Below are 57,671 nucleotides of genomic sequence, written 5' to 3'. Positions count from 1 at the left end.
TTTACTTTACCCACTACTTCTTCCTCTTCTCGGTGCCTATGGTTAAGCCATTCCTATTCGGAATATTGAGAGATGGAGGGCGGACTATATCTTGGGAGATTGGTTTATCGGTGCTCTATGCAGCCATAGTGGTCAGCATCACACTGATGGTGGTACGCCTAATCAAAGCCAACAGCATCTTGGCATTCCTATGCTATGGCAAGGCTCTACCTAAGAATAAAAAACCTAAACCTATCGTATGCAATGAAAGCAATGACACAAGTATATCAGATCGCTCTCTCTAGAGCCAAGCATATCGGCCCTCATCACGCCAAGGTGCTACTAGAGCGTATGGGGAGTGTGGAGGCGATCTTTGCCGATAGAGCTACCCTACAGGCTCGATGCCCTAAGCTACGCCAGTCGATCGTCGATGAACTCTATCGCCCCTCTCTGATGGATGAGGCCAAGCGGATCGCCGATTGGTGTACGCAAGAAGGCGTACGAACTTATTTCATAGACGAAGATGACTACCCCATACGCCTAGCCGCTTGTGCAGATGCGCCAACGCTCATCTATGCCAAGGGGTGCTATAGCGACTGGGAAACATCTGCTGCAATCAGTGTCGTAGGTACACGTAATATGACAACCTATGGGCAGATCTGCTGTGAGCGCCTGCTCGGCGAGCTAGCCGAGCTATTCCCTCAGACTCTTATCGTTAGTGGTTTGGCCTATGGAGTAGATAGTCTGGCTCATCGCAGGGCACTAGCTCTCGGCATGCCTACGGTGGCGGTGCTTGCCCATGGGTTCGATAGGATATACCCAGCAGCACACACGCAGCTAGCCCACGAGATATTGAACCGTGGGGCTTGGATATCGGAGTATCCACTCGGCACCAAGCCCGATCGATTCAACTTCGTGGCTCGAAATCGCATCATCGCTGGGCTAACGGATGCCACGCTAGTCATAGAGGCTGGTCTGAAGAGTGGTTCGCTCATTACCGCCGAGCTCGCCGCAGACTACGATCGAGAAGTGTTGGCTGTGCCGGGGCGACTAACCGATCGCTATAGCGAGGGGTGCAACCATCTGATTTCGTCCATGCGAGGCGTTCTTGTTTCTTCTGGAGAAGACATCGTACAAGCTCTGGGTTGGGAGCGCAGAGGGCAAGCAGTGCAGCAGAAGCTACTCTTCTCGGACGAACCGCCAATCGATCATCCTCTGCTTAGACTTATCGCAGAGCATCAGCCTATGCACCTCAATGACCTCATTCGCCAGTCTGGTTTGCCTGCAAGCGAGGTAAGCAGTCAGCTATTCGACTTGGAGCTAGATGCACATATACAGGTAATGCCCGGCGGATTATATACATTGGTACGATGACGCTATCAATCCTTATCCCTGTCTATCGGTACGACTGCACTAGACTCGTAACCGATTTGCTGGAGCAGTGTATCGCCCTGAGCCTTAGCTTGGAGATTATCCTTGGCGATGACGCCTCTGGTCAGGACTATGCCTCAATCTACGATAGGCTAGCGGCACAGCACGCTGAGGTATGGGTTTACCATGCCCCTAAGAATATCGGAGCAGGACTGATGCGCCAAGAGCTTGCCACTAAGGCAAAAGGCTTTAGCTTGCTCTATACTGATGCCGATGTCCTGCCTACCGAAGGGCTGATTGCAGCCTATATGAAGGCTCGGGCTGAGCACCCAGATGCCGTCGTATGCGGAGGATTTCGCTATGATGAGCGTGACTGTAGGGCGGATAATCGGCTTAGGTATCACTATGGTACTCAAGTGGAGATGCGTTCGCTCGCCCAGCGTATCGCTGAGCCGTACAAGTCATTTATTGCGATGTGCTTCCTCGCTCCTCGAGAGCTTGTACTGAGCCACCCTTTTCCTCGCATGGGTATGGGCTACGAGGACACTTATTGGGGCGAGATGCTTAGAAGAAGCCAGCTTGATGTCGTCCATATTGATGCGCCAGTAGTGCATCGGCTCAAGGAAACTGATGAAGCTTTTCTCTCGACGACGGAGCGGTATCTGCGCAACTTGCATGAGCATCGAGACACATTTGAGGGCATGTCTATCAAGCTACTAGGGTACTACCGAGGACTAAGGCGGTATCATCTAGCACGCACTATAGGGAGAGTTGCGCAGCCGCTTATGTATATCATTCGACAGATACTGAGGCGTCGCCCCGATCGCATTACTCTATTCCAGCTATACAAGTTGCTGTATTTTTGCTCTCTCGATCTTGCCCAATCTAGTAGATGGGTTGAGCCAAACAAGGCAATGGATAAATCATAGACAAATCAATAGTCTTGAGATAAACTAAACGATATGACGAGTCAAGGACGTAGCGATCGCATCGCCACCAATACCGTATTTCTAGTTGTGCGTATGCTCCTGTGGATGGGCGTGATGCTCTATTCGTCACGGCTTATCTTCAAGGCACTCGGGCCAGTAGACTATGGTATCTACAATATCGTAGGGGGGATTGCCTTGACCTTCGTGTTTCTCTCCTCGTCGCTAGCTACCGCCACACAGCGTTATTTAGCTTACGAGATAGGTCAGAGGAATATAGAGGGACTGAAGCGCATCTATGGCGTTAGTCTTATCATACATATTGCTCTTGCACTGGCAGTGATTGTCATCGGAGAATGCGTTGGGTTGTATCTGATGTATCACAAACTGAATATCCCTGCGGAGCGTTTCGATGCCGCACTTTGGGTCTTTCACTCTACGATCCTCTCGCTCTCGGTGATGCTACTCGGCTCGATATACGACTCCGTACTGATTGCCCGAGAGAATATGCGGGTCTATGCTTATGCGGGTATCCTAGATGCTTTGCTCAAACTCGTACTCGTTATGCTGCTGTCTGTTGCCCCCTATGACAAGTTGATCTTCTATGCTGTGGGTTCTTTGGTACTGGTTATCGTGGTCAAGTGTGTGCCTGCTATTATTTGCTTTCGCTCTTATCCCGAGTGTAGGGGAGCTATTCGATGGGATCGAGAGCGCTTCACACAGATGTATCGCTTCATCGGCTGGAATGGGGTAGAGGCTGGTACCTATGCTGTGTGGAACTATGGTCTAGACTACTTGCTTAATATTTTTTTCGGTACGATCGTCAATGCAGCTCGTGGGATTGCTGCTCAGATTAACTCTGCCGTTGGCAATTTCTCTGTGCAGTTCTTCACGGCTTTGCGTTCGCAGCTCGTACAGAGCTATACCACGGGGGACATCGACTACTACAAGCGACTTATCTACGGTAGTTCACGATATAGTTATTTCCTCACTTGGGCGCTATCCTTACCGCTGATGCTGCGTATGGATTACGTCCTAGAGCTGTGGCTCGGGAGCGAAGTGCCGAGCGAAGCTGCCGACTACGCTCGCTGGATTTTGGCCTTTTGCCTCATCAATGTGCTGGGCATACCTCTCTGGAATGGTGTGCAGGCCACTGGCAATGTGCGTCGTTGTGTGTTGATTGGTACGACTATATCTCTGATGGTATTGCCGATAGTGTACTTTGGATTTGAGCTAGGTTTGGCCTCTGTCTTCGCTTTGCAAGCTGCGACGTTGGTAAGGCTCGTCTACGTGTGGGGCAATTTCTATGCTTTGCGCCGAGAAGTCTTGCTTAGTGCACGGGAATACCTCAGACGTGTGTGGGTGCCAATCTTAGGCATTACCTCTGTTTCGGCTCTGATGATGTACTACGTTGATCAGATTTTTGACCAAACTTTTCTTGCGCTCTGTGCGGTCAGTGCTATTAGCTTTCTGCTGATTGGGCTTTTGGTTTGGTTTTTGGGGCTGAATGAGTACGAGCGTACTTTTATTCTCAAGCGGATAAGCAAACTAATTGGGCGATAGGCCTGCAATAACAACAAATAGCCCCTAGTGAGCCGTGACTCACTAGGGGCTATTTGTATATTGACAAAGCAGAGGTTCACTTCTTGACTTTGATCTTGGCGATCGTTTGCTCAAGCTCCTCGACAGAGAGGTTGCCAAGCGTCTGGATAGGCGTTCCCTCCATGGGGATAAAGAGGAGCATGGGAATGCTCTTCACACCAAAGAACTTGGCGAGTTCGCCTTCGTTGTCCACATTGATCTTGTAGATGTCGATCTCGCCCTTGTACTTCTTGGCTAGATCAGTGAGCTTGGGAGAGAGTGCACGGCAAGGAGGACACCAGTCTGCATAGAAATCGAGGATCGCTGGACGCTTACCCTTGAAGACAAACTTCGTTGGATTTTCCTTGTAGTCAAAGATATTCTGACGCATAAATGCTGCGTCGATATTGCGTACTAGTGTTTCCTTCATCTCGGTTTCCTTCTTCTGCTGAGCAGATGGAGAGGCACATGCCCAAGTCGAGGCCATTAGGAGCATCGATAGCCCTAGAACCATTTTTTTGATTGTCATTGCTTCAGTTTGTTAATAACGTTAGATATTCACTTGATTTTCATAGAACCTCATCTAACCGATGATTGTTCGCTCCCCTAGGCTTTGGGCAAAACTTGTTTTGACTTGGTTAAGCTCGCTAAGCTCTTGCATCAGCTCGATGATGAGAGCCTCGTTGGCTCCATTGCGCTGGGCATTGAGCAGCTCAGTTTGTACTTCTTTGATCTGCTGCATCACGATCATAATGCGCAAATTATCCAGTGCTTTGAGGATCTCTACGCCTCGTTTGAGCTGACGCCTATTGCGCTGTTTGGTCTGATGCTCCTCTAGCAGACGTGCCTGTTCTTGTTCCTCCGCTTCGCTACGTCCTCCATAGCCGCTTGGGGGGAAGAGCAATGTGTCCTCCTCCTCGTCCTCGACTAGCTCATAGGACGAGTAAGGATTGCTCAAAACATCGGTAGAGATGCGGCGAATAGCCTCTGTTGGGTGGTTGATGAAGTGCGAAGCCGAGTCTAAGCCTTGGGGAATACACTCATTGCAGGCCTCTCGGATTACTTGCTGTGTGGCCTCCGATAGTGTTACGAAGATTTCATCAAGCTCTAGCTCTCGGTAGATGAAGTCTGCGACATAGTAGGCTAGGTACGGATTTTCTTTGGCGTCCTCCTCTTCGTTAGCCACTAGCATGGGCTCTTCCCCGTGTCCGATGACGAGCTTTAGGATCTCCAACTCATACTTAGGTACGCCACCTTCCTCTGTTGAGGTAACCGATATGGGGGCTGGCGTTGGTTGAGCAAGTGGATTGATTGCTCCCTGCTGAGCCGATGTCTGAGGGGTACTTCTCGGCGCCTCGCTACGGCCACTCGAGAGGATTTGCCCCGATGGGACGTAATGCCCCGTAGCATTGATGCCCTTGAGGCGTAGCTTCTGTATCTCGCCCACGAGGAGTTGCTCGTCCATACGTAGCTCAGCAGCAGAGCTCTGTATGAGCACAGCCCGCCGTATGCCGTCGGGGATCAAGGCAATACTACGCAAGATATCGCTGATGAGCTCGGCACGTTTGAGCGGGTCACGCCTCATCTCCTCTTGGTAGAGGTTGATCTTGAAGTGGATAAAGTCCGTTTCTGCCTCATCGAGATACTCCAGAAACTCGCTGGCACTATGGCTGCGAGCATAGGAGTCGGGGTCTTCGCCTTGTGGCAGTAGTACTACCTTGATATTTAGCCCCTCCTCGAGTAACAGGTCTATTCCACGTAGGGCTGCTTTGATGCCTGCATTATCTCCGTCGTAGAGTATCGTCACATGCTCGGTGAAGCGACGAATGAGCCTAATCTGCTGTACGGTAAGTGCCGTGCCAGAGGATGCGACTACGTTCTCGATACCGCTTTGGTGCATCGAGATGACGTCGGTATAGCCCTCTACTAGATAGCATTTGTTGGCTTTGGAGATCGCACTCTTGGCCCAGTAGAGGCCGTACAGCTCTCGGCTCTTGGAGTAGATAGGGCTCTCGGGTGAATTGACGTATTTGGCGATCTTGTCGCTCTTACCCATAATACGTCCCCCGAAGGCAACATATTTACCCCCAAGATTGCGGACGGGGAAGATGACACGCCCTCGGAAGCGGTCAATAGGCTTCTGATGTTCTTCGTACTGAGAGCTCAGCCCTACGGCGATTAGTCGCTCGAGAGTGTAGCCAGCTTTGAGTGCCTGCTCGGTAAGCGCTGAGCGATGCTCTGGCGAGTAGCCTAGACCGAACTTCTTGATTGTTTCTGGTCTGATGCCTCGCTCTCGGAAATATGCTAGAGCAATATGCTGCCCCTCGTCGGTATCGTGTAGTTGTTTGGCGAAAAAGTCTTGGGCAAACTCGTTGACAATGAATAGGCTCTGGCGCTCGTCTGCGGCTGCTCGCTCCTCATCGGTTTCTTCTCGCTCGACAATCTCAATGTGGTACTTCTTGGCAAGGTAACGCAGTGCCTCGGTATAGGTCATCTGCTCATGCTTCATCAAGAAGTGTATGGGCGAACCTCCCTCGCCACAAGAAAAGCATTTGCAGACATTCTTGGCAGGGGAAACGTAAAACGAAGGCCTCCTATCACTATGAAAAGGACACAGACCCACGTAGCTCACACCGCTACGGCGTAGGCTAACGAAGTCGCTCACGACATCTAGGATCTGAGCGGCATCTATGATTTGCTGCTTCGTCCTGCTATCTATCACTTCTGGTTCTCTCTAGCTCTCTGAGATACTGGCAGGCGCGCTCCATATCGTCGGGGGTGTCGATCCCGATGGTTGAGAGTGCTGTCTGCTCGACTGCTATACGATAGCCTGCTGCAAGCCACCTGAGTTGCTCGAGGCTCTCGGCTAGCTCTAGGGGAGAGGCTGGCAGAGCTTTGAGCTCGGGTAGGATATTGGTTCGGAAGGCGTACAGGCCTATATGCTTATAATAGGTATGGTGCTGGCATAGCTGCTCGCTACGCCCCCTCTGGTGTGGGACGAGTGAGCGACTGAAGTAGAGGGCTTGCCCCAAATCTCCTCGTACGAGTTTGACCACGTTGGGGTCGCAGAGGGCTATGTCTGGGGTATCGGGTGCGAACGCCTCGGCTAGGGTGGCAATCTGCGTTTCTGCTCGGTCGAAGGCAGATATCAGTGCCTCTATTTGCTCGGGCTGTATGAACGGTTCATCGCCTTGTAGATTGAGCATAATCTCCTCCCCTCGGCCTACGAGTTCGTAGGCCTCGATACATCGATCTGTCCCCGAGCGGTGCTCGGGTGATGTCATTACAGCCTCTGCCCCGAAGCTCTGTACGCAGTCGTAAATCCTCTGGTCGTCGGTAGCTACCACGACTCTCGAGCCTGTACTGCTAGCCCGCTCCGCGACACGCTGTATCATCGGCTTGCCCAGCATATCGGCCAGAGGCTTGCCAGGGAAGCGTGTAGAGGCATAGCGTGCGGGTATGATGGTGATGATAGATGGCTTCATCTCTTCTATTTCTTTTTATTGGTCATCACCTCGAGTACCTTGCGGTCGGTCTCTAGCATACCGTCACGGCCAATCTCGGCCAGAGTGCGAATGCAGTCATCTATGTCGTCCTCCACGATGCCCTCTACTACTTTGACGTAGTTGTTTTGCATCGCCATCATGGCAGCTATGAGCCCAGAGCAGATACCCGTAGAGGCCTTGAGACTACAGCTTGGTTTGGCGCCGTCGCAGATCATACCCGTTACGTTGCCGATCATATTCTTGATGGCGTAGCTCGATTGCTCTTTAGTGCCCCCCATTAGGTAGACGATTGCTGCCGAGGATCCTATGCCCGAGACAACCATGCCACATAGGCAGGATAGGCGGCCTAGTAGCTGTTTGATGTAGACGACCAGCAGACCACTCATCATTAGGGCTCTAGTTGTCCGCTCCCGATCGCACCCTTGACTCTCGGCGAAGGTTAAGACGGGTAGGGTAGCGGTGATGCCTTGGTTACCACTGCCAGAGTTGCTCATCACGGTAACGGGGGCACCGTCCATACGGGCATCGCAGGCGCCACTAGTATAGCTGAGCATATGGGCAAGAGGGCTGGATCCGAAAAATTTCTGCCCCATATCTCCTTGGATCAGTTTGCCTACACCATGCCCGAAGTTACCCTTGAGGGCATACTCCCCTACACGCTTGTTTTGCTGAGCTGCCTCGTGGATGAAGTCAATGTCCTCTAGGGGAGCTTGAGTTGCATACTCGTAAACGAGGGAAAACGTAAGGGGGATATCCTCCTCGTTGATGCTCGTTACTTGCTGTATCGTTTCGGAGCAGCCGACGAATGTGCCCTGCTCCTGCTTGGGTAGTCTATCCTCTCCGTCGAGTTGTAGTTCTTTGAGAGATATATGTGTCCGCTCAATGACCGAGCGAGCCTTGTGGCCAGCGTTGTCACGGGCTATGACCTCTACGTATAGCTTATCTAGATCCGGAGTGTCCTTCAGATGGGTATGCATTAGCCCCTGCTCGACCATTTGATTGGCTTGATTTAGCTCCTCTTGGGTGAAGTGGTCTAGTAGCTCTAGCTGACGCTCGGGGGCCTTGAGTACAGCTCCTAGGGCGATAGCTATGGGGATACCTATTTGCCCAGTGCCGGGGATTCCTACTCCCATGGCATTCTTGAGCATATTGGCGCTAAGCCAAACTTCTATATCTGTGACTTTCTGGGGTAGGAGTGCCACCGCATACGCCACCGCTAGAGCGACACAAGTAGGTTCAGTACAGCCTGTTGCTGGCACGACCTCACGGCGTATGAGTTGGTTAATTCGGCTCAAGGTTAGCTGATCCATATACGATCTCGACTGTTTGAGTGATACTTCGTGTTGTGATGTTGAGTAACTTTTTATTCGGTAAAGATACGAAGGTTTTCGATACTCGGAGCGCCTGAATTGTCTTTGTAGATTTCACTTCTGCAGGCTTGTCGATGTATCGAATTGGGTTGGCTGATGCGGCGTGTAGATATAGTACTATGGGCGATGCGGCATCATCATGTAAACTGCTGTGTCGACTGCGACATTTGTGCCAAATGGGACTCTTCCTTGGTTGATGAGCATACAGGTCTGCTCTCTTAGCTCTTAGTTTTCCCCCTAGCGCCTTATAGATACAGACGTCCCTCGACGTGAACCGTGGCGCAAATGAGTTTTGATTTAGCTTCTTTCCTGTTAAGATATGTAAATGAATAGTCCTTGGATTTGCTCGACCATGAGTATAGATCTAAGTAGATTAGTGGGGCTTTGAATAAGAATTGATGGGGAAAACGATCTGGATTGTAGGACTAATTCGCCACGATGTGTCCACTAATCCGAAAAGATTGATGGGAAGAAATGCCGCAATTTAGACTTTGAGTAGATAAAACCTCTGCTTGTTGGATTGTATTTATTTGATTGCTAGTGTTTTGTCATGAGGTCGTTTTAGAGGGTGCTCCCCTTTGCCTAAGCCCCAAGTGCCCAAATGAAGTTAGACGCCATGTGGAGCCTTCTAGGGGGCAAATATGAGGTCTATGTTTTTTAGTTCAATCATACTCGCATTTTCTCATCAACATTCTGAAATCTGGTCTAAATTCTAAAATCTGAGACCATTGCACAAGTCCATTCTATGAGTTTGTCTCTCCTTTCGTTAGGTTTTCTGAGTTTAGAAAGGTTCTCGAGCTTGGATATTAGCAGCTCTTTCTGCCCGTTTCGAGGAGAAGTATCCTCGAAGCGGGCACTTCTCTACTTATTTGGTTGCTTGTGCTTGAAGGTGTCAAATAACCGTAAAATCCCCATCCCCGAGGGATATTTCCCTCGGGGATGGGGATAGGGGGATAGTATTCAAGGCTCCCAAAGCCGCTCAAACACGCAAAAAACACCGAGAAAGATACAAGAAACCTTGAGCGGTGCATTGCGCAATAGTCTCAAATAACCTTTGTGTGCGCCTGTTCCCTGCTACGTCGATTTCTCGGGACTAGCTCAAAGTCCAAAGACAGCAGGTGCCTTTGCCCTATAGGGAATGGCTTCGATGTGTATAACTTTTTACTCGACTAGGGGAGCTTTTTCAGCTTATCTTGGCTATCTTTGTTAGCAAAGGATCGGCGAACTAAAAATGCCATATCGCATCGTTTTTTGAGCCTCCAGTATGGAGAAAAAGAGATCAATAACAAACGTCTAGTATTCACAAGTAATATTGTTAGCTTATGTCGGACAACTTACTACGAGTTACCAAGCGTGATGGTAACTCAGAGGCTTTCAACGCCGATAAGATATACCGCGCCATTGTCAAGGCTTATCGTGCGGCATCAATCCCCGAGAACGAAGAAGGGTTGAGGCTCATCATCGAGCATATCAAACAGATTGCAGAGGAGTCTGTTGATCAGGCTATCGCTGTAGAGGAGATTCAGGATATTGTCGAGCGAGAGCTTATGCGCCTCAATCCCGACATTGCCAAGCGATACATCATATATAGAGAGTGGCGTACCGTGGAGCGTGAGAAGCGCACGAAGCTCAAACACACCATGGACGGCATCGTTGCCATTGAGAAAAACGATGTCAATCTGGGCAATGCCAATATGAGCGCCTATACGCCTGCGGGACAGATGATGACTTTCGCCTCGGAGGTAACCAAGGACTACGCCACCAAGTATCTGCTCTCTCCTCGTTATTCTAGGGCACACGCCTCGGGAGATATTCATATCCACGACCTAGACTACTACCCTACCAAGACCTCTACGTGCGTTCAATACGACCTAGAGGATCTATTCGAGAGAGGCTTCCGCACCAAGAACGGTAGTATTCGTACTCCACAGAGCATTCAGAGCTATGCCACACTAGCGACTATTGTCTTCCAGACTAACCAAAACGAGCAGCATGGAGGACAGTCGATACCAGCCTTCGACTTTTTCATGGCTCCCGGGGTGCGCAAAACCTTCCGCAAGCATCTACTAGAGCGCTTGCTCTTCATACTTGAGCTCAAGCAAAATGCCTCCGCCGAGCAACTCAAGATCTATCGAGGAAGCCTCAAGGCAAAGCTGATGATGCTTGTGCCTAACCTAACCAATAGTAACCACGAGGCCGAGCGTCTGAGAGAGGGACTAGAGAGCGAGGGATTTACTTTTGCGCTCAATGAGATACAGCACACCCTAAGCAGTGCTTATGAGCGCACTCGTAGAGATACCTATCAGGCGATGGAGGGCTTCATTCACAACCTCAACACGATGCACTCACGTGGGGGCAATCAAGTCGTGTTTAGCTCCATTAACTATGGTACAGATACCAGCCCAGAGGGGCGTATGGTCATTCAAGAGCTCCTCAAGGCTACCGTAGAGGGGCTAGGCAAGGGCGAGATCCCTATCTTCCCCATTCAGATCTTCAAGGTCAAGGAGGGAGTTAATTACTCAGAGGCAGACTACAGAGCTGCGATGGCGGACTTCGAGGCCGCAGAGGCTGGCAAAATTGCGTTCGAGAGCCCCAACTTCGACCTGCTGCTTGCTGCTTGTCGCACAACTTCTCATGCTCTATTCCCCAACTTTGTCTTCCTAGACACACCCTACAATCAGAATGATCTCTGGCGAGCAGACGACCCCAAGAGATATCTCTACGAGGTGGCTACAATGGGCTGCCGCACACGTGTCTTCGACAACATCAACGGCCTCAAGAGCTCTGTCGGTCGAGGCAACCTATCTTTCACTACGATGAATTTGCCCCGCCTAGCTATTGAGGCGATACAGAGCGCTCGGCAAGACTATCCCTCTGCCGACAAACATCAGCAACGAGAGCGGGCCATTCAGTACTTCTACACCTCCATTCGTGAGATGGCTAGACTGATCGCCGACCAACTCTACGAACGTTACGAGTATCAACGCACAGCACTAGCACGGCAGTTCCCCTTCATGATGGGCAATGATGTATGGAAGGGAGGTGCCAAACTTGCCCCCAGCGAGGAGGTCGGCGACGTATGGAACTCTGGCACTCTCGGCATCGGCTTCATCGGCGGGCATAACGCTATGGTGGCGCTCTACGGCGAGGGACACGGACACAACGACGAGGCTTGGCAGACCCTCTACAAGGCTATCGAGATACTTGGCGAGGTGGCCAACGAGTACAAACAGAAGTATCACCTCAACTACTCTGTCCTAGCTACACCAGCCGAGGGGTTATCTGGCCGATTTACCCGTATGGATCGTAAGCGCTATGGCTCTATACCGGGGGTAACGGATCTGGACTACTATGTAAACTCCTTCCACGTTGATGTGCGGGAGCAGATCGGCATGTTCGACAAAATCAAGCGCGAGGCCCCCTTCCACGCTATCACTGGGGGAGGGCATATCTCCTACATCGAACTAGATGGCGAGGCGAAAAAGAATGTATCCGTAATCCTGAAGCTCGTCAAGACAATGAAGGATGAGGCCATTGGCTACGGATCTATCAACCACCCCGTAGACACCTGCTCGGGCTGTGGCTATCGTGGCATTATCTATGACAAGTGCCCAGTGTGCAAGAGCGACCAAATCTCTCGCCTTAGACGCATCACGGGCTATCTGACGGGGAGCCTAGAAAGCTGGAATAGTGCCAAAAAAGCAGAAGAGCACGACCGAGTGAAGCATCGCTAGGCATCCAGCCTCTCGTTCATCTGTATGAACCTGCTGAATATCTATAAGGAAACAATTAGTGATGGGGCAGGCTTGCGCTACTCGATATATCTATCGGGCTGTACGCATGCCTGCCCGGGCTGTCATAACCCCAAGAGCTGGGACCCAGAGGCTGGCATTCCCCTATCAGATGAGATGCTTGGGGAGATTATTCGGGAGATTCGTAGCAATCCACTACTCGACGGCATCACGATATCGGGAGGTGATCCATTCTACAACCCCGACGAATTAACCATACTACTCAAAAGGCTCAAAGAAGAAACTGGTATGAATATCTGGTGCTATACCGGCTACACACTCGAGTATCTACTCTCCCACGATCGGTACAGAGCTCCACTCAGATATATTGATGTACTCGTCGATGGGCCATTTGTACAGAGCCTCTTTGACCCCACCTTGAGCTTCAGAGGTAGTAGCAATCAGCGCATCATACAGATGAAGGACATTGACCTAGACACAAGGGTCGATCAGTCACTCAAACCTTCGCAGAGTACCTCAATAGATTGAAACAAACTGTTTGACAAAAGAATATATGCAAAAAAGACACCTCCTCGCAGGCCTCATCAGCCTCGCTCTGGTAGCGACGTCTTGTACAGAGAAAGCAAGCACAAGCCTCGAGCTTGCCTACGAAGTAGACCCTATGATCGGGACAGATTGGGTGGGCAATACCTACCCGGGAGCGGCAGTGCCTTTCGGGATGATACAGCTAAGCCCAGACAATGGCTTGCCCGGGTGGGATAGGATCTCAGGCTATTACTATCCAGATAGCACGATCGCAGGCTTTAGCCACACCCACCTGAGTGGCACGGGAGCTGGGGACATGTACGACATCTCGTTTATGCCAACCATAGCACCAGTGCTCACGGCAGAGCCACCGCTAGGAGTGCATGCTAAGTTTAGCCATGACCATGAGGAGGCTCATGCGGGGTACTACTCCGTACTCTTGGAGCCATACAACATACGTGTAGAGCTCACCAGCACACCTCGTGTAGGTGTACAGAGATATACCTTCAACCAAGCCTCCGACTCGGCATGCATCACACTAGACCTGCACAAGGCGATGAACTGGGATAGGTGCACCGACAGCCGAATAGATGTCCTCGCCTTGGACAAACTACAAGGATATAGGTACTCCGATGGCTGGGCTAAAGATCAGAGGCTCTTCTTCTATACCAAACTCTCACGCCCTGCCGATAGCATTAGTCTAGAGCAAATCCGCATAAAGGACGAAGCGAAGGAGAAGTATGGTTACATTGCTAAGCTCCACTATCGGGTTCGGGCTGGCGAGAAGATTGTCATCACCACCGCCCTCTCTGGGGTAGATGGCGAGGGTGCTAAGCGTAATCACTACTCAGAGGCCAAGGACTTTGACTTCGATCGCTATCATCGGGAGGCTCGCTCGGCATGGAATACTCGACTAGGTCGCATCACAATCTCCGGCGCCACACCTCAGCAGAGGCGCACGCTCTACACCTCTATCTATCATGCCCATCTATGCCCTACGCTATACAGCGATGTAGATGGTAGATATCTGGGAGCAGATAGACAAATCCACGAGCTCCCCGAGGGGCATAGACACTACAGCACGTTCTCCCTTTGGGATACATACAGAGCGGCTCACCCTCTGTACAACATCATTGCTCCCGAGGACAATAGAGATATGGTACAATCAATGATTGACTTCGGACGTCAAAACCAAGGACACCTGCCGGTATGGAATATGTTCGCTAGCGAAACAGATATGATGATCGGCTACCACTCCGTACCAGTAATCGTGGAGGCTATCTTGAAAGGTGTCTACACGCCCACCGATGCCAAACTACTTACCAGCCTATTACGTTCCACAGCCGAGCGCTGGGACTACCGAGGTCTAGGCGACTATCAGGCTCTGGGCTATGTGCCAGCCGACAAGCATGAGGAGAGCCTAAGCAAAACTCTGGAATATATCTATGACGATGCTGCAATCGCCGCTTGGGGTAAGCACATTGGCGATAGCACACTCTACAACGATTACAAGCGAAGAGCAGGCTACTATGCCAACTTGTGGGATCAACGGACGGGGTTCTTCCGACCAAGGCTGAGCGATGGGACCTTCAAAGAGGGCTTCGATCCTTTTGAATACAGCAAAGATGTTACCGAGAGCAACGCCTACCAATATCTGATGAGTGTGCAGCACGATGTAGATGGTTTGATTGAGAGAATAGGTGGAGCAGAAGGTCTAGCCAAACGACTAGACGAGTTTTTCGGCTCCGATACTCCCAAGCATATCGAGCTGCCTATCTTCTCTACCGGTATGATTGGTCAGTATGCTCACGGCAATGAGCCCGGGCACCATGTGATCTTCCTATACAACAAGGTTAAGCAGCCATGGAGAACCGCCGAGCTAACCCGTCAGGTTTGCCAAAACCTCTACACAGACAAACCGAATGGTCTATGTGGCAATGAAGACTGTGGGCAGATGTCTGCTTGGTACGTCTTCGCCTCTATGGGCTTCTACCCCATAGATCCAGTACAAGGTCAGTACGAGCTGACTGCACCTCTGTGGTCAGAGAGCCGTATCAAGCTCCCCAATGGTAAGGTCTTTACGATCACAGCTAAGGGGCTGTCGGAGCAGAAGCGATACATCAAATCTGTAAGCATCAACGGTCAGCCTCATAAGAAGAGCTACATCACTTACAAGCAGATTATGTCTGGGGCGTCTATCAATCTAGAGATGACCGAGGAGCGAGGCATCTGCTGGTACGATTAGGGCTAGCTCACAGCAAATCGGACCAAAGCGGTGTGTCGTAGTGCGTAAGCAACATGAGACTATTGCGCAATGCACCGTTCAAAGTTTCTTGTATCTTTCTCGGTGTTTTTTGCGTGTTTGAGCGGCTTTGGTAGCCTTGAATACTATCCCCCTATCCCCATCCCTGAGGGATACTTCCCTCAGGGATGGGGATTGTACGGTTATTTGATACCTTCAAGCACAAGCAGCCCTGGCATACGCTTGAGATTGTACGCCATAGCTTCAAGGATATTCTGAGACCATTGCACGGCATTTTGCCTCTTTTCGGCTAAATGCCGTGCAATGGTTTCATAAGGGGGCAAGATTTATATTTTCGTTTATATTTCAGAAAGTTGGTGGGGAAATTTCAGATGTTTCGGTTCAAAACACACAAACCTCGTATTTGGCCTCTAGGGGGCTCTACACGGCGTCCGAGGTCATTGGGGCACTAGCCCTAGGCGAGCAAGAAAAACGTGCTTGTAGGGCTTGTTTTTAACCGTTTGTTATCTAGGTAAATACATTTGTTTTTGGAGCCTTGCTACATGGCTGAGCCTCTGTTTGGCAGATTTCTTCCCATCAATTTGGGCTGATTGTTGGGCATACTCCGAACGATTAATCCTACAATCGGAGCAGATTGATCCTTCAATTTTTTGCAGTGCTCTATGATCTATCAGCTATATAGTCCTGATATGCCTCAATTTTGGCTAGGTTTGTTTACGCTTTTTAACTAAAAAGAGTGAAGAATGAGCATATCATGTTGCTTCTGAGAGTGGATAAATCAACGAGGTTAAGTAGTTGTTAATGCTGGTAATAGTCCTTTCGATTTGATAGGTCTAATAGCCGTCTGTATGGTGTTATGGAGGCATACCCTAGTTTGGGTGCGAGCAGGTAGGCTATTGCTTGGATTATGGCTGGGAGGGGTGAGGTGTTTGCATGGCTATTGGTGTGGTAGAATGTGCCACAATCCTAGAATATTAAAGGAATGATTTTAACTTTGTGGCGAAAATTCTACCAAATAATACACTTTGTTTTTTGAAGTGTATGGCTGGTAGCCAAGAAGAGTTGATTGATTACAACTTGATTGAAAGAAGAAATTAGATGTATGAAACGTAAAATTATCATAGTCCTATGGGCAGTGTTTGTCTTAGGTTGGCTAGGAGTTGCCATGGCTTTCTACGCAATCTCCAAGGGGTGGATTGGTTACCTCCCACCGATTGAGCAGCTACAGAACCCTATTGACAAGTATGCCTCGCAGGTCATTTCGTCCGACGACAAGGTGATCGGTTCGTATGCCCACAGCGGTGATAACCGTATTTTCGTCCCTTATGAGGAAATTTCGCCAAACCTCATCAATGCCCTTATTGCCACAGAAGATGTGCGCTACCATGAGCATGCTGGGATAGACTTCAGAGGTCTAGGGCGTGCGATAGTCAAGACGGGGATTCTGCGCCAGAAAGGAGCAGGAGGGGGGAGTACCATTACTCAGCAGCTGGCTAAGCTCCTCTACACCAAACAAGCCAAGAGCCGTATGGGACGTGTCTTGCAGAAGCCTATTGAGTGGGTCATCGCCGTACAGCTAGAGCGCTTCTATACCAAGGAAGAGATCCTGACGATGTACCTCAATCAATTTGACTTTCTGTACAATGCCGTAGGGATACGGTCGGCTGCCCAGACTTATTTCTCCAAGAAGCCCTCGGAGCTTAACCTAGAGGAGGCTGCTATGCTGGTGGGTATGTGTAAGAACCCATCGCTCTATAACCCCATTCTACACAAGGATTCGGATAGACCTCTGCTACGGCGCAACGTAGTTTTTGAGCAGATGGCCAAGGCAGGTATGCTCACACAGGTAGAGGCAGACTCGCTCTCGGGACTGCCCGTAGTTACCAAGTTCCGCCGTATGACCCACAAGGAGGGGGTGGCTCCCTATATGCGAGAGCACCTAAGGCGCATCATGATGGCCAAGGAACCTAGTCGTAGCGACTATGCGTCATGGCAGATGGCACAATACTCAGCCGATAGCCTTGCATGGGAGACTAATCCGCTCTACGGCTGGTGCTACAAGAACAAGAAGAGCGATGGCTCCTACTACAATATATATACCGATGGGCTCAAGATTCACACTACGGTCAATGCTCAGATGCAGGAGTATGCAGAAGCCGCTGTGCGAGAGCACATGGCGGGGACGCTACAGCCAGCCTTCGACAGAGAGAAGCGCAACAGCAAGACTGCACCTTTCGCCTCCAACATCACGGCCGAGCAGAAGCAAGAGATTCTCAATAGGGCCATGCGTCAGAGCGAGCGTTGGCGAGCCTCCAAAGAAGAGGGAATGAGCGATACCGAGATCAAGAAGAGCTTTAGGGAGAAGACCAAGATGCAGCTGTGGTCTTGGCAGGGGGTTAGGGATACGCTCCTCACTCCTATGGACTCTATACTGCACGTCAAGAGCCTACTACGTACGGGCTTTATGGCCATGAATCCACATACGGGTGATGTACTCGCCTATGTAGGTGGCATCGACTTCAGCCACTTCCAGTACGATATGGTTGCCAATGGGCGCCGTCAGGTAGGCTCTACGATCAAACCCTACCTCTACTCGCTCTCTATGGTGGACGGCTACTCTCCCTGCGACGAAGTGCTACATGTACAGCCTCACATCCGACTAGAGAGTGGGCAGATCTGGCGCCCTCGCAATGCCAACAACCGACGCATCGGCGAGATGGTATCAATCCAGTGGGGGTTGCAGTACTCCGACAACTGGGTGACGGCAGAGCTGATGAGCCGTACAACCCCTCTTGCCTTCCGTAATCTACTCAAGAGTTATGGTCTGGCGGGGCCAATTGAGGCTACGCCCGCCATGTCGCTCGGCACTCCCGAGGCTACCGTGGGTGAGATGGTGTCGGGCTACACGACTTTTATCAACAGAGGGATACGAGTAGCGCCTCGCTTGGTAACGCATATCGAAGATCAGTCTGGTAATATCGTAGCTACCTTTAGCCCCGAGATGAGTGAGGTGCTGCCGCAGGCTGCTGCCGACAAGATGCTCTACATGCTCCAGAATGTGGTGCGAGGAGGTACTGGCTCTGGGCTGCGTAGCCGTTTCGGCCTAACTATGCCTCTAGGAGGTAAGACGGGGACGACCAATAAGAATAGTGATGCTTGGTTCATGGGCTTTACCCCAGACATCGTAGCGGGCTGCTGGGTAGGCGGAGAAGATCCGTCAGTACGCTTCAGCTCGATGGCTTTCGGTCAGGGTGCTAGAGCTGCGATGCCCATCTTTGCACTCTTCATCAAGAAGGTGTATGCCGATAAGAAGCTGGGTTATCGTACCGATGCTACGTTCAATCTACCCAACAACTTCGCACCCTGTTCGGATGCTAGCTACACGACCGATGGCTCGGTAGAGATCTTCGAGTCTGTAGCAGAGGACGAAATTATCTCGGACCTTGGCGGTACCCAGTAGTTCGGGGTTACTTATACCATAATAATAAGGGGGCTGTGTCCAAACTTGGTTTGACATAGCCCCTTTTAGTTGTATCAGAATGCATAAAATACGAAGTGCTAAGATGGAATCATGGCAGGCATGTACATCTCTAGGCGTATCACTAGGCCGAATATACGTTACAATATTGAGTATCTTTGTGGCGTTTAGCAACTAGGCGAGAGAGCTGTCTGTAGATGGCTCGACTATGTGCGACCTTTATAATATGAACGAAATAAACTCAGTTACAGAAATCAACCTACCCAAGCAGTCCTTGGAGCGTCTACGAGATTTAGTCGTGACCAGTAGTAGGATCGTTATCTTGCCCCATACAGCCCCAGATGGCGATGCTCTTGGCTCGACCCTCGCCTTGAGGAGTGTGCTGCAAAGCCTACACCCCGACAAAAACATCTGTGTCATTAGTCCCGACCTCGTGGAGCAATATCTCGGCTGGATGCCAGAGGTAGACAAGTTGCTACACTATACCACCTCGAGCGATGAGGCCATAGCAGCCATTGCCGAGGCGGATTTGCTCATTCATATGGATCACAACCAGAGGTCACGTCTAAGGTATCAGCCACTCGTTGAGGCTGTAACCAAGAGCAGTGCCCAGAGTATTCTGATAGATCACCATCTTTATCCAGAGGCAGGTTTTGCGGTTTGCTTCAGTTACCCGGGTATTTCTTCTACTTGTGAGCTGGTGCTTAGGCTCGTCCAAGCGTTGGGCTGGCAGGAGTATATTAGTCCTGCGTCTGCTACACTCTTACTTACGGGCATTGTGACCGACACGGGACGCTTTATGTATGGTTGCTTTGCTCCAGACCTGTACCACCGAGTGTCAGATCTGCTGAGTTTGGGGGCTGACTACGGCTACATCATCGATCGCCTCTCTTACCATGGGCGTATTGAGCAGTTGCGTGCCCAAGGTTACGTGCTACACGAGAAACTAGAGGTGTACCCCGAGCTACGGGCTGCTTGTTTCGTCCTCACCCAAGAGGAGATGCAACGACTAGGCGTGTCTAAGGGCGACACCGAGGGGCTCGTCAATTTGCCTCTATCGGTGGAGGGCATCGATTGCTCTTGTTTCATACGAGAGGATAGGGGGCAGATTAAGCTCTCGTTTCGCTCCACGGGCGACTTCCCTGTCAATGAGATTGCCTCGAGAGGATTCTCTGGTGGCGGACACCTCAATGCCTCTGGCGCCGAACACTATGGTAGCATAGAGGAGGCAAAAAATATCTATCTTTACCAGCTCAAATGCCTCATCGAGGAGAGAAAGAAATCATAAGCAAGTAATTAACGATACATCAGGATATGACTTTCAGTAAGATCAAGCAATACTGTCTGCTGCTACTCGCTAGCTCTGCAGTCCTTTTCACTAGCTGTAAGGAAGATAAGATCAAGTCGCTCACCGAGCTCAAGAAGGAGCAGGCTACGGCTATCAAGACCCTTATTAACCGCAAGTCTATCCGGGTGGTGGAGGCACAGGACAACGTCCTACCAGACCCTATAGACCCCAATGTCTACTACAAGTTCTCCAATGGTTTGTATATGTGTGTGCTGGATCGTGGGTTAGTCGGTAAGGAAGGCTACAAGGCTGTAGTCAATGAAACCAAGGTCTTTGTCGAGTTTAAGGGATATACCTTCACTCAAGCCAAAAGTGAGATTAGCCAATTTGATATTCTCGGTGATCCGTCCTATCCACCCGTGGAGTTTCTGTACACATACGCCTATCAGTATGGCGAAACGCACTACACGCCTCTGCCACAAACTTCACCAGTGGCCAACTTAGATCACTTTATGTGTCAGGGGCTGGCTTACCCGATGTCACTCTTGGGCAATGGGGCTCGTGTGTCGCTGATTATCCCTTTTGAGTTAGGGCCATCGACTTTCTATGCCTCAGGGATCTCTACATTCGTGGAGGAGGCTCAATATAGATTTCGCTAACAATCAAGATTAAATACCCAATTTCATAGACTTAATATGACACTCATCAAGTCAATATCTGGTATTCGTGGCACCATCGGAGCCGGCGTACGTGAGGGGCTCAACCCGATTAGTACGGCACAGTTTACCGCTGCATACGCACAGTTCATTCGTAAGTACTCGGGCAAGGATCGTCCTCGCATAGTTGTGGGGCGTGATGCCCGTATGTCTGGCCCTATGGTCAAGCAAATCGTTATAGGTACACTTATGGGTATGGGGTGCGATGTAGTAGATATTGATCTGGCTACCACCCCAACGACCGAGATGGCTGTCGTAGGCAAGCAAGCCGACGGTGGCATTATCCTCACGGCTAGCCATAATCCTAAGCAGTGGAATGCGCTCAAACTCCTCAACGACCGAGGCGAATTTATCAGCGATAGTGAGGGGAAGGAGATTTTACGTCTGGCGGAGAGCGATGAGCTCACCTTTGCCGAAGTCGATGAGCTTGGTAGTGTGGAGCAGTCTAGCTATCTCAAGGAGCATATAGATGCCGTACTCAAGGCTACGGGTGTTGATGTAGAGGCTATTCGTAGGGCACGTTTCACTGTCACCTTCGATAGTGTCAATTCGGTCGGGGGCATTGCCCTTCCTGCTCTACTTGAGGCATTAGGTGTAGCTAAGATATACCCCCTTTACGACGACCCTACGGGCGACTTTGCCCACAATCCCGAGCCTCTCCCCGAGCACCTAACAGCCATCTCTGTTGCTACACGTGAGCAGGGTGCCCATGTGGGCTTCGTAGTAGACCCTGATGTAGACCGCTTGGCGATCATCGATGAGAGAGGCGAGTGCTTCGGAGAGGAATACACTCTAGTAGCTATCGCCGACTATCTGCTAGGCTTGTCTGGCGGAGGCAATACGGTTTCTAACCTAAGCTCTACGCGAGCCCTGCGTGATGTGACTCAAAAGCGTGGCGGGCAGTACACAGCTGCAGCGGTAGGTGAGGTCAATGTGGTGACGAAGATGAAGGAAACTAAGGCGCTCATCGGTGGTGAGGGCAATGGCGGTGTCATCTACCCAGAGCTACACTATGGTCGTGATGCCCTAGTGGGTATCGCTCTATTCTTGAGCCTACTAGCCAAGAGTGGTAAGACCGTGAGTGAGCTACGCAAGAGCTACCCTGCATACTTTATGAGCAAACAACGTGTAGATCTACCTGCTCATATCGACTCGGCAGCTCTGCTCGAGCGTCTAGCCCGAGAGCAGGCTACTTCTGGTGAGATGAATCTCATCGATGGTGTTAAGATTGACTTCGAAACGATGTGGGTACACGTGCGCCGAAGCAATACCGAGCCGATTATCCGCATCTACACAGAGGCGCCTACACAGACGGAGGCTACGGAGCTGGCGGATCGCTTCAAGCAGATCCTGACTTCGTACATTTAATATACGGTGAGATACATCAAAGAAGGGCGTGCGTCGAAGCGAATGTTTTGGCGCACCCCTTTTTAGGTCTGCACCCAATCACTTAAACGGATATTTGCATTGGCAAGAAAGAAAAAAGACCTTCCCATCTTGGAAGGCATTCGCATAGAAGGATTGGCCGCTGAGGGCAAGGCTCTGGCTCATGTAGATGGGGTAGTACTATTCGTGCCCTATGCTGCCCCGGGGGATATTTGCGACATCCAAGTCGTCAAGAAGAAGCGTAGCTTTATGGAGGGTAAGATCCTGCGTCTAGTTACCCCTTCGCCTATGAGGCAGATGCCTATCTGCTCGCACTTTACTGTCTGTGGTGGCTGCAAGTGGCAGCATTTGCCATACGAGGTGCAGCTAGAGGCCAAGCATCAGGTCGTGGTTGATGCAATGGAGCGACTCGGTAAGGTGCATATAGATGAGTATCTACCTATACTTGGCTCGGCGTCTACCTCCCGTTATCGCAATAAGCTGGAGTTTACCTTTAGTCACAAGCGTTGGTTGCTCCCCGGAGAGATGACACAGACGAAACTCGATGCCGATGGTAAGCCTATACCCGTATCAGAGCCGGGGGTTGGATTCCACATACCGGGCATGTTTGATAAGGTACTGGATATTGATCAGTGTCATCTGGGTAGTGAATTGGCCGACTGTATTCGTCTTTTTATCCGAGCCTATTGCCTAGAGCGACCAGAGCAATATCCTTTCTTTGACTTGAGGGCTCAAGAAGGGCTGATGCGCACGTTGATGATCCGCACGACCTTGACGGGGCAAACGATGGTAGTGGTGGTATTTTTCCGAGATGATACCCGCGAGATTGAGGCTCTCATGACGGCTATTGCCGAGGCATTTCCTGAGATTACATCACTGCTCTACGTCATCAACACCAAGTGCAACGATACCATATCCGATCAGATCATTCACTGCTTCCGTGGTGAGCAGTATATTGAGGAGGAGATGGAGGGCTTGCACTTCCGTATTAGTCCCAAATCGTTTTATCAGACCAATAGCCTGCAGGCTTACGAACTCTACAAAGTGGCTCGTGAGTTCGCTGCCTTGACGGGTCATGAGGCGGTTTACGACCTCTACACGGGTACGGGTACGATAGCCAATTTTGTGGCCAGATCGGCCAAATCTGTCGTTGGCATCGAGTATGTTCCTGAGGCGATAGAGGATGCCAAGCTCAATAGTCAGCTCAATGGTATTGATAATACTCTCTTCTACGCAGGGGATATGAAGGATATTCTTACAGACGACTTCATCTTGCAGCATGGTCGGCCCGATGTGATTATTACCGATCCACCACGAGCTGGTATGCACGAGGACGTGGTACGCACCATTCTACGTGCAGCTCCGGAGCGCATTGTCTATGTGAGCTGCAACCCAGCCACGCAGGCTAGAGATTTGGCGATGCTAGTTGAGGACGGGGACTATGCAGTGCGCAAGAGCCGTGCTGTGGATATGTTTCCCCATACGCACCATATTGAGAATGTAGTCTTGCTCGAGAGGCTCCAGCAGAGCAGTCTTTGATAAGATCCCCGAGGGAGATTCCCTGCTTTTGTGTCGCTAAACATATAGTCGCTAAACATATAGGACAAAGAAAAGGGGCTGTGGCGAAATTCATTTTCGCCACAGCCCCTTTTGGGTATTTTAGAATGCGCAAAATGCAAGGTGCTAAGACTGAGGTTGACGAAGAAGTCCGTGCGGAGCAAATGTCGCAAGTAACATAGCAGTTTGCGTATTATGAAACACCGCCTTTGAGTTGTAAAAGGTATCGGACTTGATACTGCGTTCTTGTTAAATACCCCGTCAAGACTAACTCCTGCTACGAGCCTATTGAGAGGCGTGTGAAGCCGTGTTCATCTACTGTTGAGTCGAATACATTACGCCCGTCGATAAGTAGCGGAGTGTGCATCGTACGTCGGATAATCTCCCAGTTGGGCATTCTGAATTCCTTCCATTCGGTTACATGGAAGATAGCATCGGCATCTAGCACGCAGTCGTAGATATCTCGTGCATACTCTACTCGGTTGCCTAGTCGACGTTTAGCTTCCTTCATCGCTACTGGGTCGTAGACACGTACGGAGCAACCTGCCTGTACGAGGGCATCTATCAGCACGAGAGAGGGAGCCTCTCGCATATCATCTGTACCGGGTTTGAAGGCCAAACCCCATACGGCCACACGGCGACCAGCTATCTCGCCTGAGTAATGCTCGGCAAACATATCGAAGAGGACCCGCTTCTGTGTATGATTGACGGCCTCGACCGAGTCTAGAATTTGCATCTGACAGCCGTACTCTTTGGCTGTATGGATAAGAGCCTTGACATCTTTGGGAAAGCATGAGCCTCCGTAACCACAGCCGGGATAGAGAAATTTGCTCCCGATGCGGCTGTCGCTCCCGATACCACGACGCACCATATTGACGTTCGCCCCCACACGCTTGCAGAGATTGGCTATCTCATTCATAAAGCTGATACGTGTAGCTAGCATAGCATTGGCGGCATACTTCGTCATCTCTGCCGAGCGAATATCCATGAATAGTACTCGGAAGTTGTTGAGCAGAATGGGCTTATAGAGCTTGGTCATCAAGTCGTATGCTCTTGGGCTATCGGTGCCTACGACCACACGATCTGGCTTCATGAAGTCGTCGATCGCATTGCCCTCTTTGAGGAACTCTGGGTTGGAGGCTACGTCGAACTCTATCTGCACCCCCCGCTTGTCTAGCTCTCGCTGGATTGCCTCTCTTACTAGGCTAGCTGTACCTACGGGTACGGTACTCTTGGTGACGATTAGGCAATAGTTGTTGATTGATTGGCCAATGGTCTTGGCAACCTCTAGGACATATCGTAGATCGGCCGAGCCGTCTTCGTCGGCTGGTGTACCCACAGCGCTGAAGACAATCTCCACCTTATCTAGCACTTCTGCTAGAGATGTCCCGAAGTGCAATCGTCCGCCCTCGAAGCCTCGCTTAACCAGTTCGTCTAATCCCGGCTCGTAGATTGGGATAATGCCCTGTTTGAGTCTCTCGATCTTGGTCTGATCTACATCAATGCAGTAGACTTCTGCGCCCAAGTCTGCGAAGCAGGCGGCACTCACCAGACCAACGTAACCGATACCGACGACAGCTATTCTCATCTTATCCTAATGTATTGGTTGTTGATTAGAGATAGTGCTTGGGTAGATGCTCTCTGATGCGTTCTGCCCACGAAGCCAATTCGCCTGCCTTGGGCTCAATCTTTTGCTTGAAGTCCATATCGCCAAGACCGCTGATGGGGACGAGGTGTAGGTGTGCATGATTGACTTCTAGCCCCATTACTGCTAGACCAACCTTCTCACACTGGGTGGCGGCCTTGATCGCTGATGCAACTACCTTGGAGAAGCGCATCATTGCCCCCAGCTCCTCGTCGCTTAGATCGAAGAAGTAATCTTCTTCTCTCTTGGGGACAATCAGTGTATGCCCCATTTGTATGGGGTTGATGTCGAGGAATGCATAGAACTCTTCACTCTCGGCAATGCGGTGCGAGGGGATCTCGCCTCGGATAATGCGGCTAAAAATTGTAGACATACCGGCAGCCCTCCTAATCTCTCTAGAATGAAATCTCCATAATCTCGAAGCTCATTAGCCCTCCGGGAGTCTGAACCTCTACGACATCTCCGACTTTCTTGCCCATGAGTCCCTTGGCGATAGGCGTGTTGACAGAGATCTTATTTTGTTTGAGGTTGGCCTCTGAGTCCGATACCAACGTATATGATACCTGTGCACCATTCTTGGTGTTGCGGATAGTTACCTTGTTGAGGATCTGCACAGAGTCTGTGCTCAGGCGGGACTCGTCTATGATACGAGCATTGCTGAGCGTAGCTTTGAGCTGAGCGATCTTGCTCTCAAGCAGCCCTTGAGCCTCCTTGGCCGCATCGTACTCGGCGTTCTCCGATAGGTCGCCCTTGTCACGTGCCTCGGCGATTTGTCGAGAGATCTCTGGGCGCTGTACCGACTCCAGTTCATTGATTTCGGCTACAAGCTTGTCGTAGCCTGCTTGGGTCATATAGTTATATGCCATAGTTCGTTTTATAGATTAATTGCTGTTATCTATTAGTACCGTTTATTTTATGCTTAGATAGAAAAATAAAAGAGTCCCAAAGCCTCACAGAGTTAGGCACTTCGGAACATCTTACATCTATCGTCAGAAATCATCCCCTGATTTCTTCGGCAAAGGTAACCCTTTTTTGCAATTAAAGCAAAGAGCCCCGCCCAAAAGCCCCCCAATCTATCCGGCTCGATGTCCCTTGTCGTACTGCTCCAGTGTCAAGCACGGGGAATATCTTCCACAAAGTTTTATCTTTGTTCCGTGATGCACCTAGTTGTATCATCAAGAAGAGAACTATTGCAGTGTCGTCACATTACGACCTTTGCGTTGGCCAATAGGCTCAGAGGTGCCGTGTGATTTGCTGGGGCTTATGCCCGAGGATAGGTAGATGAACTCATATTATTTAGATAATTCTTTTTGCTATGAAAATGAAATGCTTTAGCAAGTTAGGAGCGCTTAGCCTATTTGTGCTCCTCGGTCTAGTCCCTGCTCATGCACAGTTGGGGACATTTGTCAAGAAGTTGAAGTCCAAGACCGAGCAGGTCGCCAAGGAAGTGACCAATGAGGTTAAGCAGCAATTGGACTTGGAGCCTGCGCAGGCTCAAGGATCGACTCAGCGCCAGATACAGAGCAATCTCCCTAAGACGGACGAAGTCGATCCTCTGGCGATCATGAAACAAGTGCAAATCTCAGAGCAAACCTCAGACAGTTTCTATGCCCTAGCCAAGCAGAGCGATCATGCAGGGGCATTTGATCAGACGCTAGACACTCGTGCACAGTTTGAGTGTCTAGCCTATTACCTCCTAAGGCTAAAGAAAGCCGTAGAGCAGCGTGATATAGAGTTCATAGCTTGGCCCGATGACAACAAAGCCATGCTGTACTACCTTACGTTGCTGAATAACCCTAAGCGTGAGCAGGTACAGGGCTTTCGGTGGAATGATTGGGGTATGGAATACCAGCGAGTAGCAGCGGCAGCTCAAAAGATACTGTTGTCGCCCTTCAATGGCTCTGCTACTCGCTCTCGTTTCGGAGAGGCAGAGCAACTCAGGAGGATCTATAACTATATGCAGACGGCGGACCTGAGCCCAAACCTAAAGAAGTATTACCTCTTCCAAGCTGTGAATAAGCTCTCTGGAGAGCTTGTTGATGGCAATCTAAGGGATTCGGATCCCGAGGTGCAGACTATGGTGGCCTCACTCAAGCAGATGTATGCCTCTATGGATCGCGAGTATCAAGCCATATACCCTAAGCCAAGGACACTGGCAGAGATGAAAGCCGAGCAAGAGCGAAAAGCCGATGAGCAGGTCAAGAGTGTGCAGCAGGAGTATCGTGAGCGACAAGAACGAGTCTACGATATGCCCAAGTCTGGGCGTATGAACACGCCCCAGATGATTGCGACCTTTGAGCAAATTATGCGCAAGCAGTGGCCCAAAGACAAAATCGTCAAGACACTGATCAAGAGTGATGAGTGGAAAATCGAAGATACCAGTACGGGTAGGTATAGAATCGTCTTTGGCTATGTTATCGTGAAGAAGCCCGATGGGCGCTATAAAGCGATCCCTTGCTCTATGGCGGGGAAGTGGTTGCCCGGAGCTGGTAAATATGGGCCATACCACTACTATTCGTTGGGGAATCCTTTTTATGTAGATTATCGTTAGGTATAGATTCTAAGTAACTTCAATGTAAGGGGCTGTGGGGAAATTTGAGTTTTACCACAGCCCCCTTTTAGATGTGTTAGTGTGTGCAACAAACCATGAAAGGCACTTTTCTCGTTTTTAGTTAAAGTGTGTAAATGGATTGGACCCGAATTGGGACGAAATACTTTTCGATTCTAGTTCGCTGCTGTGACATCTCAGAGAAATTGATGGGAAGATTTTGGAGGATCGGTGGGCTAATCCGTTGCGATGTATCCACCAATTGAAAAAGATTGATGGAGAGAAACTCCCGACATTGAGCTTCGGTCGGGTAAAGATCTTTGAAATTCCTTTTAATGTATTTGTTTATTAGGTGTTTATGTTTTCCTTGTTTGGGGAGGCTATTTTCGTGTGGCTGGGGGTAGAGTGCCCCAATGAGGCTGCGTTCGCTCTGGAGCCTCCTAGGGGGCAAATACGCTGTTGGCTGTTTTTGTGCTCATGGACAAAAATTGTCCCACCAACATTGCGAGAACTGAGCTAAAATATAAATTTCGGCTTCCTTGACAAGCGTTTCTCTAGGATGCAGAAAGGCTGTTAAGTTTTACCCTTTTTAGTAGAGTATTATCCAGCATAATCACTAAATTTGTCGCTTGATTGGGTGGGGTAGTCTTCGCACAATCAAGATGACAGTTCATCATTAGAATACAGGTCAAAAGAAAACGGATAAATGGAACCTCTCAAGCATGAATGTGGGATTGCCCAGATTCGCCTGCGTAAGCCACTGAGTTACTATCAGCAGAAGTATGGTACATGGATGTATGGTCTTAATAAGCTATACCTGCTTATGGAGAAGCAGCACAACCGAGGACAAGACGGAGCTGGTCTGGCAGTGGTTAAACTCAATAGTAAACCTGGTGACGAATACCTATTCCGTGAGCGTGCTCTTGGCGCATCAGCGATTAAGGAGATTTTTGACGCTGTATACCATCAGTTCAATAGCCTAACCTCCGAGCAACTGGAGGATCTAGACCTTGTAGAGGGTGAGCTACCTTTCGCAGGCGAGTGCTATATGGGGCATCTGCGCTATAGTACCACAGGTAAGAGTGGGATAACCTTCGTACACCCAATGACTAGACGCAGCAACTGGAGAGCCAAATGCCTCTCTATTTGCGGCAACTTTAACCTAACCAATGTAGACGGCGTATTTGACAACATTACGGCCGTAGGGCAGCACCCTCGCCATGTGTCGGATATGCATATCCTACTCGAGCAGCTGGGGCATCGCCTAGACCGAGAGGTGGAGCGTCTGTATAAGGCTGGCTATCAGCACGGCCTAAGAGGCATGGACATCACGCACTATATCGAGGAACGTATAGACCTCTCCAATATCCTCAAGGAATGTTCGCCTCTGTGGGACGGTGGCTATGTGATGTGTGGCCTCACGGGAAGTGGCGAGAGCTATACGATGCGCGACCCATGGGGCATCAGGCCCGCTTTCTACTACATAGACGATGAGATCATCGTGGTAGCCTCGGAGCGGCCAGTGATCCAGACTGTGATGAACGTTACCTACGACAAGGTAACAGAGCTCAAGCCGGGTGAGGCGCTATTCATCAACAAAGATGGCGAGCCACGCCTCAAGCAGATCGCCGACCCCAAGCAATTTAAGCCTTGTTCCTTTGAGCGTATCTATTTCTCTAGAGGTAGCGATCGAGATATCTATAAGGAGCGCAAGGCTCTAGGCTTCAACCTTACCGAGCCAATCCTCAAGGCAGTGGGCTATGATATGGATCATACCGTATTCTCTTTCATCCCCAATACCGCCGAGGTCGCCTATTATGGTATGCTGGAGGGGCTAAATGCTCACCTCAACGAGGAGAAGTTCGACGCCATTAAGGCCAACCCCTCAATGAGTGATGAGGAGCTCAAGTGCATTCTTGCTCGCAAGGTGCGTAGTGAGAAGGTTGCGATCAAGGACATCAAGCTGCGTACCTTCATCTCCGAGGCCAAGAGCCGCAATGATTTGGCCACGCACGTGTACGATATCACTTACGGTACAGTCGAGCGTGGTGTAGATAATCTGGTAGTCATTGATGATAGTATAGTGCGTGGGACAACGCTTAGGCAGAGTATCCTCAGCATTCTAGATCGACTCACTCCCAAGAAAATCGTCGTCGTGTCTAGCTGTCCGCAGGTACGTTATCCCGACTATTATGGGATCGATATGAGCAAGATGCGTGAGTTCATCGCCTTCCGTGCAGCCATTGCGTTGATCAAGGAGAGAGGTATGCAGGCTCTGCTAGAGCAACAGTACCAGAGGGCGTTGGAGCTTAGCAGCGAGGGCTGGAGTGTAGAGGTGGAGAATGTGGTCAAGGCCATCTATGCCCCCTTTACTATTGAGGAGATCTCGGCCAAAATTGTAGATCTGCTACGCCCAGAGGATTTAGGAGCAGAGGTAGAGCTAGTCTATCCGAGTATTGAGGAGCTACACAAGTCTATCCCCAATCATCTAGGTGACTGGTACTTCAGTGGCGACTATCCTACGCCCGGGGGGAGTCATCTTGTGAACAAAGCCTTCATTGACTATATGGAGCAGGACTACAAGAAGTAGTCCTTGAGTACATCAAACATTATAAACATCAAAATACGAGAAGAAATAATGAAAAAGCCAACATTACTAGTGCTAGCCGCTGGCATGGGTAGCCGTTACGGAAGTTTGAAGCAGCTTGATGGTCTAGGTCCATCGGGCGAAACGATTATGGACTACTCAATCTATGATGCCATTCGTGCAGGATTTGGTAAGGTCGTGTTCATCATTCGCCGCTCTTTTGAGCAGGATTTCAGAGAGAAGATCCTATCCAAGTACGAGGGAAAGATCGCTCTAGAGGTTGTTTTCCAAGATATGGATAACCTACCAGAGGGTTTCTCCGTACCCGAGGGGCGTGAGAAGCCATGGGGCACGAACCATGCAGTGATGATGGCCAAAGACGTGATCCACGAGCCTTTTGCAGTGATCAATGCCGACGACTTCTATGGTCGCAATGGCTTCGCCGTACTGGCAGAGAAGCTGCGTAGCCTAAGCGATACAACCAACCAGTACTGCATGGTAGGCTATCGTGTGGGTAATACGCTTAGCGAGAGTGGTAGTGTAGCACGTGGCGTGTGTGAGGTAGATGATCGTAAGCTACTTACTGGCGTGGTAGAGCGTACGGCTATCGAGCGCAACGCCTCTGGTAAGATTGCTTTTACCGATGAGCATGGGCAGGAGCAGATCCTAGACGAGCATACGCCAGTATCTATGAATATGTGGGGCTTCACTCCCGACTACTTCGCTCACTCAGATGCTATGTTTGGCGACTTCCTACGTGCCAATGAGGGCAACCTCAAGGCAGAGTTTTATATTCCCCTAGTTGTGAACCAGCTTGTCAAGGACGGTACCTCTACCTGCGAAGTGCTAGACACGCCAGATCAGTGGTTTGGTGTGACCTATGCAGCCGATCGTGATGGTGTAGTAGCCAAGATCAAGGCGCTAGTGGCAGCAGGGGAGTATCCAGAGAAGCTCTTCTAATCCAATACACATATTATGATCACAAAAAAATTAATCCCCGTGCTGTGTGCCGTGGCCGTAGGCCTTGGCTCGTGCACATCAACCAAGCAAGCAGGCCAAGAAGAGGCAGCCGTAGTGCCCGCCATAGACTTCTCGGCCATGGACACGACAATTCGTGCCCAAGATGACTTCTACCACCACGTCAATGGTAGCTGGATTAAAAACAATCCACTCAAGCCTGCCTACAGTCGTTATGGTACATTCGACATTCTGCGTGATAGCTCTACGACCTACGTGCACCGTATTGTAGAGGAGCTTGCTGCTGCCCAGCCCAAAGCTGGTAGCAATGAGTACCGCATCGCTACAATCTACCGCCAAGCGATGGATAGCCTAGTGCGCAATGAGCTAGGAGCTATGCCTATGCTAGAGGACTTGCGTGAGATTGAGGCTATTGCCGATAAGGGAGCTCTGCTTACCTACGCAGCCAAGCAGGACCAAACCTATGGGGCGGGTGTGCTATTCGGTAGCTATGTGGCAGCCGACGACAAGAATAGCTCGATGAATATCCTGCACCTTACTCAGGCTCGTCTAGGGATAGGTACTAGAGATTACTACCTAGAGGAGAGTGAGGCGATGAAAAAGATCCGCGAAGGCTATCTAACCTATCTAGAGCGTGTGGCTACACTTGCTGGCTACTCGGCAGATGATGCCAAGCGTATGGCAGCCAATACGCTCAAGGTCGAGACGGATCTAGCCCAGATGTGCTACTCAAACGTCGAGCTACGTGATACGGAGCGTAACTACAATATGACGAATATCGCCGAGTTTGCAGCAGCCAATAAGGGCTTTGACTGGCAGGCATACTTCGATCAGCGTGGTCTAGATGTGAAGACTGCAAACTTCGGTCAGCTAGACTTCTTCAAGAAGTTCGACAAGTGGTTTGCCTCTATGGATTTGGCTACCTTCAAGGACTATATGCTCTGTGCTCAGATCAGTAGTAGCGCATCGGCTCTGAGCGATGAGTTTGCACAGGCTAGCTTCGACTTCTTCGGCAAGCAGCTTAGCGGACGCAAGGAGATGCACCCACGCTGGAAGCGTAGCGTAGCTGTCGTAGAGTCTATGCTCGGCGAGGCTCTCGGTGAGGTCTATGTGAAGCGTCACTTTAGCCCAAAGGCCAAGGAGCGTATGCTCACACTTGTGAGTAATCTGCAGAAGGCTCTTGGACAGCGTGTGCAGGCACTCGAGTGGATGAGCGAGGATACCAAAGCTAAGGCCCTAGAGAAGCTCAATAACTTCACGGTCAAGATTGGTTACCCAGACAAGTGGAAGGACTATAGCGATCTTGAGATCAGCGAGAGCAATACCTACTATCAGAACTTGGTCAATGCCGCTAAGTTTGCTCAAGCCGACAACCTCAAGGATCTAGGCAAGCCTGTAGACAAGACGAAGTGGCTCATGAATCCACAGGATGTGAACGCTTACTATATGCCTACGACCAACGAGATTTGCTTCCCAGCGGGTATTCTCCAGCCTCCATTCTTCAATGTAGATGCAGACGACCCCGTTAATTATGGCGCTATCGGCGTCGTGATTGGTCATGAGATGATTCACGGTTTCGATGATCAGGGTTCTAACTTCGACAAAGATGGCAACATGATCAACTGGTGGACTGCCGAGGATAAGCAGAAATTCGCCGAGTCTACGCAGCGTCTAGCCGCTCAGTTTGCCAAGAATGAGGTTGCCTCTGGTGTCATGGCCGATGGCCAACTAACCCTTGGCGAGAATATCGCTGACCAAGGTGGCCTCACGGTGGCTTTCCTCGCTATGCAACTTGCCGCTGAGTCTACACCGCAACCAGAGAAAACCGATGGATTGACTCCTGAGCAGCGCTTCTTCATCGCTTATGCTCGTCTGTGGGGACAGAACATTAGTCACGAAGAGATCCTCCGACTGACCAAGATTGACCCTCATAGCTTGGGTATCTTGCGCGTCAATCAAGCTCTCAAGAATATCGATGCTTTCTTCAAGGCCTTCGACATCAAGCCGGGCGATGCTATGTATCTAGCCCCCGAGGAGCGCATTGTCGTTTGGTAATAGGCTTGTGCCTTTGGATAGCTCCCCCTAGTCGATGCATAGACATTGGCTAGGGGGAGCCTCTATATATAATATGGTATATATAGGGTTGAGCATCTGTAAAGGGCTGCTCTCTAGAAGAGGGCTGGTGTACTTAATAAATTTGGCTGTTGAGTTTAGATAGGCATCTGGATATTAACCTTTTTTCTTTACCTTTACCCGAGTATTACTAATCACTATTAGGATTAAGCATTATGCGTTACACTCAAACATCTATTGCGGGTCTTTGGCTTATTGAACCTGTCGTATTCGGCGACGAAAGGGGCTACTTTATGGAAACCTTTCGTATAGCAGACTTTGCTCGCCATATTGAGGAATTTAATGTCGTGCAAGAGAATGAGTCACGCTCTCGCTATGGTGTATTGCGTGGACTACATCTGCAGCAGGGTGCTCATGCACAAGCCAAGCTCGTGCGCTGCGTGGAGGGGGCTATATTCGATGTGGCAGTGGATCTACGCAAAGGCTCGCCCACTTATGGCCAGCACCTCTGCTTCGAGCTCTCTAGCACCAATCATCGTCAGCTCTACATTCCTCGTGGTTTCGCACATGGCTTCCTGACCATTACCGAGCACGCTACGCTACAGTACAAAGTAGACAATGCCTATCACCCTGAGAGCGAGTGCAGCATTAAGTTCGATGACCCAGATCTTGGCATAGATTGGGCCTCTACTGGTATCCCCCGAGAGGCGTTTGTCCTCTCTGCCAAGGACCTAGATGGAATCAGCTTCTGTGACTATCAGCATCGTAGTATTTAGGGTAGTAGGGTATAGGATATATCAAGCAAAGTAGTCCTGTAATTAAAGTGCAGAATTGCTTTGCTTGTGTAGTTTTATTTAATACCTTTGTTGTGCACCGAGGTTTTTATCAATCTTTGATGCTTTTGTAAGTAGATAATTAAACTATATAAGTAGATCAGAAACATCAACATAGTTACAAATTCATTTGTTATGAAGAAGCACAATTTTAATGCTGGACCTTGCGTCCTCCCTCGCGAAGCAGTCGAGTCTGCCATTGAAGCAATTCGTGATTTTGACGGTACTGGTATAGGTATTCTTGAGATCTCTCATCGTACTCCGGGGTGGGAGCGTATCATGAAGGAAACAGCCGATCTATGGCGTGAGCTGCTCAACATTCCTGATAACTATAAGGTGCTTTTCCTTGGTGGTGGTGCTAGTACCCAGTTCTTCACTGTGCCCGCTAACCTATTGAGCAAAAAGGCTGCCTATCTACAGACGGGTGTATGGGCCAAGAAGGCAGCCAAGGAGGCTAAGTATTATGGTGATGTAGAGATTGTCGCTTCTTCAGAGGATAAGACTTACTCCTATATCCCCAAGGGCTACACGATCCCAACGGATGTAGACTACTTCCATATCACGACGAACAATACTATCTATGGTACCGAGATCCACGAGGATATGGACTGCCCTGTGACGTTGATCGCTGATATGTCTTCGGATATCCTTAGCCGTCCAGTAGATGTGTCTAAATATGGTATGATCTATGGTGGAGCTCAGAAGAATGTCGGCCCTGCTGGGGTTACATTCGTCATCGTACGTGAGGATCTGCTAGGTAAGGTGGATCGTAAGCTACAGACTATGGTAGACTATCGCACACATATTGGTGATGAGGAGAGAAACCGCTCTATGTTTAATACCCCTCCCGTATTCCCCATCTTCGTGATGCACGAAACGCTCAAGTGGGTAAAGAAACTCGGTGGTGTAGAAGCTATGTACAAGATCAACAAGGAGAAGGCAGAGCTCCTCTACAACGAAATCGATCGTAATAAGATGTTCGTCGGTACAGCCGCCAAGGAAGACCGCTCGTTGATGAATGTGTGCTTTGTAATGGCTGAGCAGTATAAGGACAAGGAAGCTGCATTTATGGAGTTCGCTAAGGCTGCGGGTATGGTAGGTATCAAGGGACACCGCTCTGTAGGTGGCTTCCGTGCGTCAATCTACAATGCTTGTCCACGTGAGTCTGTAGAGGCGCTCGTTAAATGCATGCAGGAGTTCGAAGCTCAAAACGCTTAATCCACGATAATAATATTCCACACATGAGAGGCAGAGGCATACCAAGTAATCGCTGTGAGATGGCTTAGTAGGTTTCTGCCTTCCATTTCTTTTGGGCTAGTATTGTATTGGTAGTTTGCTACCTTGTTGATACAGATCCAGAAGAGCATACATAAATCGTAATACAATACTTATTCGGATTGTCATGACTAAAGTACTTATTGCCACAGAGAAGCCATTTGCTCCAGTGGCCGTCAAGGGTATCACCGATATTTGTAAAGAAGCAGGCTTCGAGGTCGTGCTGCTGGAGAAATACACGAGCAAAGCCGAGCTATTGGCTGCGGTAGCCGATGTACATGCGATCATCATTCGTAGCGACATTATAGATGCTGAGGTCTTTGATGCTGCAAAGCAGCTCAAGATTGTCGTTCGTGCAGGTGCAGGTTACGACAACGTGGATCTAACCTCGGCCACTGCTCACAATGTAGTGGTGATGAACACGCCCGGGCAGAATGCTAATGCCGTGGCTGAGCTAGTCATTGGCATGCTTCTTTTCGGCGTGCGCAATCGCTTCAATGGCACATCGGGCTCTGAACTCATGGGCAAGCGTCTAGGGTTGCTTGCTTTTGGTGCTACGGGACGCAATGTGGCTCGTATTGCTCAAGGCTTGGGCATGGAGGTTTATGCTTTCGACCCATTCACTCCTGCAGAGGCTATGGCTCAGGCTGGCGTTAAGCATGTGGCTACTCAGGCTGAACTATTCGCTGGCTGCGACATCGTCTCAATGCATATTCCTGCTACGCCAGAAACAAAGGGCTCTATAGGTCGTGCCCTAGTAGGCTCTATGCCCAAGAAGGCCATCTTAGTTAATACGGCTCGTAAGGAAATTATTAACGAGGCCGAGCTATTGGATATTCTCAAGGAGCGTGAGGATCTGCGTTACTTCACAGATATTATGCCAGCCAATCATGAGGAGATGGTTGCGGCACTGGGAGATCGTTACTTCTCTACACCAAAGAAGATGGGCGCCCAGACCTCAGAGGCCAATATCAATGCTGGCCTTGCTGCAGCGCGTCAGATTGTTGGCTATATCAAGGAGGGCAATGAGCGCTTCCGCCTCAATAAGTAACTACATTAACTCTCAATCATAGGATATAGATTTTACTATGGCTATCATCAAACCATTCAAAGGTATTCGCCCTCCACAAGAGCTTGTCGAGCAGGTTGCATCTCGTCCATACGATGTCCTCAACTCAGATGAGGCACGAGCCGAAGCCGAGGGCAATGAGAAATCTCTCTACCATATTATTCGTCCCGAGATTGATTTCCCCGTTGGTACGGACGAACATGAGGAGAAAGTCTATAACAAAGCAGCCGAGAACTTTGCCATGTTTAGGGAAAAGGGCTGGTTGGTGCAAGACAACAAGGAGAACTACTATGTTTATGCTCAGACAATGAACGGTAAGACGCAGTACGGTCTTGTTGTGTGTGCGTATGTAGACGACTATATGAATGGCGTCATCAAGAAGCATGAGCTTACTCGCCGTGACAAGGAAGAAGATCGCATGAAGCATGTACGTGTAAATAATGCGAACATTGAGCCTGTGTTCTTTGCCTATCCTGCTAAGCAAGAGATCAACCAGATCGTCAAGAAGTACACAGACGCCAAGCCTGTGTATAGCTTCGTCGCAGAGCTTGATGGCTTTGGCCACGATTTTTGGATTATTGATCAGGAGGCAGATATCAAGCGCATCACGGAGCTATTTGCAGAGATGCCAGCTCTCTATATCGCAGACGGGCATCACCGTTCGGCTGCAGCAGCTCTAGTCGGTGCAGAGAAGGCCAAGCAGAATCCTAACCACCGTGGCGACGAAGAGTACAACTACTTCATGGCTGTGTGTTTCCCCGATGATCAGCTCACGATTATAGACTATAATCGTGTAGTGAAGGATCTGAATAATCTGACTGATGAGCAGTTCCTTGCTAAGCTACAAGAGCACTTTATCCTAGAAGATAAGGGAACAGATATTTATAAGCCAGAGAAGCTACACAACTTCTCGCTCTATTTGAGTGGTCGCTGGTATTCGCTTACGGCTAAGGAGGGGACATACAATGACCATGATCCGATCGGCGTGCTTGACGTGACGATCTCGTCCAACCTTATTTTAGATGAAATTTTGGGCATCAAGGATCTTCGCTCCGATAAGCGTATTGACTTCGTAGGTGGTATTCGTGGCCTTGGAGAATTGAAGAAGCGTGTAGATAGTGGGGAGATGCGTGTTGCTTTGGCTCTATATCCGGTATCGATGAAGCAGCTTATTGATATAGCAGACTCAGGCAACATTATGCCTCCTAAGACAACGTGGTTCGAGCCTAAGCTTCGCTCAGGTCTTGTAATTCACGAGCTTGTGTAACAACTTGCAGACTTTCGTTTTTGAGAAACCTCGGAGTTCAGTGATGGGCTTCGGGGTTTTGTCTTTATGTTCGCAAGAGGCGGTTAGGCTTATTGGATTGGGGTGAGATGTATGCTTCGCTGAGGTGCTACTAAGATGATAATCTCTATAAAAACAAAGATTGGTTGTCTCCCGACAACCAATCCTTTTCGTTAACCTTAAATCTAATACCATGAAAAACACACACCACAAAAGTATAAACTATTTTTTATTCCTGCAACATTTCTTCCTGTAAAATTTTATATATTTTTATAATTGACTATTGGATAGAGTCTTTTAGTATGAACTTTTTTAGCCAAATTCACACTTTACAATGGTAATAAAGCTTATAGTAGGGGGGGGGATAGGTGTCGTAGTGACGTTTTTGTTCTGGCCATAGTCATGGTATTTGAGAGATGCTATAAGCTATGTCGGTTAGTACTTCTCTATGTTAGCTATCCTCTCAAGGGCTTTACGATCTAGTTTGCCATTCGCTAGGCGAGGTATCTCTGGGACGTAAATGATATCCTTAGGGCAGTGGTAGCATGGCAGATGAGATTTGAGAGAGCCCAAGAGCTGGGTCTTGTCTTGGCCACCCCTCTCTTCTAGGATGAGTATAAGAGCTTGCCCCAATCGCTGATCTCTCCGCCACGTTAGGGCTAGAGGAGCTGTGTGTAGCTGTGCTATTGCTTCCTCTACGAGTTCAAGCTGTATTTTGACCCCTCCGCTATTGATGATGTTGTCGCTTCTACCGAGTATCCGAAATCGTCCATCGGAGAGTAGCTCAGCGAGGTCATTCGTTTCTAGTGGCTCAGGGGTAATCAGTGGAGCCTTGATGCATAGTGTACCTCGGTCGCTAAGATATACCGAGATGCCCTCAAGGGGAGTGTAGTACGGGTTTGTATCTGTGCCACTGACTCTGCGCAGGGCTATATGAGATAGGGTTTCGGTCATTCCATAGGTTGAGTAGATCCCGTTCGGCAAAGTAGATAATTCATGTTCTAGTTCGGCGTCTAGACTGCTACCTCCTATGATTGTGTATTTGATGCGGCTTAGCTTATTCTTGGTTGTTGGGTCCCGAAGAATCTCTCTGGCTTGTAGTGGCACAATAGCAGCAAAGGTGATCTCCTCCTCAAGCTTGAGTAATGGGTTGGAGCGAGTGGGCTGTACGATGAGTTTCATGCCTGAGATCAGGCAGCGTACGACAAGCATCATAGCCCCGATGTATCTTAGGTCCATACATAGGAGAGCAGTGTCGGAGGCATTGAGCTCGAAAAAAGAGCAGGTGGCTCGGGCGCTCTGCATCATACGAGCCTTACTTACTCGTAGTAGTTTGGGTGCTCCTGTAGAGCCTGAGGTTTGCACAAGCATATATTCATCGTCGCTCCACCATGTACGTAAGAAGTTCACCAGTGCAGCATCTTGATTCGCTGGCTCTGATGTAGGGAGGGTATCCGGGGTGTAGTATCGCTCACCTACACGCAGATGCTGATGGGTACGATCTAGATACATAGGTCGGGGGTGTACCAGAGCCTATCTCCGACTATGGAGATAGGCATTTGTATGTTGTTGCGATAAAGCATACCTGTACCTAGGCCTTGTGGCATACTTATCTGGTGGCAGGCAGACCATTGGGCTATAGCATTTAGGCCTATATTACTTTCTAGGGCAGAGGTAATCCACCAGCCTATGCCTCGTTGTTGGGCGATATTAATCCACTCGTCACTGCCAGATAGCCCCCCGTGTAAGGAGGGTTTGAGTATGATATATTGAGGGGCAATCTGCTCAAGCAAGTGAATTTTATCCTCGGCGGTATGATGCCCGATTAGCTCCTCATCTAGAGCGATAGGCAATGGGCTTAGGCTTGTAAGGCGAGCCATCTCCTCCCATTGTCCAGATCCTATGGGTTGTTCGATCGAGTGTAGCTCTAGCTCGTGTAGGCGTGAGAGCAAATCGAGTGCGAGCTCAGGGGAGAATGCTCCATTGGCATCTACTCGTAGCTCAATCTCTTTGGCAGAGAAGTGTCTGCGGATATGCCTGAGGAGAGATAGCTCTTCATCGAAGTCAATGGCCCCAATTTTCATTTTGATACATCTGAAGCCTTGTCGAATTTTCTCTTCTATTCTCTTGAGCATGGTAGTACGGTCGCCCATCCATATAAGCCCATTGATTGGTATTCCCGACTCCCCTCGAGAGAAGTCGGTGTCCCACAGTGCCCATGATCCACGCTCTAGATGTCTCTGGGCGGTTTCGAGAGCAAATCGGATAGAAGGATAGGGGCGTAGTAATTCGTCACTTGGGAGTGTACCTTTACGATTTACGTCTAGGCAGATGCGTCGCAATATCTCGAGGTAGTCAGGTGTCGCATCGCAGCTTAGATCTGGTAATGGTGCACACTCCCCAATCCCGACGTCCTCTGGCCGAGAAGTTGAGGACAGATACAAGTAATACACGTCACGTGTTGTGTACACACCTCGAGATGTGCCTGCTGGCTGATGGAAGATAAGCCGATAGGGTCTAATGGCTATGCTATACCTATTCATACCATATAGGGGAGATTATTGGGTAATGTAGGAAGAGTGCAGAGCTAGTCAGAACTGGTTCTACGCCTACTGCTAATCTCTGCAATTACGACTTGGGCGGCGAGATCGCTCGTGGAGGCTTTGCCTAGCTTGTGGCGTAACTCATTGATGCTATCGAGCTGTTGGCTGCGCTCGGAGCCGCCTTCCAGAATGGCTTTGAGGCGATGATAGATGCCCAAGGGCTCAACTTCGGAGCCGATTAGCTCAGGTACGGCCTCTCGACCTAGGATTAGATTGACTAGTGAGATGTATGGAACGGAGAAAAAAGTCTTCCAGACCCACCTTGAGATCTTGAGCCCTCCCATGCGATAACAGACAATCTGTGGAGTGCCTAGCAGAGCTGTTTCTAGGGTTGCTGTCCCAGAGGTAACTAGGGCAGCCTCGCTCTGGGCGACAATGCTGTATGTCGCACCGAAGCGCAGCTCTACCTCGGGATAGTCGGCTAAATAGGGTGCATAGTCACTCGCCTCAAGCCCCGGAGCTCCAGCCACAATGACCTTGTAGCTACAGGCAAGCAGCTTCGTGGCTGCCAGCATTGTGGGGAGGTTGGCAGCTAGTTCCTGCTTACGGCTACCGCTTAGTATGGCGATTTGCCGATGTGTGCTAGGCAGGGCGGCCTGCTGCTCTCTTATCGGGAGAGTCGCATCGAAACATGGATTACCTACATATTGGGCTCGCATACCATAGCGGCCAAAGAACTCTTGTTCAAAAGGAAGTATGCATAGTAGCAGGTCTGTATAGCGAGCTAGGCGATGAATGCGCCACTTCTTCCAAGCCCACAGTTTAGGAGCTATGTAATAGACGATGGGGCAGTCTAGATGTTCCTTGGCAAAAGGTAGAATGTAGCGTAGGTTGAAGCCTGCGTAGTCTACGGGAATAACGGCATCGGGGTTATAGGCTCGCATCATCTCCTGCACTAAATAGCCCGAGCTGCTAATCTTATCTAGGTTTCTCAACACGGGAATGAACCCCATGAAGGCCAATTCACGGTAATGGACTAGGGGAAGTCTCTCAGCCACCTCGGCCATGAGATCTCCCCCTACAAACATGAAGTCGGCTTTAGGATCAAGCGCTTTGATCGAGCGCATCAAGCGTGAGGCGTGTAGATCGCCCGAAGCTTCTCCTACGACCAAAAAGTAACGCATCGCATTCTCCTCTTTCCTCTATGCTAGAGAACCATAACCCATACGCTCTAGCTCTACCAGACCATGATGATCGGTTTGGTCGAGCATCAGAGGAGTTAGGGTTGCATATCCCTCTCTCAGGAGCTCTACATCGGTAGGGCTGTGTCCTGCCTGTGGTTGCTCTTGGTAGCCTTGTAGCCAGTAGACCTGATGCCCTCGTGCATTGCTACTAGGCATATACTCATCTACGAAGCGGCTGATAGCTTGACGACAGACCTTGAGTCCTCTAGGCTTGCTCTTGGGTACATTGAGTGATAGCAGGCGGTTGGGAGCTAGGCCATGGTTAAGGACGTGCTTAACCACAGAGATGGAGTAGGAGATAGCATCGGCAAAGTCTGGACGTTCTGCAGTGTCGTCTAGTGATATGGCTAGGGCGGGCACACCTTGGATACAAGCCTCACGGGCTGCGCCAATCGTGCCAGAGTAATGGACGCATACGCCGTCGTTGCTCCCATGGTTGATGCCTGAGATAACCATGGAGGGGCGGCTATCGGCGAAGAGCGTATTGAGCGCTAGCTTTACGCAGTCTACGGGCGTGCCGTCTACACTATATATAGTTAGGCGCTCCTCGCTGTGTCGAGGTTTGAGGCGTAGAGGTATGGTTGTCGTGATGGCAGATGAGAAGCCAGAGCGAGGACCATCTGGTCCCACGATCACTACCTCACCCAGTGAGGTGAGTGCACGTGCTAGCTCCTGTAAACCGGGAGCACGAAATCCGTCGTCATTGGATAGAAGAAACCTGATTTGATTTGCCATGCGAGGTCTATTGATCAACTATTTGTTCTAGATTGATTTTGAAGTAAAGAGAGGTGTATGGAGCTATCGCACGGTTCTTGCCTTGCGCTCCATAGGCTAGGTACCATGGTATAGCTACCCCGACCTCATCACCCTCGACCATATTTTGTAGGGCGATCATCCAGCCATTGATTGTTCCATTGACTGATAGTGGGCTGAGGATCTCTTGGTCAGCATTGGTATCGAAGATGCCCTGCTGTCGTCCGCCGACCCAAGTGGTCAAGTAGTAGCCAGTGTAGCGCACGTACACATGATCTGTTAGCTTTGCCTTTCGCTGGCCATAGCCCTTTTTGACCCACTTGGCATACACATAGTTGTCGCCATATAGCCCGGGGGTGGTAATGCGTTTGTAGTCTGAACTGTCCTTGAAGGCATGGAATGTCCCCTCATCTCTGGCACGCTGCTCCAGAGTTGGATTGACCTCGTCGTTGCAGCCCGTAGACCCCAGCAGGAGGGCTAGGGCTATTGCGGCCGAATATATGGATTTGATGTTCATCGGATCTCGTTTTTATATCTGTTTCAGCAGGCTCTTCATTGCTACAGCCTCTCCGATTACACGGGCAAGGTCTGCAATGGCGATACGCTCCTGCTGCATACTATCTCTATGGCGAATGGTTACCGTATTGTCCTCCATTGTTTGGTGATCCACCGTGATGCAGAATGGTGTGCCAATCGCATCTTGACGTCTATATCGCTTGCCGATAGAGTCCTTCTCGTCTAGCTGACAGTTGAACTCGAAGCGTAGATCGCTCACAATCTCTCTTGCCTTCTCGTCTAGACCGTCCTTGCGCACTAGAGGAAGTACGGCGAGCTTGACGGGAGCCAGTGGGGCTGGTAGGCGCAGTACCACACGAGTGTCGCCACCCTCTAGTACCTCTTCATCGTATGCACCACACATCAGACTGAGGAACATACGGTCCACTCCAATAGAGGTCTCTACGACATAGGGGACATAGCTCTGACCTAGCTCAGGATCGAAGTACTGGAGCTTCTTGCCACTAAACTCTTCGTGACGCTTGAGGTCGAAGTCCGTACGGCTGTGTATCCCCTCCACTTCCTTGAAGCCAAAAGGCATCTGGAACTCAATGTCCGTAGCCGCATTGGCATAGTGCGCTAGCTTCTCGTGGTCGTGGTAGCGATACTTGTCGTTGCCTAGGCCGAGTGCTTGGTGCCAGCGTAGACGTACTTGCTTCCAGTGTTCGAACCACTGAAGCTCCTCGCCGGGGCGTACGAAGAACTGAAGCTCCATCTGCTCAAACTCTCGCATACGGAAGATGAACTGACGAGCGACAATCTCGTTGCGGAAGGCCTTGCCAATCTGGGCGATCCCGAAGGGGATCTTCATACGACCTGTCTTCTGTACGTTTAGGTAATTGACAAAGATACCTTGTGCCGTCTCGGGACGGAGATAAACCTTCATCGCACCATCGGCCGTTGAGCCCATCTCGGTAGAGAACATGAGGTTGAACTGGCGCACCTCGGTCCAGTTACGTGTGCCGCTGATAGGGCAGACGATCTCACAGTCGATGATGATCTGTCGTAGCTCCTCTAGGCTACTATCATTGAGTGCTTGGGCAAAGCGACTATGCAGAGCATCGTATTTGGCTTGGTACTCTAGCACACGTGCATTAGTGGCACGGAACTGTGCTTCATCGAAGGCATCGCCAAATTTCTTGGCGGCCTTGGTGATTTCCTTGGCGATCTTCTCCTCGATTTTGGCTAGATGATCCTCGATCAGGACATCTGCACGGTAGCGCTTCTTGGAGTCTTTGTTGTCGATGAGGGGATCATTAAAGGCGTCTACGTGTCCAGAGGCCTTCCAGATCTTGGGGTGCATGAAGATTGCAGAGTCGATCCCCACTACATTATCTTGTAGCAGTGTCATTGCGTCCCACCAGTAGCGCTTGATGTTGTTTTTGAGTTCGCTACCGAGCTGTCCATAGTCATAGACAGCCCCTAGGCCGTCGTAGATTTCGGAGGAGGGGAATACGAATCCGTACTCTTTGCAGTGAGAGATCACTTTCTTGAATAGATCTTCTTGCTGTGCCATATTACCTTATTATATATACGTTTTAGTTGATTACACGACTTTCATAGAGCTTGATATTGTATCTAACCCCTTACGTTTTAACGAACAAAGATACGCATTATTATTGGCTTGTCTAGCTCGCCAGTAGGCCATTCCCGTGCATATTTGGAACGGTGTTTACGTAATTTTCTTGTTTAAGTGAAAATTTTAGCATATATTTGCAATGGTATTTTACGAAAGTGTACCATTTTAACTAAGTAAACGTAATAAGATTTATGAGAAAGACAGTAATGGCAGCTCTAGTAATGGCTGCGGGTATTTGGGGCGCTCAGGCGCAGAGCGTTACTCCTCGAGTAGAGGTCGGAGCAGCGTTCTCCAATGCCAGTCAGAAGACTACTTCCGCCAACTCGACTACAGAAAACATCAAGATAGGTTTGCGAGCCGCCGCCGCAGCAGAAATAGCTCTAACGGATCCCGGTATGGCTACTTTCTACCTCGCTCCCGGTGTAGTCTACAAAATGGGTGGCTACAAGACTAAGTTTGTATCCGCCACAGAAACTACTCACAGTGTGAGTGTGCCAGTAAATATCGGTCTACGTGCCAACTTTATGCACAATCTAGGCGTTTCGGTAGAGCTTGGTCCATACTTTGCCTATGCTTTGTCTGGTAAGATGGAAACGAAGAAGGGACTCTCTCTAGACCTCTTCGGTGATGCTAGCAATCGTAAGCGCTTCGATGCAGGTGTGGGTATCTCTGCAGCTGTAGAGCTTAGCCGCTTCTATGTGCGTCTAGGGTCTGAGTTTGGTATGATCAATCAGTTCAAAAAGGCTCCAGAAGGCTATAGCCTGACTCAGCACAATTTCTATGCTACTGTAGGTATGCGCTTCTAGTTTTAGTGCGATCTCATTGGTAGCTCTACTATACAAAGATAAAGGGGGCTGTGGCAAAATTCATTTTTGCTGCAGCCCCTTTTGATATGTTTCATAATGTACAAAATGCAAGATGCTAAGACTGAGGCTGACGGGAGCACACTAAAAGTATGTGACCGAAGCCGACGGTCAAGTCCGCATGGAGCAAATGTCGCAAGCAGCACAGCAGTTTGTGCATTATGATACACGGTCTTTCTTTTGCCCACTTACCTACGATTTGGCTTTCGGCTATCTATGACAAAACTCAAGGCGGTAGGTCGAGGTTGAGTTCTCGGTCTACCGCCTTGGAGTAAGAGTAGCTGTGGAGTATTTACTCTGCTCTAACTATAGAGGAATCGCTTGATGCTTTGCTTGGGCGTCTTCTCAAATGGCTCGTTGCGTAGCTCGAAGCGCTGAATCTTCTCGTAGGCTCCTAGCTGATCGTTGAGGGCTGCACGGTGAGCTTTGATTACCTCCCACGCCTCACCCTCGGTGACACCAGCACTCTCGATAGCTGTGATATTGGGTACTATCAAAGCCTCTAGCTTGCCATCTCGCATGAGGACGATGCTCTCTTGCACATAGGGGATTAGGCTGATTTTAGCCTCAATCTCTTCGGGGTAGATATTCTGCCCGTTAGCTCCTAGAAGCATTGTCTTGCTTCTGCCCTTGATGTATAGGAAATTGTCAGCGTCCATACTGCCGAGGTCGCCAGTTCTGAGCCAGCCATCTTCGGTGAAGAGGGCTGCCGTCTGCTCTTCGTTCTTGTAGTACCCGAGGCAGACGTTCTCTCCACGTACTTGAATCTCTCCCACGGGCAACCCTTTGGTATCTCTTGTAGTAGCGGTGACATTCGCGTTGCTGTCCTCTAGTGGTGCGATGCGGGCTTCCATGTAGCCACGTAGCACCTGTCCGCACGAACCCACACGCCACTCTCTGGGCGGAATATAGCTGATTAAGGGAGCACACTCGGTCATGCCATAACCCACGGTAATGGGGAAGCCTATTTTCTTCAGGAATACCCCAACTTCTGGGTTAAGTGCTGCCCCACCTACGATCACTTCCCTAGTGCAGCCACCCAGTCCGTCGATGAGCTTCTGACGGATCTTCTTGTGGACGATGCCTTTGAGGATAGGCATACTGAGCATAAACTTGATTTTAGGCTGCTGGATAATCGGTAGGATCGCATTCTGATAAATCTTCTCTAGAACCAATGGTACCGAAACAACGATCTGAGGCTTGAGCTTCTTGAGTGCCTGCCCAAGGACCTTGGGAGTCGGCACTCGGCCTAGAATGGTAACGTGTACCCCTATAGTCATAGCTAGTAGCAGGTGTACCATGCAGCTATAAGTATGAGCTAGAGGGAGGAAGCATAGTAGCTCCTCTTGAGGGTGCAGGATCTTATTGTCCCGGCAGAACATCACATTGCCTGCGAGGTTATTACCCGTAACCATAACGCCCTTGCTGAAGCCCGTTGTCCCTGATGTATAGTTCAGTAGGAGCAATTCGCTATTGGGAGTATGGTAGTACTTGACATCTTCTCTGCCGTAGCCTTGTGGGTAACGCTCTGCCAGTAGTTTGGGTAGGCTGTCTACTAGTGTAGATAAATCTTGTAGCTCTCCTTGGCTCGCAAGAGAGACATTACTCTGTAGGTCTAGGACATGCTTGACCAAGGGTAGCTGCTTTAGGCTCATCTGCTCCCAAAGATTGTCATTGACGAAGAGCAGGCTAGACTCGGAGTGGTCGATGATAGACATCGCATCTGCTGGTGCAAAGTCTTGCAGTACTGGTACGATCACAGCTCCATAGGTCACTGTAGCTAGGAATATGGTACACCACTCGGCTGTGTCTTTGCCCATCAGAGCGACTTTTTCGCCACGTTGTAGGCCGACACGCTCGAAGAAGATGTGCCACTGAGCGATTCGTTCGCAAACTTGCTGATAAGTATAAGTTACCCCCTCGTAGTTGGATAGGGCTGGGCTGTCCCAGTATTTGACAAACCCCTCCTCATACAGAGAGATAAAATTTGTACTAACCATCTGTAAACTATGTATATTAAAGTCTTTATTTCAAATCCTCCACTAGATAGGGTGCCTTGCACATTAACTCTGTTTCTGTGCAAAGATAGTGCATTTCGCTACTTCAGACAATTAGCTTCTATCTATTGAGGCATACAAGAGGGTAGAGAGCCCCCCTCGAAAGAGCCTTGTGTTGATACTCCTTTGTTGGCTTGTATGTAAGATGGCTGTTTCGCGATCAGCCCGCTTCGTCTAGAGTGGAAGTATAAGTTTTCTGTTGATTTTTGTTAAGATGTAAGCCCTTATTCTAGGGTGAAGTTGGGTGTATTGGCATCAGATTATCCATACTTCTCTCAAAATTGAAGGACAGATTGTGGAGGATTGTAGGACTAATCGTTGAGGATATGTCCTACAATCAGCCAAGATTGATGGGAAGGAAACCCGAAAAATGTACGCTGACTTCCTAGATCGTAGTATTGTCCGATCCTATTTGTCTGTTTATTAGTATTTTGTGTCTTATGCGTTTTGAGCGGATATTTAGACTCGTTTGGGTGCATGGCTCAAAACGAGCCCCAACGCAATCTAGAGCCTGTTAGAGGGCAAATATGATGTCTGATCTTTTTGCCCCAAGTTCGTCGGAGTTTCCTCATCAACATTCTGAAAACTGAGCTAAAATATAAATCTAGAGCATTTAGTTTAGATGCATCTTATCCCAAGTTCATAGGGCGTCTTGTGAGGGTATGGCCAACGGATAGGGTAGGGAGATAAGTTTTTTCACTGGTCAAGTTTATTATATGTCACGAAGTTAGGTTAAGGTTTGTTTTCGGAGCCTTATTATAACCTCAAAAATATGCTAGAGATGTTTTGGTAGTTTAGAAAACTGTATTACCTTTGCATTGCAAAACGAGGGAAGCCCCTCGGAGTAATTGCGGAAGTAGCTCAGTTGGTAGAGCATAACCTTGCCAAGGTTAGGGTCGCGGGTTCGAGTCCCGTCTTCCGCTCTAGAAAAGGAAGGCCTCGGTCTTCCTTTTTTCGTTATAGCTCTTGGGCTAATAGTCTTGGCTCAAGCGTAATTGCATCAAAGAAATGACAACTAAGAACATTGCAATAGAGGATTATACCTACGAGCTCCCCGATGAGCGCATTGCCAAGTATCCCTTGGCACAGCGGGATCAGTCCAAGCTCTTGGTCTATCAGTCTGGTCAGATTAGGGACCGACGTTTCGCCGATCTGCCCGATCTGCTACCTGCCGATAGCTTGCTCGTGCGCAACAACTCAAGGGTAATACGTGCACGTCTGCTCTTTCGTAAAGAGAGTGGTGCTCAGATTGAGATTTTCTGCTTAGATCCCTATCAACCTAGTAGCTATGAGCTCGCTCTATCGGCTCGGCAGCGCTGCTCTTGGCACTGTATGTTGGGTAATGCTCGACGCTGGCATAGAGAGCAGCTGCTTACCTTGGCTCTACATGTCGAGGATAGAGAGGTCGTGCATCTGCAAGCCGAGAGAGGAGAGGAGGGTGTCGTACATTTCTCTTGGGATAATGAAGCCTATACCTTCGGCGAATTGCTTGAGCTCATGGGGATCCTACCTATACCGCCCTACCTCAATCGAGAGAGTGAGCAGAGCGACTTGCAGACTTATCAGACGGTTTATGCTCGCCCGGAAGGATCGGTTGCCGCGCCTACGGCAGGACTTCACTTTACGGAGGAGGTTTTTCGACAGATAGGCGAGCGTGGTGTGTCGGTACTCGATGTGACGCTACACGTAGGGGCTGGCACCTTTAGGCCTGTTAAGAGCCGGACGATTGGGGATCACGAGATGCATCAAGAGCTCATCGTCCTAGAGCGCCAGACGATCGAGCGTCTGTACCGTCACTCTGGGCCTATTATTGCTGTCGGGACAACCTCGGTGCGTACTCTAGAGAGCCTCTATCATCTTGGTGTTAGACTGCTACACTCGCCTAGCTTGCCCAGTGCAGATCTTGCGGTCGAGCAGTGGCAGGCCTACGAGTATGTGCACGAAAAAGCCCCCAGCGCCGAGCAGGCACTGAGGGCGATCTTAGATTATATGGAATGCAATGATTTAGGGACTTTAGTTTTCCCTACGGCCATTCTCATTGCTCCGGGGTACACATTCCGTGTGGTGTCTGGGATTGTAACCAACTTTCATCAGCCTAATAGCACGCTACTGCTGCTAATCTCGGCTTTTATCGCTGATGATTGGAGATCTGTCTACGACCACGCACTGCGACATGGCTATCGCTTCTTGAGCTATGGCGATAGCTCTCTACTACTACCCTAAGCCATAGGGTCTTCTTCGGACGACGGCGCGAAAGAAGACCAATCCAACTCATCAAGAGGGGCAGGCATCTCACTACTAGGTGAGGTGTTGCCCCTCGATGCTTTGTGTAGTATATGTATCCGATTCACCTCGATCTCGGTGATATTGCGGCTAACACCATGTCGGTCGGTATCTCGGTAGTAACGTAGGCTGCCGAAAACCTCCAGCATAGCTCCCGAATGAACCTCGCATTCGATACTCTTGGCTACGCCGCCACGAGCCGAGAGCTGATGCCATAGCTTCAACTCTCTCGTGCTTCCGTCTGGCTTGGGGAGATGTTCGATGGTCATTAGGCGGAGCCTTACCTCTAGGGCATCATAGCCGAAGTAGCGCACCTCGGGCTCTTCCTCCACGAGCCCTACTAGGTGTACGTGATTGATAGATGAATGCTGTGACATAGTGTATGCTTGATTGGACATAGTCAATTTTAGAAGCCTTAAAGAGAGAGGGAAGCCATCAGTCTATTGCTTTAGATCTATGGCTTCCCTCGAGGTTGATGAGCTCTTGGAACGATTACAGAGCGAAGGATTGTCCTTTGATGCGCTGCCAGCCGCCACGAGTGAAGTCGGGGAACTGTACTGGAGCTGAGTTATTCTCTAGTGAGATACGTGTGAGATCTCCGATGACAGACCACTCGGCTAGATCGTACACGTCCATATCTAGAGGAAGTCCCTTCTGTAGGCAGTAGATAAGACGATAGTCCATGATGAAGTCCATTCCCCCATGACCGCCAACTTGCTTGGCTTTCTCTACGATATCCTTGGCAATGGGGTGCTGGTATTGCTCCATAAGTGCCTTTTCTGTTTCCTTGCTTACGAAGTTGTGCTTGGTGAGATCTTCGTGATCGGGTACTGCGCTTTTGTTTTCTTCAGTGGGGCGCAGACAAATACCAGTTGTTGGGTATTTATTGGCAAAGCCGTCCGTACCGATAAGCTGGTACATACGGTCGTATGGGCGATACGAAGCGACGTTGTGCTCTAGGTAGATAGTCTTACCCTTGTTCGTTTTGATGAGTGTATGCGTCATTTCGCCATTCTTAAACTCGCCTACGGGCTCTCCACGTTGCTCTTCGATGTACTTGGGGATCGTTACCGCAGGTACGTCCATCGCTACGAGGTAGTCCATCTTGTCACCTCTGTGAATGTTTAGGGCGAAGCAAACTGGGCCGAGGCCATGCGTTGCGTACACATCGCCACGGTGCTCCTTGTTGTACTGAAATCTCCAGTCTCCCTCGTAGTCTAGCCAGAAGGGTTCTAGGTTGTGAATGTAGGCGCCTTTGCCGCTAAGTACTTCGCCGAATAGACCTTTCTGAGCCATATTAAGGGTCGTCAGCTCAAAGAAGTCATAGACACAGTTCTCAAGCATCATGCAGTGGCGCTGTGTGCGCTCGGCTGTATTGACGACGTCCCAAGCCTCCTTGAGGTTCATCACGGCCGGCACTTCGCAGGCTACGTGCTTACCTTTATTCATGGCATAGATCATCATCTCGGCGTGATGCTTCCAGTCGGTTGCAATGTACACGAGGTCGATATCGTCTCTGTCGCAGAGAGCCTTCCAAGCATCTTGGCTACCGCTGTATTCAGCTGCCTCTGCCTTACCAGCACCCTTGAGGATCGCTTGCGACTTGGCTACACGCTCTGGATGTAGGTCACAGAGAGCCTTGATCTCTACGCCATCGAGGTGCGTGAAGCGACTCACAGCGCTTGGGCCACGCATACCAAGGCCGATGAAGCCAATGCGTACCACTGGGATTGGGTCGTGGCGTAGCTGGAGCACGTCCTTCTGACCTTCTGGTCTAGCAGGCACCTCAGTCGGGATTAGATAGCTCATTTGCTTCTCCTCTTGTTTAGGAGCGCAACTAGCGAGTGTGCCGATGAAGGTAAGCCCCAGCACCGCCAGTGTCGCAATCTGTTTGATCGTTTTCATTGAAAATAGAGTTTGAGTAATTAATAATTTAGGTTGTGTTATAGCCTCAATGGTCAAACTCGCTGGTAAAGTGGAACCGAATAGCAGGGAAATCCTGCTGGGCCATCGAGAGTACATAGCTAGAGTCGGCTAGGTAAACATCTCGACCAGCCAAGTCTTTGGCCATATATTGTGCCTTGCGACGCTTGAAGTTCTCCAAAGCCTCGGCATCATCGCTCTCTATCCAGCATGCCTTGTATAGGTTAATAGGTTCCCAACGACAAGCTGCGCCGTATTCGTGTAGCAGGCGATACTGAATGACCTCGAATTGCAGCTGCCCAACCGTGCCGACCACTTTGCGCCCATTGAACTGATTGGTGAAGAGCTGTGCCACGCCCTCTCCCATGAGTTGATCCAACCCCTTAGCCAGTTGCTTGGTCTTGAGCGGATCTTGATTTTCGATGTACTTAAAGAGTTCTGGAGAGAAGCTAGGTAGCCCCTTGAAGTGCAAGATCTCTCCTGAGGTAAGTGTGTCGCCAATGCGGAAGTTGCCCGTATCGGGTAGACCAATGATGTCACCCGCAAAAGCCTCCTCGACGGTTTCTTTGCGCTGTGCCATAAAGGCTGTTGGGCTACTAAACTTCATTACCTTGCCTAGACGTACATGGCGGTAGCCTGCATTGCGTTCGAAACGGCCCGAACAGATCTTCACGAAGGCGATACAGCTTCGGTGGTTAGGGTCCATATTGGCGTGGATCTTGAAGACAAAGCCCGTGAAGCCCTCTTCGTATGGAGATACCGTTCGCTCCTCAGCTTTGACGGGTTGGGGCGATGGAGCGATGTCGATGAAGCAGTTGAGTAGCTCCTGCACACCGAAGTTGTTGAGAGCCGAACCAAAGAATACGGGGGCTAGCTCACCACGCAGATAGGCTTCACGCTCAAACTCTGGGTAAACACCGTCTACGAGCTCAAGATCCATGCGTAGCTTATCGGCAAGATCCGAGCCGATGTGCGCCTCAAGGTCGGGTGAATTGATATCAGCGATAGCCAGGCTCTCTGTAATGCGTTGCTTATCGGGCGTAAAGAGGTTCAGCCCCTGCTCATAGATATTGTACACGCCACGGAAGCGAGCCCCCATGTCGATCGGCCACGAAAGCGGACGAACCTTGATTTGTAGCTCGGCTTCCACTTCGTCTAGTAAGTCAAAAGGATCACGCCCCTCACGGTCAAGTTTATTGATATAAACGATCACTGGCGTTTTGCGCATGCGGCAAACCTCCATCAGCTTGCGGGTTTGTGCTTCTACCCCCTTGGCTGAGTCGATAACAATGATTACACTATCCACAGCAGTAAGCGTACGGAAGGTATCTTCGGCGAAATCTTGGTGACCGGGGGTGTCTAGGATATTAACCTTATGGCCCCGATACTCAAAGCCCATGACCGATGTGGCCACCGAGATACCACGTTGCTTCTCAATCTCCATCCAGTCACTCGTGGCAGTTTTCTTGATTTTATTGCTCTTGACGGCTCCTGCCACATGAATAGCTCCCCCGAATAGCAGCAGCTTCTCTGTCAGAGTTGTCTTACCGGCGTCGGGGTGACTGATGATGGCGAAGGTACGCCTCAGATCTATTTCTTCTTTATATTGACTCATATTATTGGGTTATTTCGTTTGGTCTTTGCCTGCTAGAGCTAGATGTTTGAGCAGGCTGTCTACGCCATCAGTCCAGTGCCGAGGTTCAATGTCATAGTCTGCTCGGATAGCTTCTTTGCTCAAAACGCTGTAGGCTGGTCGAGCGGCTGGGGTGGGGTAGTCTTGAGTTGTGATAGGGAGTACGGTGCATTTCGTCTTGCCACTTCTTTTAATCGTGTAGTAAGCTAGGTCATACCAACTGCACACCCCCGCATCGGTGTAGTGCAAGTAGGGGCGACTGAAGGCACCACGCTCCAAAGACTGCTGTGCGATGCGTACGATAGCCTCGGCGAGGTTGGGGGCATACGTGGATGAACCGATCTGATCGGCCACGACTTTTAGTTCTTTTCTCTCATCTGCTAGTCGTAGCATCGTGAGCACGAAGTTCCGTCCGTAAGGAGAGTAGAGCCAAGCTGTGCGTACGACTAACCCTCTGAAGCCGAGAGTTTGCACGATAGACTCTTCGCCCAATCGTTTAGTTCTACCATATACTCCGAGCGGATTGGTAGGAGCATCTTCGGTATACGGACGGGAAGCAGCTCCGTCGAAGACATAGTCGGTGCTGACTTGTATCATCATATAGCCTAGACGTTGGCAAGACTCCGCAATCAGTCGGACGGCTTGATGGTTGAGTCGATCGGCAATCTCACTCTCCCCCTCGGCTAAATCCACGGCAGTATAGGCAGCACAATTGACTACAAGCGTTGGTAGCTTGGGCATGAGTGTCTCGGCAAATCTGTCTAGACTATTCGGCTCGCAGATGTCTAGTTCCTTGACGTCGGTATAGACGAACTCAATGCTTGGGTAAGAGGAAGCAAGTGCTTGGATAGAACGCCCCAGTTGCCCCTGAGCTCCGGTGATGATAAGGCGATAGATCTTATTCATTGGCCTCCGGGTTTTGCTCCGCCTCCTGCTCTAGCTTGTACTTGTGTGCAAGCATAGCGAGGAAGGTGCTGATTTGTTTCATAGACTTTTTGGTTCCTTCGCCGATAGACTCTCCCTTGAGTGCAAGCGTAAGGTAGCCATAGATGGCATTGAAACAGGTTTCAAGATCCCCGACCTCGTGTCCCGCACTCTTGCCTCGCAACTGAATGACAGCAGGTAGGACTTGATAGTGTAGCCCAGCGTAAACATAGTCGTTGGGATTGGCCAGTAGTCTGCGATGTAGATCCTCCAGTTGCATCAGGACGATGCGGTTGATGTCTAGGTGACCGCTGTCTAGCTTCCCCTCGGTGCGCATCATATCTGCCAGTTCGCTGTACCACTGGCGGATCTCTTGCTTGACCTTATCGTCTACATCGTAGCGGGGCAAAATGAGCTGTTCAATGCGGTCAATGTCGCACCCTGCGGCACGTATCAAATCCTCTACCTGCCACATATATAGCAGGTATTCGCAGATATTCTCTTGTTTTTTAGCTCTAGCGATGATCATTGTCCTAGGGGGTATTACGTCTTAGACTGCGAGCGAGCTCTTCGTCTGCATCATGCTTGGCTGGCTCTATGCCTAGTAGCTGACAAACCAAGGGGTACAGCGTGATATTGGGAATGGGTTCGTCTATATGTCTTCCCCTCTCGAAGCTAGGCCCCACAGCCTTGAATAGGGCAAGCATCTCGTGGTGTGCATTGTCAAATCCATGTCCTGCGGCGATGCGACTGCTGCGCTTTCGATTGGGCTGGAAGTAGATCTGAGTCCCCAGATCTGCCATTATAACCAACTCGCCAATGCGTGGACTAGACCCGAAGTGTAGGCGTTTGGGGAGCTCACCTCGGCGGTAAACTCTGATGTGTGGCACATCTCTGAGGATTTGGTAAGCCGTTTCGGCGTAGCCATCCTTGGGGTAGAGGTGCGTAAAAGGTCCTGTTGAGACGTGCTTGAAGCTATCAAGAGGTAGATAGTCGGCTAGGTTGACCTCCTTAGATCTGTCGTAGGTTGCCATGCCATGATCTGATACTAGGATAAAATCAACCTTTGAGGCAATAGGTAGCTGAGCCAAACGCTCTCTGAAGTAGCCTACCACCGAGTCTACCAGACGGATCATTTGCTTTGTTTCCTCCCCCTCTGGGCTATAGTGATGCCCCGTATGATCTGGTTCCTCGAGGTACCACATCACGAGACGAGGACGCTCTGCAATGGGGAGCTGCAACCAGCTGATGACCGAGTCCGCTCTATTGCGGTAGGGTACATTACTATCAAATCTTTTCCATATATCGGGTTGATGCCCTCCTACTGCCGTTTCGCTTCCTACCCAGAAGAAGCTAGCAGAGCGCAGGCCTGCTCGGCGGGCAGTGTTCCATAGTGGTTCGCCGAAGTAGAATATTGGGTTTTCCACTGCGCTGCGCTTCCCTATTTTATAGTGGTTGCCTTGGTCGTCCCAAAATTCATTGCCTACAAGGCCGTGGTTGTTGGGGTGTAGACCCGTGGCCATAGAGTAGTGATTGGGAAAGGTTAGTGAAGGGTAGCAGGGGCGAAAAGTACCAGATAACCCCTCTTGGTCGATGGCATCAAGGCTGGGCGTATGTGTTTTACTCTGATAGTCGTGTCTGAAGCCATCGAGAGATAGCACCACCACATATCTATCTGCTGGTAGGCTTTGCTCTAGTTCGTAGGCCCTGTTACTCTGCGCTCCTCTACTAGAGAATCCCATGAGGGACGCTAAGCCCAAGGCGCTACAGAAGAGTAAACTTTTAATTTTCATATCGCTCGAATCTCTTATTCTTAATTGTTTATAAATTGATGCCAAAATTTCTTACAAAAATAGCATTTTTCCAGATACCTCTTGCTAGGAAACAGTGGAATAGATGTGTCTAGTACAGTCTGTCGGTTACGTCGATCTGGATGTTTGCTCGGGATCCTTATAGATATATGCTGGGCTCTAACCTCTCTTGGCTTACAATGGCCTCTCAGTACTCCGTACTCGCTAGTGCAGTCAAATGGGGGTGTGTCGAAAACTACATTCGACACACCCCCACTCTAGTTAGATGAGCTACTCGGAGCTATTAGATACGGTCTTTAGAGCCTAGTACGTTCTCGATCTTGTGCATGTACAGCTTCTTGAGTGCATCGCGAGCTGGGCCAAGGTACTTACGTGGGTCGAACTCCTCTGGCTTGTTGGCGAATACGTTGCGGATAGCAGCAGTCATAGCCAAACGACCGTCTGAGTCGATGTTAATCTTGCATACTGCGCTCTTGGCAGCACGACGGAGCTGCTCCTCGGGGATACCTACTGCATCCTTCAGGGCACCGCCATACTTGTTGATCGTAGCCACTTCTTCCTGTGGTACAGAAGATGCACCATGTAGTACGATTGGGAAGCCGGGAGCTTGCTTCTCGATTTCTTCTAGGATGTCGAAGCGCAATGGGGGTGGTACAAGTACACCATTGGCATCACGCTCGCACTGCTCTGGAGTGAACTTGTTGGCACCGTGAGAAGTACCGATAGAGATAGCCAGAGAGTCTACACCAGTCTTGGTAAGGAAGTCTACCACTTCCTCTGGCTGAGTGTAAGTGTGGTGCTCTGCTACTACATCGTCCTCTACGCCGGCTAGGATACCGAGCTCACCCTCTACGGTCACATCGTGCTGGTGTGCGTACTCTACTACAGACTTAGTTAGTGCTACGTTCTCGTCGTATGGTAGGTGAGAGCCGTCGATCATCACAGATGAGAAGCCCATCTCGATACAGCTCTTACATAGCTCTAGGCTGTCACCGTGGTCTAGGTGTAGGGCAATCTGTGGGTTGGGGCAACCAAGTTCCTTGGCATACTCTACCGCACCCTGAGCCATGTAGCGAAGAAGCGTCTGGTTGGCGTACTTGCGAGCTCCGCTAGACACCTGTAGGATCACTGGCGACTTAGTTTCTACTACAGCACCGATGATAGCCTGTAGCTGCTCCATATTGTTGAAGTTGAAAGCAGGGATAGCATAGCCACCCTTAACGGCCTTGGCGAACATGTCGCGTGTATTGACAAGACCTAGTTCTTTGTAACTAACCATTGTTGTTTGAATTAACTATATTACTTGTTCTTAGTTATCCTTTTAGCTTTGGCAAAGATACACAATTAAAATGAAGTATCCTGCTAGTTAATTAAGTTTTTTATTAGGAAACTTCCCACTCCTCTTGTCCAAGTCGAGACCATTGCACGGCATTTTGCCTCTTTTCGGTTAGAAACGTTGTATATATCTCTGATTATTACTATCTTTAATATGTAATTAACTGTATCGACATG

At 49.8% G+C, this 57,671-nt stretch carries 43 protein-coding genes and 1 tRNA gene (1 of these 44 running past the window's edge); 23 read left to right on the top strand and 21 right to left on the bottom strand.

Annotated elements, in window-relative coordinates; genetic code table 11:
- The 4 genes in view from HQ48_RS06110 to HQ48_RS06095 are tightly spaced (at most 33 nt apart) and all read left to right on the top strand, a layout consistent with a single transcriptional unit that may run on beyond the window.
- A protein-coding gene (locus HQ48_RS06110; RefSeq protein ID WP_160225937.1) for an acyltransferase family protein crosses the window boundary here: on the top strand, positions 1 to 284 show its 3' end. The gene continues 784 nt to the left of window position 1, outside the view; 284 of the gene's 1,068 nt are visible here — the last part of the coding sequence; its start codon lies beyond the left edge, outside the window; it ends in the stop codon at positions 282 to 284.
- Positions 253 to 1,353, top strand: a complete 1,101-nt coding sequence (gene dprA / locus HQ48_RS06105; RefSeq protein ID WP_044187371.1) for a DNA-processing protein DprA — start codon at positions 253 to 255, stop codon at positions 1,351 to 1,353. The genes HQ48_RS06110 and dprA overlap by 32 nt, the downstream gene beginning before the upstream one ends.
- Positions 1,350 to 2,279 carry a glycosyltransferase family 2 protein gene (locus HQ48_RS06100; protein ID WP_044232405.1) on the top strand — a complete coding sequence of 310 codons (930 nt, stop codon included), beginning with the start codon at positions 1,350 to 1,352 and terminating at the stop codon, positions 2,277 to 2,279. The genes dprA and HQ48_RS06100 overlap by 4 nt, the downstream gene beginning before the upstream one ends.
- 33 nt (positions 2,280 to 2,312) lie before the next feature.
- The gene (locus HQ48_RS06095; RefSeq protein ID WP_044232402.1) at positions 2,313 to 3,839 is read left to right on the top strand and encodes a lipopolysaccharide biosynthesis protein; all 1,527 of its coding nucleotides are present in this window, start codon (positions 2,313 to 2,315) and stop codon (positions 3,837 to 3,839) included.
- A 76-nt stretch (positions 3,840 to 3,915) separates the two neighbouring features.
- Here HQ48_RS06095 and HQ48_RS06090 read toward each other — a convergent pair whose 3' ends face one another.
- The 4 genes from HQ48_RS06090 to HQ48_RS06075 are packed head-to-tail and all read right to left on the bottom strand — an operon-like array spanning position 3,916 to position 8,673.
- Positions 3,916 to 4,386 carry a thioredoxin family protein gene (locus HQ48_RS06090; RefSeq protein WP_044187366.1) on the bottom strand — a complete coding sequence of 157 codons (471 nt, stop codon included), beginning with the start codon at positions 4,384 to 4,386 and terminating at the stop codon, positions 3,916 to 3,918.
- A 54-nt stretch (positions 4,387 to 4,440) separates the two neighbouring features.
- The gene (gene dnaG, locus HQ48_RS06085) at positions 4,441 to 6,579 is read right to left on the bottom strand and encodes a DNA primase (RefSeq protein WP_044232399.1); all 2,139 of its coding nucleotides are present in this window, start codon (positions 6,577 to 6,579) and stop codon (positions 4,441 to 4,443) included.
- Complete coding sequence (gene kdsB / locus HQ48_RS06080; protein ID WP_044232397.1) at positions 6,569 to 7,342, bottom strand: 3-deoxy-manno-octulosonate cytidylyltransferase; 774 nt, start codon at positions 7,340 to 7,342, stop codon at positions 6,569 to 6,571. Before kdsB ends, dnaG begins: the two co-directional genes overlap by 11 nt.
- Before the next feature lie 5 nt (positions 7,343 to 7,347).
- Positions 7,348 to 8,673 (bottom strand): serine dehydratase subunit alpha family protein, encoded by a 1,326-nt coding sequence (locus tag HQ48_RS06075; RefSeq protein WP_044232394.1) that lies wholly within the window; start codon positions 8,671 to 8,673, stop codon positions 7,348 to 7,350.
- Positions 8,674 to 10,055: 1,382 nt separating this feature from the next.
- Between HQ48_RS06075 and HQ48_RS06070 the strand changes: the two genes are divergently transcribed.
- The 8 genes from HQ48_RS06070 (at position 10,056) to rlmD (ending at position 23,680) form a co-directional block, all read left to right on the top strand.
- On the top strand, positions 10,056 to 12,467 hold the full coding sequence (locus HQ48_RS06070; protein WP_044232393.1) for an anaerobic ribonucleoside triphosphate reductase: 2,412 nt from the start codon (positions 10,056 to 10,058) through the stop codon (positions 12,465 to 12,467).
- 24 nt (positions 12,468 to 12,491) lie between these two features.
- Positions 12,492 to 13,013 (top strand): anaerobic ribonucleoside-triphosphate reductase activating protein, encoded by a 522-nt coding sequence (gene nrdG, locus HQ48_RS06065; protein ID WP_044232390.1) that lies wholly within the window; start codon positions 12,492 to 12,494, stop codon positions 13,011 to 13,013.
- 25 nt (positions 13,014 to 13,038) lie between these two features.
- On the top strand, positions 13,039 to 15,255 hold the full coding sequence (locus tag HQ48_RS06060; protein ID WP_044232388.1) for a GH92 family glycosyl hydrolase: 2,217 nt from the start codon (positions 13,039 to 13,041) through the stop codon (positions 15,253 to 15,255).
- Between the two features lie 1,120 nt (positions 15,256 to 16,375).
- The gene (locus HQ48_RS06055) at positions 16,376 to 18,733 is read left to right on the top strand and encodes a transglycosylase domain-containing protein (protein ID WP_044232386.1); all 2,358 of its coding nucleotides are present in this window, start codon (positions 16,376 to 16,378) and stop codon (positions 18,731 to 18,733) included.
- A 244-nt stretch (positions 18,734 to 18,977) separates the two neighbouring features.
- Positions 18,978 to 20,039, top strand: coding sequence for a bifunctional oligoribonuclease/PAP phosphatase NrnA (locus HQ48_RS06050; protein WP_044190301.1), 1,062 nt, complete (start codon positions 18,978 to 18,980; stop codon positions 20,037 to 20,039).
- Between the two features lie 26 nt (positions 20,040 to 20,065).
- The gene (locus tag HQ48_RS06045; protein WP_044232384.1) at positions 20,066 to 20,698 is read left to right on the top strand and encodes a DUF4827 family protein; all 633 of its coding nucleotides are present in this window, start codon (positions 20,066 to 20,068) and stop codon (positions 20,696 to 20,698) included.
- 36 nt (positions 20,699 to 20,734) lie between these two features.
- Complete coding sequence (gene glmM / locus HQ48_RS06040) at positions 20,735 to 22,123, top strand: phosphoglucosamine mutase (RefSeq protein ID WP_044232382.1); 1,389 nt, start codon at positions 20,735 to 20,737, stop codon at positions 22,121 to 22,123.
- A 99-nt stretch (positions 22,124 to 22,222) separates the two neighbouring features.
- Positions 22,223 to 23,680 (top strand): 23S rRNA (uracil(1939)-C(5))-methyltransferase RlmD, encoded by a 1,458-nt coding sequence (rlmD, locus tag HQ48_RS06035; protein WP_044232380.1) that lies wholly within the window; start codon positions 22,223 to 22,225, stop codon positions 23,678 to 23,680.
- 295 nt (positions 23,681 to 23,975) lie between these two features.
- Here rlmD and HQ48_RS06025 read toward each other — a convergent pair whose 3' ends face one another.
- The 3 genes from HQ48_RS06025 to greA are packed head-to-tail and all read right to left on the bottom strand — an operon-like array spanning position 23,976 to position 26,209.
- Entirely contained in the window at positions 23,976 to 25,286 is a 1,311-nt protein-coding gene (locus tag HQ48_RS06025; RefSeq protein ID WP_044232376.1) for a UDP-glucose/GDP-mannose dehydrogenase family protein, read from the bottom strand.
- Between the two features lie 25 nt (positions 25,287 to 25,311).
- Positions 25,312 to 25,716, bottom strand: a complete 405-nt coding sequence (locus tag HQ48_RS06020) for an HIT family protein (protein ID WP_044232374.1) — start codon at positions 25,714 to 25,716, stop codon at positions 25,312 to 25,314.
- 22 nt (positions 25,717 to 25,738) lie between these two features.
- Positions 25,739 to 26,209, bottom strand: a complete 471-nt coding sequence (gene greA / locus HQ48_RS06015) for a transcription elongation factor GreA (RefSeq protein ID WP_044190284.1) — start codon at positions 26,207 to 26,209, stop codon at positions 25,739 to 25,741.
- 449 nt (positions 26,210 to 26,658) lie between these two features.
- On the opposite strand from greA, the gene HQ48_RS06010 reads away from it, so the two are divergent.
- The 8 genes from HQ48_RS06010 (at position 26,659) to HQ48_RS05970 (ending at position 37,973) form a co-directional block, all read left to right on the top strand.
- Positions 26,659 to 27,894 carry a hypothetical protein gene (locus tag HQ48_RS06010; RefSeq protein WP_152568333.1) on the top strand — a complete coding sequence of 412 codons (1,236 nt, stop codon included), beginning with the start codon at positions 26,659 to 26,661 and terminating at the stop codon, positions 27,892 to 27,894.
- 703 nt (positions 27,895 to 28,597) lie between these two features.
- Positions 28,598 to 30,481, top strand: a complete 1,884-nt coding sequence (locus tag HQ48_RS06000) for an amidophosphoribosyltransferase (RefSeq protein ID WP_044232369.1) — start codon at positions 28,598 to 28,600, stop codon at positions 30,479 to 30,481.
- A gap of 48 nt (positions 30,482 to 30,529) precedes the next feature.
- Positions 30,530 to 31,438 carry a sugar phosphate nucleotidyltransferase gene (locus HQ48_RS05995; protein WP_044232367.1) on the top strand — a complete coding sequence of 303 codons (909 nt, stop codon included), beginning with the start codon at positions 30,530 to 30,532 and terminating at the stop codon, positions 31,436 to 31,438.
- Between the two features lie 15 nt (positions 31,439 to 31,453).
- Positions 31,454 to 33,511: a M13 family metallopeptidase gene (locus HQ48_RS05990; protein WP_044232365.1), complete on the top strand. Its 2,058-nt coding sequence runs from the start codon at positions 31,454 to 31,456 to the stop codon at positions 33,509 to 33,511.
- 233 nt (positions 33,512 to 33,744) lie between these two features.
- Entirely contained in the window at positions 33,745 to 34,305 is a 561-nt protein-coding gene (gene rfbC, locus HQ48_RS05985; RefSeq protein ID WP_044190272.1) for a dTDP-4-dehydrorhamnose 3,5-epimerase, read from the top strand.
- 192 nt (positions 34,306 to 34,497) lie between these two features.
- The gene (serC, locus tag HQ48_RS05980; protein ID WP_044232363.1) at positions 34,498 to 35,580 is read left to right on the top strand and encodes a 3-phosphoserine/phosphohydroxythreonine transaminase; all 1,083 of its coding nucleotides are present in this window, start codon (positions 34,498 to 34,500) and stop codon (positions 35,578 to 35,580) included.
- A gap of 184 nt (positions 35,581 to 35,764) precedes the next feature.
- Positions 35,765 to 36,688 (top strand): NAD(P)-dependent oxidoreductase, encoded by a 924-nt coding sequence (locus HQ48_RS05975; protein WP_044232361.1) that lies wholly within the window; start codon positions 35,765 to 35,767, stop codon positions 36,686 to 36,688.
- A 37-nt stretch (positions 36,689 to 36,725) separates the two neighbouring features.
- Complete coding sequence (locus HQ48_RS05970) at positions 36,726 to 37,973, top strand: DUF1015 domain-containing protein (RefSeq protein WP_044232360.1); 1,248 nt, start codon at positions 36,726 to 36,728, stop codon at positions 37,971 to 37,973.
- Between the two features lie 453 nt (positions 37,974 to 38,426).
- Here HQ48_RS05970 and HQ48_RS05965 read toward each other — a convergent pair whose 3' ends face one another.
- Genes HQ48_RS05965 through HQ48_RS05940 form a run of 6 tightly spaced genes read right to left on the bottom strand, consistent with a single transcriptional unit; the run spans position 38,427 to position 44,602 of the window.
- Positions 38,427 to 39,503 (bottom strand): AMP-binding protein, encoded by a 1,077-nt coding sequence (locus HQ48_RS05965; protein ID WP_044232358.1) that lies wholly within the window; start codon positions 39,501 to 39,503, stop codon positions 38,427 to 38,429.
- Positions 39,494 to 40,534 carry an o-succinylbenzoate synthase gene (locus tag HQ48_RS05960; protein WP_044232355.1) on the bottom strand — a complete coding sequence of 347 codons (1,041 nt, stop codon included), beginning with the start codon at positions 40,532 to 40,534 and terminating at the stop codon, positions 39,494 to 39,496. Before HQ48_RS05960 ends, HQ48_RS05965 begins: the two co-directional genes overlap by 10 nt.
- A 44-nt stretch (positions 40,535 to 40,578) precedes the next feature.
- The gene (gene lpxB / locus HQ48_RS05955; RefSeq protein WP_044232352.1) at positions 40,579 to 41,718 is read right to left on the bottom strand and encodes a lipid-A-disaccharide synthase; all 1,140 of its coding nucleotides are present in this window, start codon (positions 41,716 to 41,718) and stop codon (positions 40,579 to 40,581) included.
- Positions 41,719 to 41,736: 18 nt separating this feature from the next.
- The gene (gene surE / locus HQ48_RS05950) at positions 41,737 to 42,513 is read right to left on the bottom strand and encodes a 5'/3'-nucleotidase SurE (RefSeq protein WP_044188213.1); all 777 of its coding nucleotides are present in this window, start codon (positions 42,511 to 42,513) and stop codon (positions 41,737 to 41,739) included.
- A 7-nt stretch (positions 42,514 to 42,520) separates the two neighbouring features.
- On the bottom strand, positions 42,521 to 43,048 hold the full coding sequence (locus HQ48_RS09040) for an FKBP-type peptidyl-prolyl cis-trans isomerase (RefSeq protein ID WP_052405274.1): 528 nt from the start codon (positions 43,046 to 43,048) through the stop codon (positions 42,521 to 42,523).
- A gap of 12 nt (positions 43,049 to 43,060) precedes the next feature.
- Entirely contained in the window at positions 43,061 to 44,602 is a 1,542-nt protein-coding gene (locus HQ48_RS05940) for a glycine--tRNA ligase (protein ID WP_044232351.1), read from the bottom strand.
- A gap of 254 nt (positions 44,603 to 44,856) precedes the next feature.
- Between HQ48_RS05940 and HQ48_RS05935 the strand changes: the two genes are divergently transcribed.
- Positions 44,857 to 45,471, top strand: coding sequence for a porin family protein (locus tag HQ48_RS05935; RefSeq protein ID WP_044188209.1), 615 nt, complete (start codon positions 44,857 to 44,859; stop codon positions 45,469 to 45,471).
- A gap of 359 nt (positions 45,472 to 45,830) precedes the next feature.
- On the opposite strand, the gene HQ48_RS05930 is transcribed toward HQ48_RS05935, so the two are convergent.
- Complete coding sequence (locus HQ48_RS05930; protein WP_044232349.1) at positions 45,831 to 47,528, bottom strand: AMP-binding protein; 1,698 nt, start codon at positions 47,526 to 47,528, stop codon at positions 45,831 to 45,833.
- Between the two features lie 907 nt (positions 47,529 to 48,435).
- Between HQ48_RS05930 and HQ48_RS05925 the strand changes: the two genes are divergently transcribed.
- A tRNA-Gly gene (locus HQ48_RS05925) sits at positions 48,436 to 48,508 on the top strand.
- An 85-nt stretch (positions 48,509 to 48,593) separates the two neighbouring features.
- Complete coding sequence (locus HQ48_RS05920; protein WP_044188200.1) at positions 48,594 to 49,808, top strand: S-adenosylmethionine:tRNA ribosyltransferase-isomerase; 1,215 nt, start codon at positions 48,594 to 48,596, stop codon at positions 49,806 to 49,808.
- On the opposite strand, the gene HQ48_RS09035 is transcribed toward HQ48_RS05920, so the two are convergent.
- The 7 genes from HQ48_RS09035 to HQ48_RS05885 form a co-directional block, all read right to left on the bottom strand.
- Complete coding sequence (locus tag HQ48_RS09035) at positions 49,805 to 50,245, bottom strand: single-stranded DNA-binding protein (RefSeq protein WP_052408997.1); 441 nt, start codon at positions 50,243 to 50,245, stop codon at positions 49,805 to 49,807. The two genes, HQ48_RS05920 and HQ48_RS09035, sit on opposite strands and share 4 nt — an antisense overlap.
- 115 nt (positions 50,246 to 50,360) lie before the next feature.
- Positions 50,361 to 51,773 (bottom strand): Gfo/Idh/MocA family protein, encoded by a 1,413-nt coding sequence (locus HQ48_RS05910; RefSeq protein WP_052408996.1) that lies wholly within the window; start codon positions 51,771 to 51,773, stop codon positions 50,361 to 50,363.
- A gap of 46 nt (positions 51,774 to 51,819) precedes the next feature.
- Entirely contained in the window at positions 51,820 to 53,406 is a 1,587-nt protein-coding gene (locus tag HQ48_RS05905; RefSeq protein ID WP_044232348.1) for a peptide chain release factor 3, read from the bottom strand.
- A gap of 9 nt (positions 53,407 to 53,415) precedes the next feature.
- Positions 53,416 to 54,330, bottom strand: coding sequence for a dTDP-4-dehydrorhamnose reductase (gene rfbD / locus HQ48_RS05900; protein WP_044232346.1), 915 nt, complete (start codon positions 54,328 to 54,330; stop codon positions 53,416 to 53,418).
- Positions 54,323 to 54,877 carry a DUF4924 family protein gene (locus tag HQ48_RS05895; protein WP_044232345.1) on the bottom strand — a complete coding sequence of 185 codons (555 nt, stop codon included), beginning with the start codon at positions 54,875 to 54,877 and terminating at the stop codon, positions 54,323 to 54,325. Before HQ48_RS05895 ends, rfbD begins: the two co-directional genes overlap by 8 nt.
- A 4-nt stretch (positions 54,878 to 54,881) precedes the next feature.
- Complete coding sequence (locus tag HQ48_RS05890; protein ID WP_044232343.1) at positions 54,882 to 56,141, bottom strand: nucleotide pyrophosphatase/phosphodiesterase family protein; 1,260 nt, start codon at positions 56,139 to 56,141, stop codon at positions 54,882 to 54,884.
- 301 nt (positions 56,142 to 56,442) lie between these two features.
- Positions 56,443 to 57,438, bottom strand: coding sequence for a class II fructose-bisphosphate aldolase (locus tag HQ48_RS05885; RefSeq protein WP_044188186.1), 996 nt, complete (start codon positions 57,436 to 57,438; stop codon positions 56,443 to 56,445).
- Positions 57,439 to 57,671: the final 233 nt, after the last annotated feature.

Source organism: Porphyromonas sp. COT-290 OH3588, from assembly GCF_000769075.1.
Classification (GTDB): Bacteria; Bacteroidota; Bacteroidia; order Bacteroidales; family Porphyromonadaceae; genus Porphyromonas.
Note: the sequence above shows the minus strand (reverse complement) of the source record. Positions and strands in the feature narration are given on the sequence as shown.

Bases quoted from the DNA above. Each gene is read 5' to 3' on its own strand.
- dprA (WP_044187371.1), top strand. From the start codon at position 253: ATGACACAAGTATATCAGATCGCTCTCTCTAGAGCCAAGCATATCGGC.
- HQ48_RS06100 (WP_044232405.1), top strand. From the start codon at position 1,350: ATGACGCTATCAATCCTTATCCCTGTCTATCGGTACGACTGCACTAGA.
- HQ48_RS06095 (WP_044232402.1), top strand. From the start codon at position 2,313: ATGACGAGTCAAGGACGTAGCGATCGCATCGCCACCAATACCGTATTT.
- HQ48_RS06090 (WP_044187366.1), bottom strand. From the start codon at position 4,386: ATGACAATCAAAAAAATGGTTCTAGGGCTATCGATGCTCCTAATGGCC.
- kdsB (WP_044232397.1), bottom strand. From the start codon at position 7,342: ATGAAGCCATCTATCATCACCATCATACCCGCACGCTATGCCTCTACA.
- HQ48_RS06075 (WP_044232394.1), bottom strand. From the start codon at position 8,673: ATGGATCAGCTAACCTTGAGCCGAATTAACCAACTCATACGCCGTGAG.
- HQ48_RS06070 (WP_044232393.1), top strand. From the start codon at position 10,056: ATGTCGGACAACTTACTACGAGTTACCAAGCGTGATGGTAACTCAGAG.
- nrdG (WP_044232390.1), top strand. From the start codon at position 12,492: ATGAACCTGCTGAATATCTATAAGGAAACAATTAGTGATGGGGCAGGC.
- HQ48_RS06060 (WP_044232388.1), top strand. From the start codon at position 13,039: ATGCAAAAAAGACACCTCCTCGCAGGCCTCATCAGCCTCGCTCTGGTA.
- HQ48_RS06055 (WP_044232386.1), top strand. From the start codon at position 16,376: ATGAAACGTAAAATTATCATAGTCCTATGGGCAGTGTTTGTCTTAGGT.
- HQ48_RS06050 (WP_044190301.1), top strand. From the start codon at position 18,978: ATGAACGAAATAAACTCAGTTACAGAAATCAACCTACCCAAGCAGTCC.
- HQ48_RS06045 (WP_044232384.1), top strand. From the start codon at position 20,066: ATGACTTTCAGTAAGATCAAGCAATACTGTCTGCTGCTACTCGCTAGC.
- glmM (WP_044232382.1), top strand. From the start codon at position 20,735: ATGACACTCATCAAGTCAATATCTGGTATTCGTGGCACCATCGGAGCC.
- HQ48_RS06025 (WP_044232376.1), bottom strand. From the start codon at position 25,286: ATGAGAATAGCTGTCGTCGGTATCGGTTACGTTGGTCTGGTGAGTGCC.
- HQ48_RS06020 (WP_044232374.1), bottom strand. From the start codon at position 25,716: ATGTCTACAATTTTTAGCCGCATTATCCGAGGCGAGATCCCCTCGCAC.
- greA (WP_044190284.1), bottom strand. From the start codon at position 26,209: ATGGCATATAACTATATGACCCAAGCAGGCTACGACAAGCTTGTAGCC.
- HQ48_RS06010 (WP_152568333.1), top strand. From the start codon at position 26,659: ATGAAAATGAAATGCTTTAGCAAGTTAGGAGCGCTTAGCCTATTTGTG.
- HQ48_RS06000 (WP_044232369.1), top strand. From the start codon at position 28,598: ATGGAACCTCTCAAGCATGAATGTGGGATTGCCCAGATTCGCCTGCGT.
- HQ48_RS05995 (WP_044232367.1), top strand. From the start codon at position 30,530: ATGAAAAAGCCAACATTACTAGTGCTAGCCGCTGGCATGGGTAGCCGT.
- HQ48_RS05990 (WP_044232365.1), top strand. From the start codon at position 31,454: ATGATCACAAAAAAATTAATCCCCGTGCTGTGTGCCGTGGCCGTAGGC.
- rfbC (WP_044190272.1), top strand. From the start codon at position 33,745: ATGCGTTACACTCAAACATCTATTGCGGGTCTTTGGCTTATTGAACCT.
- serC (WP_044232363.1), top strand. From the start codon at position 34,498: ATGAAGAAGCACAATTTTAATGCTGGACCTTGCGTCCTCCCTCGCGAA.
- HQ48_RS05975 (WP_044232361.1), top strand. From the start codon at position 35,765: ATGACTAAAGTACTTATTGCCACAGAGAAGCCATTTGCTCCAGTGGCC.
- HQ48_RS05970 (WP_044232360.1), top strand. From the start codon at position 36,726: ATGGCTATCATCAAACCATTCAAAGGTATTCGCCCTCCACAAGAGCTT.
- HQ48_RS05965 (WP_044232358.1), bottom strand. From the start codon at position 39,503: ATGTATCTAGATCGTACCCATCAGCATCTGCGTGTAGGTGAGCGATAC.
- HQ48_RS05960 (WP_044232355.1), bottom strand. From the start codon at position 40,534: ATGAATAGGTATAGCATAGCCATTAGACCCTATCGGCTTATCTTCCAT.
- lpxB (WP_044232352.1), bottom strand. From the start codon at position 41,718: ATGCGTTACTTTTTGGTCGTAGGAGAAGCTTCGGGCGATCTACACGCC.
- surE (WP_044188213.1), bottom strand. From the start codon at position 42,513: ATGGCAAATCAAATCAGGTTTCTTCTATCCAATGACGACGGATTTCGT.
- HQ48_RS09040 (WP_052405274.1), bottom strand. From the start codon at position 43,048: ATGAACATCAAATCCATATATTCGGCCGCAATAGCCCTAGCCCTCCTG.
- HQ48_RS05940 (WP_044232351.1), bottom strand. From the start codon at position 44,602: ATGGCACAGCAAGAAGATCTATTCAAGAAAGTGATCTCTCACTGCAAA.
- HQ48_RS05935 (WP_044188209.1), top strand. From the start codon at position 44,857: ATGAGAAAGACAGTAATGGCAGCTCTAGTAATGGCTGCGGGTATTTGG.
- HQ48_RS05930 (WP_044232349.1), bottom strand. From the start codon at position 47,528: ATGGTTAGTACAAATTTTATCTCTCTGTATGAGGAGGGGTTTGTCAAA.
- HQ48_RS05920 (WP_044188200.1), top strand. From the start codon at position 48,594: ATGACAACTAAGAACATTGCAATAGAGGATTATACCTACGAGCTCCCC.
- HQ48_RS09035 (WP_052408997.1), bottom strand. From the start codon at position 50,245: ATGTCACAGCATTCATCTATCAATCACGTACACCTAGTAGGGCTCGTG.
- HQ48_RS05910 (WP_052408996.1), bottom strand. From the start codon at position 51,773: ATGAAAACGATCAAACAGATTGCGACACTGGCGGTGCTGGGGCTTACC.
- HQ48_RS05905 (WP_044232348.1), bottom strand. From the start codon at position 53,406: ATGAGTCAATATAAAGAAGAAATAGATCTGAGGCGTACCTTCGCCATC.
- rfbD (WP_044232346.1), bottom strand. From the start codon at position 54,330: ATGAATAAGATCTATCGCCTTATCATCACCGGAGCTCAGGGGCAACTG.
- HQ48_RS05895 (WP_044232345.1), bottom strand. From the start codon at position 54,877: ATGATCATCGCTAGAGCTAAAAAACAAGAGAATATCTGCGAATACCTG.
- HQ48_RS05890 (WP_044232343.1), bottom strand. From the start codon at position 56,141: ATGAAAATTAAAAGTTTACTCTTCTGTAGCGCCTTGGGCTTAGCGTCC.
- HQ48_RS05885 (WP_044188186.1), bottom strand. From the start codon at position 57,438: ATGGTTAGTTACAAAGAACTAGGTCTTGTCAATACACGCGACATGTTC.